The sequence below is a fragment of the Herbaspirillum sp. C7C8 genome, assembly GCF_022627875.1.
Lineage (GTDB): Bacteria > Pseudomonadota > Gammaproteobacteria > Burkholderiales > Burkholderiaceae_D > Herbaspirillum.
In genome coordinates this window covers 1-56,665 of sequence record NZ_JABXGG010000009.1, presented here as the reverse complement: position 1 = coordinate 56,665, position 56,665 = coordinate 1, and the positions used below count along the sequence as shown (strand labels likewise).

The 56,665-nt window shown below is 63.4% G+C and carries 50 protein-coding genes (1 of these 50 cut by a window edge); 18 read left to right on the top strand and 32 right to left on the bottom strand.

Translation table 11 applies throughout. The annotated features are described in order from the left end of the window. The 3 genes from phaR to phaC form a co-directional block, all read right to left on the bottom strand. Positions 1 to 560: the 5' portion of a polyhydroxyalkanoate synthesis repressor PhaR gene (gene phaR, locus HWE01_RS12380; RefSeq protein WP_008329998.1), read on the bottom strand. It extends 7 nt beyond the left edge of the window; the window shows 560 of its 567 coding nt (coding positions 1–560); its start codon is at positions 558 to 560; its stop codon lies beyond the left edge, outside the window. 303 nt (positions 561 to 863) lie between these two features. Continuing rightward, positions 864 to 1,604: a 3-ketoacyl-ACP reductase gene (locus HWE01_RS12375; RefSeq protein ID WP_008330001.1), complete on the bottom strand. Its 741-nt coding sequence runs from the start codon at positions 1,602 to 1,604 to the stop codon at positions 864 to 866. Between the two features lie 249 nt (positions 1,605 to 1,853). After that, positions 1,854 to 3,713 carry a class I poly(R)-hydroxyalkanoic acid synthase gene (gene phaC / locus HWE01_RS12370; RefSeq protein ID WP_241821964.1) on the bottom strand — a complete coding sequence of 620 codons (1,860 nt, stop codon included), beginning with the start codon at positions 3,711 to 3,713 and terminating at the stop codon, positions 1,854 to 1,856. Between the two features lie 57 nt (positions 3,714 to 3,770). On the opposite strand from phaC, the gene HWE01_RS12365 reads away from it, so the two are divergent. After that, positions 3,771 to 4,040, top strand: a complete 270-nt coding sequence (locus HWE01_RS12365; protein WP_008330004.1) for a hypothetical protein — start codon at positions 3,771 to 3,773, stop codon at positions 4,038 to 4,040. A 155-nt stretch (positions 4,041 to 4,195) separates the two neighbouring features. Here HWE01_RS12365 and HWE01_RS12360 read toward each other — a convergent pair whose 3' ends face one another. Further along, the gene (locus HWE01_RS12360) at positions 4,196 to 4,459 is read right to left on the bottom strand and encodes a hypothetical protein (RefSeq protein ID WP_008330006.1); all 264 of its coding nucleotides are present in this window, start codon (positions 4,457 to 4,459) and stop codon (positions 4,196 to 4,198) included. Next, positions 4,456 to 5,241, bottom strand: coding sequence for a sulfite exporter TauE/SafE family protein (locus HWE01_RS12355; protein ID WP_241821963.1), 786 nt, complete (start codon positions 5,239 to 5,241; stop codon positions 4,456 to 4,458). The genes HWE01_RS12360 and HWE01_RS12355 overlap by 4 nt, the downstream gene beginning before the upstream one ends. Positions 5,242 to 5,392: 151 nt before the next feature. On the opposite strand from HWE01_RS12355, the gene HWE01_RS12350 reads away from it, so the two are divergent. Further along, a complete protein-coding gene (locus HWE01_RS12350; RefSeq protein WP_008330010.1) occupies positions 5,393 to 6,286 on the top strand; it encodes a LysR substrate-binding domain-containing protein in 894 nt (297 codons plus the stop codon). A 78-nt stretch (positions 6,287 to 6,364) separates the two neighbouring features. Here HWE01_RS12350 and pgeF read toward each other — a convergent pair whose 3' ends face one another. Both pgeF and HWE01_RS12340 read right to left on the bottom strand, forming a co-directional pair. Then, positions 6,365 to 7,111 carry a peptidoglycan editing factor PgeF gene (pgeF, locus tag HWE01_RS12345; protein ID WP_241821962.1) on the bottom strand — a complete coding sequence of 249 codons (747 nt, stop codon included), beginning with the start codon at positions 7,109 to 7,111 and terminating at the stop codon, positions 6,365 to 6,367. A gap of 12 nt (positions 7,112 to 7,123) precedes the next feature. Next, entirely contained in the window at positions 7,124 to 8,242 is a 1,119-nt protein-coding gene (locus tag HWE01_RS12340; protein WP_008330014.1) for an RluA family pseudouridine synthase, read from the bottom strand. 112 nt (positions 8,243 to 8,354) lie between these two features. Between HWE01_RS12340 and HWE01_RS12335 the strand changes: the two genes are divergently transcribed. Continuing rightward, on the top strand, positions 8,355 to 9,155 hold the full coding sequence (locus HWE01_RS12335; RefSeq protein WP_175344340.1) for an outer membrane protein assembly factor BamD: 801 nt from the start codon (positions 8,355 to 8,357) through the stop codon (positions 9,153 to 9,155). A gap of 90 nt (positions 9,156 to 9,245) precedes the next feature. Here HWE01_RS12335 and yaaA read toward each other — a convergent pair whose 3' ends face one another. Beyond that, on the bottom strand, positions 9,246 to 10,022 hold the full coding sequence (gene yaaA, locus HWE01_RS12330; protein ID WP_008330043.1) for a peroxide stress protein YaaA: 777 nt from the start codon (positions 10,020 to 10,022) through the stop codon (positions 9,246 to 9,248). Positions 10,023 to 10,501: 479 nt separating this feature from the next. Between yaaA and HWE01_RS12325 the strand changes: the two genes are divergently transcribed. From HWE01_RS12325 to HWE01_RS12310, 4 genes are all read left to right on the top strand, one after another. Next, entirely contained in the window at positions 10,502 to 10,786 is a 285-nt protein-coding gene (locus HWE01_RS12325) for a hypothetical protein (protein WP_034350685.1), read from the top strand. A 10-nt stretch (positions 10,787 to 10,796) separates the two neighbouring features. Beyond that, complete coding sequence (locus HWE01_RS12320; RefSeq protein ID WP_034350462.1) at positions 10,797 to 11,318, top strand: PIN domain-containing protein; 522 nt, start codon at positions 10,797 to 10,799, stop codon at positions 11,316 to 11,318. A gap of 63 nt (positions 11,319 to 11,381) precedes the next feature. Beyond that, positions 11,382 to 12,539, top strand: a complete 1,158-nt coding sequence (locus HWE01_RS12315; protein WP_241821961.1) for a pyridoxal phosphate-dependent aminotransferase — start codon at positions 11,382 to 11,384, stop codon at positions 12,537 to 12,539. 79 nt (positions 12,540 to 12,618) lie between these two features. Further along, positions 12,619 to 13,311: a glutathione binding-like protein gene (locus tag HWE01_RS12310; RefSeq protein ID WP_008330052.1), complete on the top strand. Its 693-nt coding sequence runs from the start codon at positions 12,619 to 12,621 to the stop codon at positions 13,309 to 13,311. Positions 13,312 to 13,368: 57 nt separating this feature from the next. Here HWE01_RS12310 and HWE01_RS12305 read toward each other — a convergent pair whose 3' ends face one another. The 12 genes from HWE01_RS12305 to mfd all read right to left on the bottom strand — a co-directional run bounded on the left by HWE01_RS12305 (position 13,369) and on the right by mfd (position 29,386). Next, on the bottom strand, positions 13,369 to 15,207 hold the full coding sequence (locus HWE01_RS12305) for a sensor domain-containing diguanylate cyclase (protein ID WP_241821960.1): 1,839 nt from the start codon (positions 15,205 to 15,207) through the stop codon (positions 13,369 to 13,371). 181 nt (positions 15,208 to 15,388) lie between these two features. After that, complete coding sequence (locus HWE01_RS12300) at positions 15,389 to 15,844, bottom strand: MaoC family dehydratase (protein ID WP_008330062.1); 456 nt, start codon at positions 15,842 to 15,844, stop codon at positions 15,389 to 15,391. A gap of 79 nt (positions 15,845 to 15,923) precedes the next feature. Next, positions 15,924 to 16,952, bottom strand: a complete 1,029-nt coding sequence (locus HWE01_RS12295; RefSeq protein ID WP_034350687.1) for a GGDEF domain-containing response regulator — start codon at positions 16,950 to 16,952, stop codon at positions 15,924 to 15,926. Between the two features lie 30 nt (positions 16,953 to 16,982). Continuing rightward, on the bottom strand, positions 16,983 to 18,005 hold the full coding sequence (locus HWE01_RS12290; RefSeq protein ID WP_008330066.1) for a chemotaxis response regulator protein-glutamate methylesterase: 1,023 nt from the start codon (positions 18,003 to 18,005) through the stop codon (positions 16,983 to 16,985). Then, a complete protein-coding gene (locus HWE01_RS12285) occupies positions 18,002 to 20,314 on the bottom strand; it encodes a hybrid sensor histidine kinase/response regulator (RefSeq protein WP_241821959.1) in 2,313 nt (770 codons plus the stop codon). Before HWE01_RS12285 ends, HWE01_RS12290 begins: the two co-directional genes overlap by 4 nt. Next, positions 20,311 to 20,988: a chemotaxis protein CheW gene (locus HWE01_RS12280; protein ID WP_241821958.1), complete on the bottom strand. Its 678-nt coding sequence runs from the start codon at positions 20,986 to 20,988 to the stop codon at positions 20,311 to 20,313. The genes HWE01_RS12285 and HWE01_RS12280 overlap by 4 nt, the downstream gene beginning before the upstream one ends. Continuing rightward, positions 20,981 to 22,261, bottom strand: coding sequence for a CheR family methyltransferase (locus HWE01_RS12275; protein WP_008330073.1), 1,281 nt, complete (start codon positions 22,259 to 22,261; stop codon positions 20,981 to 20,983). Before HWE01_RS12275 ends, HWE01_RS12280 begins: the two co-directional genes overlap by 8 nt. Further along, positions 22,258 to 22,725 (bottom strand): chemotaxis protein CheW, encoded by a 468-nt coding sequence (locus HWE01_RS12270; RefSeq protein WP_008330075.1) that lies wholly within the window; start codon positions 22,723 to 22,725, stop codon positions 22,258 to 22,260. The genes HWE01_RS12275 and HWE01_RS12270 overlap by 4 nt, the downstream gene beginning before the upstream one ends. Positions 22,726 to 22,754: 29 nt before the next feature. Then, the gene (locus tag HWE01_RS12265) at positions 22,755 to 24,380 is read right to left on the bottom strand and encodes a methyl-accepting chemotaxis protein (protein ID WP_008330077.1); all 1,626 of its coding nucleotides are present in this window, start codon (positions 24,378 to 24,380) and stop codon (positions 22,755 to 22,757) included. Between the two features lie 244 nt (positions 24,381 to 24,624). After that, on the bottom strand, positions 24,625 to 24,987 hold the full coding sequence (locus HWE01_RS12260) for a DUF4870 family protein (RefSeq protein ID WP_008330079.1): 363 nt from the start codon (positions 24,985 to 24,987) through the stop codon (positions 24,625 to 24,627). Positions 24,988 to 25,023: 36 nt separating this feature from the next. Continuing rightward, positions 25,024 to 25,890 (bottom strand): phosphoserine phosphatase SerB, encoded by an 867-nt coding sequence (gene serB, locus HWE01_RS12255; protein ID WP_241821957.1) that lies wholly within the window; start codon positions 25,888 to 25,890, stop codon positions 25,024 to 25,026. Between the two features lie 58 nt (positions 25,891 to 25,948). After that, positions 25,949 to 29,386, bottom strand: a complete 3,438-nt coding sequence (gene mfd, locus HWE01_RS12250; RefSeq protein ID WP_241821956.1) for a transcription-repair coupling factor — start codon at positions 29,384 to 29,386, stop codon at positions 25,949 to 25,951. A 198-nt stretch (positions 29,387 to 29,584) separates the two neighbouring features. Between mfd and ispD the strand changes: the two genes are divergently transcribed. The 3 genes from ispD (at position 29,585) to HWE01_RS12235 (ending at position 31,348) form a co-directional block, all read left to right on the top strand. Next, a complete protein-coding gene (gene ispD / locus HWE01_RS12245; protein WP_241821955.1) occupies positions 29,585 to 30,325 on the top strand; it encodes a 2-C-methyl-D-erythritol 4-phosphate cytidylyltransferase in 741 nt (246 codons plus the stop codon). Continuing rightward, on the top strand, positions 30,322 to 30,825 hold the full coding sequence (gene ispF, locus HWE01_RS12240) for a 2-C-methyl-D-erythritol 2,4-cyclodiphosphate synthase (protein ID WP_241821954.1): 504 nt from the start codon (positions 30,322 to 30,324) through the stop codon (positions 30,823 to 30,825). Before ispD ends, ispF begins: the two co-directional genes overlap by 4 nt. Before the next feature lie 316 nt (positions 30,826 to 31,141). Then, the gene (locus HWE01_RS12235; protein ID WP_006464465.1) at positions 31,142 to 31,348 is read left to right on the top strand and encodes a cold-shock protein; all 207 of its coding nucleotides are present in this window, start codon (positions 31,142 to 31,144) and stop codon (positions 31,346 to 31,348) included. Between the two features lie 155 nt (positions 31,349 to 31,503). On the opposite strand, the gene aceB is transcribed toward HWE01_RS12235, so the two are convergent. Continuing rightward, on the bottom strand, positions 31,504 to 33,090 hold the full coding sequence (gene aceB, locus HWE01_RS12230) for a malate synthase A (protein WP_241821953.1): 1,587 nt from the start codon (positions 33,088 to 33,090) through the stop codon (positions 31,504 to 31,506). A 252-nt stretch (positions 33,091 to 33,342) separates the two neighbouring features. Here aceB and HWE01_RS12225 point away from each other — a divergent pair, with 252 nt between their 5' ends. Further along, a complete protein-coding gene (locus tag HWE01_RS12225) occupies positions 33,343 to 34,251 on the top strand; it encodes a LysR family transcriptional regulator (RefSeq protein ID WP_175344356.1) in 909 nt (302 codons plus the stop codon). Between the two features lie 75 nt (positions 34,252 to 34,326). On the opposite strand, the gene HWE01_RS12220 is transcribed toward HWE01_RS12225, so the two are convergent. Together HWE01_RS12220 and HWE01_RS12215 are read right to left on the bottom strand one after the other, a co-directional pair. Further along, on the bottom strand, positions 34,327 to 35,937 hold the full coding sequence (locus tag HWE01_RS12220; protein WP_008330097.1) for a methyl-accepting chemotaxis protein: 1,611 nt from the start codon (positions 35,935 to 35,937) through the stop codon (positions 34,327 to 34,329). A gap of 214 nt (positions 35,938 to 36,151) precedes the next feature. After that, entirely contained in the window at positions 36,152 to 37,549 is a 1,398-nt protein-coding gene (locus HWE01_RS12215; protein ID WP_241821952.1) for an aminotransferase-like domain-containing protein, read from the bottom strand. A 181-nt stretch (positions 37,550 to 37,730) separates the two neighbouring features. Here HWE01_RS12215 and HWE01_RS12210 point away from each other — a divergent pair, with 181 nt between their 5' ends. Next, a complete protein-coding gene (locus HWE01_RS12210) occupies positions 37,731 to 39,032 on the top strand; it encodes a hydroxymethylglutaryl-CoA reductase, degradative (protein ID WP_008330101.1) in 1,302 nt (433 codons plus the stop codon). A gap of 124 nt (positions 39,033 to 39,156) precedes the next feature. Continuing rightward, complete coding sequence (locus HWE01_RS12205; protein ID WP_241821951.1) at positions 39,157 to 40,371, top strand: ABC transporter substrate-binding protein; 1,215 nt, start codon at positions 39,157 to 39,159, stop codon at positions 40,369 to 40,371. Positions 40,372 to 40,558: 187 nt separating this feature from the next. Here the strand turns inward: HWE01_RS12205 and HWE01_RS12200 are convergent, their stop codons facing one another. The 8 genes from HWE01_RS12200 to msrP all read right to left on the bottom strand — a co-directional run bounded on the left by HWE01_RS12200 (position 40,559) and on the right by msrP (position 51,024). After that, entirely contained in the window at positions 40,559 to 41,260 is a 702-nt protein-coding gene (locus tag HWE01_RS12200; RefSeq protein WP_241821950.1) for a biotin/lipoyl-containing protein, read from the bottom strand. 26 nt (positions 41,261 to 41,286) lie between these two features. Then, complete coding sequence (locus HWE01_RS12195) at positions 41,287 to 43,386, bottom strand: ATP-binding cassette domain-containing protein (RefSeq protein WP_241821949.1); 2,100 nt, start codon at positions 43,384 to 43,386, stop codon at positions 41,287 to 41,289. Positions 43,387 to 44,307: 921 nt separating this feature from the next. Beyond that, positions 44,308 to 45,183: an EAL domain-containing protein gene (locus tag HWE01_RS12190; protein ID WP_241821948.1), complete on the bottom strand. Its 876-nt coding sequence runs from the start codon at positions 45,181 to 45,183 to the stop codon at positions 44,308 to 44,310. 65 nt (positions 45,184 to 45,248) lie between these two features. Then, positions 45,249 to 46,574 (bottom strand): TolC family protein, encoded by a 1,326-nt coding sequence (locus tag HWE01_RS12185; RefSeq protein WP_241821947.1) that lies wholly within the window; start codon positions 46,572 to 46,574, stop codon positions 45,249 to 45,251. Positions 46,575 to 46,845: 271 nt separating this feature from the next. Beyond that, positions 46,846 to 48,558: a tetratricopeptide repeat protein gene (locus tag HWE01_RS12180; protein ID WP_241821946.1), complete on the bottom strand. Its 1,713-nt coding sequence runs from the start codon at positions 48,556 to 48,558 to the stop codon at positions 46,846 to 46,848. A 55-nt stretch (positions 48,559 to 48,613) separates the two neighbouring features. Beyond that, positions 48,614 to 49,312 carry a peptide-methionine (S)-S-oxide reductase MsrA gene (gene msrA, locus HWE01_RS12175; protein ID WP_241821945.1) on the bottom strand — a complete coding sequence of 233 codons (699 nt, stop codon included), beginning with the start codon at positions 49,310 to 49,312 and terminating at the stop codon, positions 48,614 to 48,616. A 72-nt stretch (positions 49,313 to 49,384) separates the two neighbouring features. Then, on the bottom strand, positions 49,385 to 50,041 hold the full coding sequence (msrQ, locus tag HWE01_RS12170) for a protein-methionine-sulfoxide reductase heme-binding subunit MsrQ (RefSeq protein ID WP_241821944.1): 657 nt from the start codon (positions 50,039 to 50,041) through the stop codon (positions 49,385 to 49,387). A gap of 14 nt (positions 50,042 to 50,055) precedes the next feature. Then, on the bottom strand, positions 50,056 to 51,024 hold the full coding sequence (gene msrP, locus HWE01_RS12165) for a protein-methionine-sulfoxide reductase catalytic subunit MsrP (protein ID WP_008330155.1): 969 nt from the start codon (positions 51,022 to 51,024) through the stop codon (positions 50,056 to 50,058). A gap of 233 nt (positions 51,025 to 51,257) precedes the next feature. On the opposite strand from msrP, the gene HWE01_RS12160 reads away from it, so the two are divergent. After that, a complete protein-coding gene (locus tag HWE01_RS12160) occupies positions 51,258 to 51,929 on the top strand; it encodes a heavy metal response regulator transcription factor (RefSeq protein ID WP_008330156.1) in 672 nt (223 codons plus the stop codon). Then, complete coding sequence (locus tag HWE01_RS12155; protein WP_502798437.1) at positions 51,926 to 53,380, top strand: heavy metal sensor histidine kinase; 1,455 nt, start codon at positions 51,926 to 51,928, stop codon at positions 53,378 to 53,380. Before HWE01_RS12160 ends, HWE01_RS12155 begins: the two co-directional genes overlap by 4 nt. On the opposite strand, the gene HWE01_RS12150 is transcribed toward HWE01_RS12155, so the two are convergent. Then, positions 53,322 to 54,473, bottom strand: a complete 1,152-nt coding sequence (locus tag HWE01_RS12150; protein ID WP_034350467.1) for an AI-2E family transporter — start codon at positions 54,471 to 54,473, stop codon at positions 53,322 to 53,324. The genes HWE01_RS12155 and HWE01_RS12150 overlap by 59 nt on opposite strands. A 433-nt stretch (positions 54,474 to 54,906) precedes the next feature. Between HWE01_RS12150 and HWE01_RS12145 the strand changes: the two genes are divergently transcribed. The 3 genes from HWE01_RS12145 to HWE01_RS12135 all read left to right on the top strand — a co-directional run. Next, a complete protein-coding gene (locus HWE01_RS12145; RefSeq protein WP_034350469.1) occupies positions 54,907 to 55,476 on the top strand; it encodes a GbsR/MarR family transcriptional regulator in 570 nt (189 codons plus the stop codon). A gap of 5 nt (positions 55,477 to 55,481) precedes the next feature. After that, positions 55,482 to 55,742, top strand: coding sequence for a cytochrome oxidase putative small subunit CydP (gene cydP / locus HWE01_RS12140; protein ID WP_008330171.1), 261 nt, complete (start codon positions 55,482 to 55,484; stop codon positions 55,740 to 55,742). A 6-nt stretch (positions 55,743 to 55,748) separates the two neighbouring features. Further along, the coding region (locus HWE01_RS12135; protein ID WP_241821943.1) for a cytochrome ubiquinol oxidase subunit I at positions 55,749 to 56,665 on the top strand (917 nt) is incomplete at its 3' end.

Below are 56,665 nucleotides of genomic sequence, written 5' to 3'. Positions count from 1 at the left end.
TTCTGATCCGGCGGCGTACCCGGCGCACCAAAGGGGAAGGTACCAAACATGTTCTTGGTCTGACTCTGCATCTGCTCCTGCATCTGGATGAACAGGTTCTTGCTCTGTTCGATGTAGTTGCTCATCATGCCCTGCATCATCGGACCTTGTACGTTCATGAACTGCGTCCACATCTCGGGGCTGAAGGGCTTGCCTTCGTAGAAGCCCTTGGAGTTCTCGGCCAGCTTGTTCTGGATGTCGATGAAGGTCTGGATGTTCTTTTCCAGGTAGTTGCCCATCATGCCCTGCATGGCATGGCCGTAATAACGGATGATCTGCGACAGCGCGCCGCTGGAGAACATCGGCACGCCATGCGACTCTTCTTCCAGGATGATCTGCAACAGAATGCTGCGGGTCAGGTCGTCGCCGCTCTTGGCGTCGACCACGGTGAATTCTTCATTGTCCAGCACCAGTTGCTTGACGTCGGTCAGCGTGATGTAGGAACTGGTCTGGGTATCGTACAGACGGCGGTTGGGATATTTCTTGATCAAGCGATCTGCCGAATTTTTTGCAGTAGTCATCTGAAGTCCAGTCTCTCTCTCATTGCAGCCGTCTTGCCGGCCTTGGTTTGCAGCGGTGCGGGTGGCTTCGATGCGGTCCTCACCCGCGGGCGTCCGGGACATTGTGCTGTCCTCTCCTTGCTTCTTCTCTCTTCTACTGTGTGCCACCTGCTTTTTGCAGGGCAGCAACGCAATCCATTATAGGGGCGAAGAGCGGCAAAAGGGGAGCCCTGACGTGCCAGACTGACAAAATCCCAGCCCGTGACACACGTAAAAACGGCCACGCATGCGGCACTGCCGCGCACGTGGCCGTCGAAGACGGCATCAGCCCATGTACAGGCCGCCGTTGAGCGAGAAGTCCGAACCGGTGGCGTACCCGCCCTCAGACGAGGCGATCCAGGCGACGATGGAGGCGATTTCCTCCGGCTCACCCAGGCGCTTGACGGGAATGCCGGAGACGATCTTCTCCAGCACTTCCGGACGGATGGCGCGCACCATGTCGGTCCCGATATAGCCCGGCGAGACGGTGTTGACCGTCACGCCCTTGGTCGCCACTTCCTGCGCCAGCGCCATGGTGAAGCCGTGGATGCCGGCCTTGGCGGTGGAGTAGTTGGTCTGGCCGAACTGGCCCTTCTGGCCATTGACCGAGGAGATATTGATGATGCGACCAAAACCGCGCTCGCACATGCCCTCGATGACCTGCTTGGTAACGTTGAAGAGCGAATTCAGGTTGGTGTCGATGACCGCATCCCAGTCGCCCTTGCTCATCTTGCGGAACTGGCCGTCGCGGGTGATGCCGGCGTTGTTGACCAGCACGTCCACTTCGCCGATCTCGGCGCGCACCTTCTCGAAGGCGGCCTTGGTCGATTCCCAGTCCGAGACGTTGCCTTCGGATGCGTGGATGTCATAGCCCTGGCCGCGCATGGTCGCCAGCCAGGAATCCTTGCGGGTGGAATTGGGACCGCAGCCGGCCACCACGGTGTAGCCGTCCTTGCACAGACGGGTGCAGATGGCGGTTCCGATGCCGCCCATGCCGCCGGTCACATATGCGATACGCTTGCTCATTATGCTGCCTCCTATAGGGATGGTGATTTATTGGGGTAAGCCCTGCTCCCCTCTTTCGCGTCTGCTTTGCGCCGCATTGGTGGAGGCCCTTCGCGCGAAGGGCGCTCCTTTGTCTTGTCAGGCCGGGCTGCGCCGCGGATGCGCTGTCGGCCGTCTCTCTCTGTCGGCGGGCCGGTACCGGTCACCGCCCTCTTCTTTATCCATGCCGCCGGCTTCTGTGGCCCTTCCTGGCCGGCTGGCAGATTCGCATCAACCAGCCGCCTGGTCGGCCTTGACCTTGACGTAGCGTCCCGGTGCCGGTTCGATGGGCTTGTAGCGCGTCGAACCCGCAGCCTTGGGGGCAGCCACCTTGCGCCCGCCATGCTTGGCCAGGAAGGCGGCCCACTCGCCCCACCAGCTGCCCGGATGCTCGGTCGCACCCGCCATCCAGGTATCAGCATCGCTGCCGGCACGGGCCTTGTCGTTGATCCAGTAGTTGCGCTTGTTCCTGGAGGCCGGATTGATCACTCCCGCAATGTGACCCGAGGCGCCCAGCACGAAGCGGTTGTTGCTGCGCTTGCCGGTATTGATCAGCTCCAGCGAGGCATAGGCCGATTTCCACGGCACGATGTGGTCATCGCGCGAGGCATAGATGAAGGCCGGCGCGCTGATCTTGCGCAGGTCGATCTTCTCGCCGCCCACGGTGAGGCGCCCGGGTTCCTTGAGCGCATTCTCCAGATACATGTGCCGCAGGTAGTAGCAGAACATCGGCCCGGGCAGGTTGGTGCTGTCGGCATTCCAGTACAGCAGGTCGAAGGCGCTGGGCTTCTCGCCCTTCAGGTAATTCGATTCGACGTAGTTCCACAGCAGGTCGTTGGGACGCAGGCTGGAGAAGGCACTGGCAAAGTCGCGTCCGGCCATCAGGCCGCGCTGGCCGATCATCTGCTCGCGCAGGGCCAGCTGCATTTCGTCGATGTAGACATCGATGGCGCCAGTGTCGGAGAAATCGAGGAAGGTCGTCAGGAGTGTCAGGCTGGACACCGGATCTTCGCCGCGCGCGGCCAGCAGCGCCAGCGCACAGGACAGGATGGTGCCCCCCACGCAGAAACCGAGCGCATTGATCTGCGGCTGCTTGCTGATTTCCTGGACCAGATGGATGGAGCGCACCACGGCGTCATCCACGTAGTTTTCCCAGGTGGCGGTCTCGACCGTGGCATCAGCATTGCGCCAGGAAATCAGGAACACGGTATGCCCCTGCTCCACCGCATAACGCACGAGCGAATTCTGCGGTTGCAGGTCGAGAATGTAGAACTTGTTGATGCAGGGCGGCACGATCAACAACGGCACCGCATGCACGGTCTTGGTCAGCGGTGCGTACTGGATGAGCTGGAACAGTGCGTTCTCGAAGATCACCGAACCGGCACTGGCGCCCACGTCGCGACCCACTTCGAAAGCGGTCTCGTCCGTCTGGGAGATGTGGCCCTTCTGCAGGTCGGCCAGCAATTGCGCGATGCCTTGCGTGAGACTCTCGCCGCGCGTCTCCAGGATCTTCTGCTGTGCCACCGGATTGGTGGCCAGGAAGTTTGCCGGTGACATCGCATCAATCATCTGCTGCACCGCAAAACGCAGTTTGTGGCGCACCTTCTCGGTGCCCTTGACCGCATCGGCCAGGGCCAGCAGGAAGCGGGAATTCAACTGGTAGGCGGCCGCCTGGAACGCGAAGTAAGGATGTTCCTGCCAGGCCGGCGCCGACAGGCGGCGGTCGGTGATGGCCGGCGTCTTGGCCGCCAGCATCGACTGCCACAGCTCGCCGAATTCGCGGGTGTAGTCCTGCTGCAGGCGGACCAGATCGGCGGGATCGAGGGTGGCACCCAGGTCGCCGAGTTGCTTGAGCAGGACCGCGGGATCGATCTGCCCGGCACCGGGCGGCATCGCACCACCGGGGAAGCCCTGAAAGCCCGGCATCTGCGGCATGCCCGGCATCGCGGGCACGGGCGGCAAATGCGACTTGAACTGCTCGAACTGGGATTGGAATTGGGACTGCAACGAGGTCCAGAACTTCGGATCGGACATCTGTGCCAGCCACGCGGATACATCGGGAGAGGGTTGCTGCGGATTCTGCTTGTTCATGCTCGGATCTGCAATTTTCGCGTATCGTTACGGTTTGTCTCGAAGCGTCACTTCACCATGGTCATCGTCGCTATCGCATGGCTCTACGTCGTCTTCATGATGTCGATCACCGAACAGTCGGCGATTGCTGGCGTCGCCACTTTCCTGCTGTACGGGATAATTCCCCTGACCATCGTTTTATACCTGATGGGTACGCCGCAACGCAAGCGGAATCGTCAAAAGATGAAGAAATTGACAGCTGAGCGCAAGGAAGAAATCAGCGATGAGCCGCCCGACAAACGCGAGTCCGTCAACCCGGATGGGACACCGCGCGATCCCGCTGGGTGAGTCCTCACCCTTCCGATGCTCTTGCGGAAAACTTAGAAAACGACATCAACCGCCAAGCTGTGCGCGCGTCCGCAACGCCCGCAGCATGCCGGTTTGCGCACTGCATCATGCAGTGATGCCGGGCGGCAAAACTCAGCAAAACGACCAAGATCACGTCAGCCTCGCGCCACCCGTCGCAAGGTGATCCGGCGATAGCAGGGTTTCAGTACGGCAAGCATGTCGCGCAGCACCGCCGATCCACGCCAGGGTGGCGAAACATAGGCCATCCGTAACTTCAGGCCATCGCGGTCACGTAACTCACAATCAAGCATGGCGATCATGCTGCCATCGAGCCAGGCATAGACATGCACTTCATTGGCCTGGCGCTGCCGGGGGCCTTCGATCTGCCAGCCGCGGGACTGCTGGATGGCGTGACTCATCGTGTCGCCTCCAGCAGATCGAGCAGGTGCCAGGCCAGATGCAGACCCAGCAGCAGCAAACCGATGAAGAAGCAGCGACGGAAGGTGGCGGCGCGCACCCGCGCCCGCACCCGGCTGCCGATGGCCATACCCAGCAAGGCGGGCAACAGCACCATCAACGACGCCCAGCCTACGCCTGCGCTGAAGGCTCCCGCTTGCCCCAGGTTGACGGCCAGGGCCAGCGTGGAGACGGTAAAGGACAAACCCAACGCCTGGATCAGCTGGTCGCGCGGCAAGCCCAGCGCTTGCAGATACGGCACCACCGGAATCACGAATACGCCGGTGGCCGCCGTCACCAGCCCTGTCAGCAAACCGATGAGCGGCGACCACCAGCGCTCATGACGGGACGGCACCGTCGGTGTCCAGGCTGCCAGTCCGGCCAGCGCATACAGCATCAGCGCCACACCCAACACCACGATGGCATGACGGCCACCATCGGCGCGCATGAATCCGGCACCGGCCAGCGTGCCGATGACCACGCCAGCGAGCAGCGCCCACAGGCGTTTTGCCAGCATCAGCAAGGCGCCGCCCGTGGCCAGCTGCCAGCCATTGGTGACCATCGAGGGCAGGATCAGCAAAGCCGCTGCCTGCACCGGCGACATCACCAGACTGAGCAATCCGATGGCCACCGTCGGCAGACCCAGGCCGATCACGCCCTTGACGAAGCCGGCCAGCAGGAACACGGCCAGGCTCACGGCCAGCGTCGCGGCGTTCATCTCGACAAGGGAAAGCAGGCTGGGCATGGCGGGAAAAGGAGCGTGAAGAGAAGATGGCGAAGAATCGATGCTTGCCAGTCTGCCAGTCCTCGCCCACTCTGAAAATGTGGAATACACTTAGCCAGCCTTCGGCCTGGCCGAAGGCTCAACGCGACTCCCCCACCTTCCAGGCACACCGATGAGCCATCGTTTCGAACTGTCCGACCTGCGTCTTTTCCTGCACATCGTGGAAAGCGGCAGCATCACGGCCGGCGCCGAACGCGCCCACATGGCGCTGGCCTCGGCCAGTGCACGCATTCGCAACATGGAGGATGCACTGGGCACCGCCCTGCTGGAACGCGGCCGGCGCGGTGTGCAGACCACCGATGCAGGGCGCGCCCTGGCCCATCACGCACGCATGATGGCGCAACAGATGCAGCAGCTGCGCGATGAACTGGGCCAGTATGCGCAGGGCCTGAAGGGCCATATCCGGCTGCTGTGCAATACCTCGGCCATGACCGAATTCCTGCCGGAAGTGCTGGCCCGGTTCCTGGCCCGGCATCCGCACACCGATATCGAACTGGAAGAGAAACTGAGCTATGAAGTGGTGCAGGCCGTAGTCGATGGCGTGGCCGATGTCGGCATCATCGCCGACTCCGCCGACAGCGGCCCGCTGCAGACCTTTCCGTTCCGCCAGGATCATCTGGTGGCGGTGCTGGCCAGGAAACATCCGCTGGCGCGCCGCAAGTCATTGGCCTTCAGTGAATTGCTGGGCGAGGATTTCATCGGACTGTCCGGCGACAGCGCCCTGCAACAGCACCTCTCCAGCCATGCCGCCCGTGCCGGACGGCGTCTGCAATACCGGGTGCGGCTGCGCAGCTTCGACGGCATCTGCCGCATGGTGGAGCATCAGGTGGGCGTGGCGGTGATTCCGGCCACGGCAGCCCAGGACTGCGCGGCGCACAGGGATATTCGCACCATCCCGCTCACCGATGGCTGGAGCCGGCGCCAGCTGCTCATCTGCGTGCGCGGGCTGGAAGGCTTGCCCGGCCCTACGCGCGAACTGATCCTGGCCCTGCAAGGCCACGCGTGAGGCAGCAGGAAAAATGGCGGCGCCGCAGAGCCGCCATCGATCAGGCAAAGAAGGATTCGCCCCCGCTCGCAGTCTTGCTCACTTGAGCCAGATCAGCGAGCCCATGCGTCCGGTGGTCTTGTCGCGCCGGTAGGAATAGAAACGGGAATCGGCCACGGTACACAGGCCGCCTCCGCTGACTTCCTGCACATCCACGCGGGCCAGGCGCTGGCGGGCCAGTTGGTAGATGTCAGCCAGGTATTTTCCGGGGCGTCCCGGATACTCACGGAAGGCCATGTGCGCCTCGGGCAGTTCCGCCATGAAAGCCTCGCGCACCTCGGCGCCGACCTCGAAATGCTCCGGCCCGATGGCCGGCCCCAGCCAGGCCAGGATGTCCTGCGCGCCACGTGTGCGCATGGCCGCCACGGTCTGTTCCAGCACGCCGGCAGCCAGCCCGCGCCAGCCGGCGTGGGCGGCACCGACGACGCTGCCGGCGCGGTCACAGAACAGCACCGGCAGGCAGTCGGCCGTCATCATCACGCACACCGCGCCGGGCGTACTGCTGATGCAGGCGTCAGCCGTGGGCTGGTCAGGCAGCGCGGCGGCATCGAGCACCGTCACGCCATGCACCTGCGTCAGCCAGGCCGGTTCGGCGGGCAGCAGGCGGCGCAGCAACGCGCGGTTGCGTGCCACCCGCTGTGCATCGTCCTCGACGTGGGTGCCCAGATTCAGGCCGTAGCCGCCCTGCCCGTCCCCGTAGGGCGCCGGGCTGAAGCCGCCGGCGCGCAGGGTGGTCAGGGCACCGATGTTATCGGGTGCGGCCCAGTCGGGGATCAGCAGTTCCATGGGCGGGCTCGCTCAATAGTCGTCATCGTCTTCGTCATAGTCGCCCAGGACCGGATCGGCCTCCTCGCTCATCTCGGGGATGACCGCCAGGGCCGGGTCGATGTGGGCGCGCCGGAGCAAGTCGACGATGTCTTGCGGCAAGGGGGCCGCCCACTGGCGGAACTTTCCCGAAGTCGGATGCACCAGGCCCAGGCGCCCGGCCAGCAGTGCCTGACGCGGGAAGATGGGCGCCAGATGCTGCTTGCCATAGAGCGTATCGCCCACCAGCGCAAAGCCCAGCGATTGCAGGTGTACGCGGATCTGATGGGTACGACCGGTTTCCAGGCGGCAATGCACCAGACTGACCGGCTTGCGGTCGATCTCGCCGGTGGCCAGGCGACGGTAATGGGTCACCGCCGGCTTGGCGCGCATGCTCTGCGACACGGCCATCTTGATGCGGTCGCGCGGATGGCGCGCCATCGGTGCATTGATGGTGCCGGAGAGCTGCGGCAGGCCCCACACCAGCGCCAGGTACTGACGCTTCATGCTGCGTGCCTGCAACTGACGCACCAGGTCGGTCTGGGCGGCCAGGGTCTTGGCCACCACCATCAGGCCGCTGGTTTCCTTGTCCAGACGGTGCACGATGCCGGCGCGCGGCACGTTGGCCAGGGCCGGGCAATGATGCAGCAGGCCGTTCAACAGCGTGCCGCTCCAGTTGCCGGCGGCCGGATGTACCACCAGGCCGGCCGGCTTGTTCAAGATGATGATGGACTTGTCCTCATGCAGGATGTCCAGATCCATGGCTTCGGGGGCATAAGGCTGGTCGGCCGGCACCGATTGCGGCGCCACCTCCACCAGCTCGTCGCCCAGCATGGTCATCTTGCCCTTGGCGGGCGCGCCGTCAACGGTCACGTGGCCGTCTTCGATCCACTGCTGGATGCGGCTGCGTGAGAATTCGGGCATCAGGCCGGACAGGACCTTGTCCAGCCGCTGGCCGATGACCTCGTCATCCAGGCGAAAACTCAGGGGCTCCAGGCTGGAGACGCTTTCCTCACCGGCTTGCTCGCCGTCATCGAAATCGTCCTCCAGCGGGAGGTCGGTCTTTACAGGCTCATCGCCATTTGTAATCGGAAGGGGTTTCTTACGTGACATCAGCTATAATCGCCGGATCGGGTTGATTGTATTTCGGGTATCGATGCAGCCGGCTCGGGTAGGCGCACAGCGCCATGCACAACTGATAGTCCCAGACAAGCACACAAGAGTCATGCACAAAATCTTATTGAAGTTTTTCATCATCGGTTTTGCCCTCTCGCTCACCGCCTGCGGCCTCTTGCCGGAACAAAAGGACGAGACGGTCGGCTGGTCTGCCCCGAAATTATACTCGGAAGCCAAGGATGAACTGAATGCCGGCGGCTACGACAAGGCGATCAAGTATTTCGAGAAGCTGGAATCGCGCTACCCCTTCGGTACCTACGCCCAGCAGGCACAGATGGACATCGCCTACGCCTACTATCGCCAGAACGAGCAGGCGCAGGGTCTGGCCGCGGTGGACCGCTTCATCAAGCTGCACCCGAACCACCCCAATGTGGACTACATGTACTACCTGCGTGGCCTGATCAACTTCAATGATCGCACCAGCATCTTCGACACCTTCACCGATCAGGACAACACCGAGCGCGATCCCAAGGCCATGCGTGACGCCTTCGACTCGTTCAAGCTGCTGGCCGAACGTTTCCCCGACAGCAAGTACACCCCGGACGCCATTGCCCGCATGAAATACCTGGTCAATGCCATGTCGCAATACGACGTCCACGTGGCCAACTACTACTTCCGCCGTGGCGCCTACGTGTCGGCCGCCAACCGCGCCCAGGCTGCCATCAAGCAGTATCCGGATTCCCCGGCCAACGAAGAGGCGCTGTTCATCCTGATGCGCTCCTATGAGGCTCTGGGCCAGACCAAGCTGAAGGAAGATACCGAACGCATCATCCAGGCCACCTATCCCAACAGCCCCTGGTACCACGGCGGCCCCAAGCCCAAGTCCAAGCCCTGGTGGAAGGTCTGGTAAGCCCGACCCGGCAACGACAAGCAAAAAAAACCTCGCCATGCGCATGGCGAGGTTTTTTTTCGCGCTGCCGGTGGGCCTGTCGGCCCCGGCTCAGCCCTCCAGCTTGCGGCGGAACACCCAGCTGCTCTCGGTCGAGACTTCGGGTGCAAAGGCATAGCCCTCGACATCGAAGCCCTTGAGCTTTTCCGGCTGGCTGATGTTCTTCTGGGCCGCATAGCGCGCCATCAGGCCGCGCGCCCGCTTGGCATAGAAGGAAATGATCTTGTACTTGCCGCCCTTCCAGTCCTCGAACACCGGGCAGACCACCTGCGCCTTGAGCAGCTTGGGCTTGACCACCTTGAAGTATTCCTCCGAAGCCAGGTTCACCAGCACCGGCGTCTTCTGCGCCGCCAGTTCGCCATTGAGCGCCTCGGTGATCTCGCTGCCCCAGAAGGCATAGAGATCCTTGCCGCCCGGATTGGCCAGCTTGGTGCCCATCTCCAGGCGGTACGGCTGCATCAGGTCCAGCGGGCGCAGCATGCCATACAGGCCCGAGAGGATGCGCACGTGCTGCTGCAGGTAATCCAGCTGCCTGGCATTGAGCGAGCCGGCATCCAGCCCTTCGTAGACGTCGCCGTTGAAAGCCAGCACGGCCTGCTTGGCATTGCTGGTGGTGAACTTGCGCGACCAGCTGGCATAGCGGTTCACGTTCAGCACCGACAACTGGTCGGAAATGCCCATGAGACTGCCGATCTCGGCCGGCGACTTGGTCTTGAGGACCTCGATGAGTTCGGCCGAACGCGACACGAAGGCGGGCGTGGTGTGGAGCTCGGTGTTGGCAGGCGTGTCATAGTCCAGCGACTTGGCGGGAGACAAAACAATCAGCATGAGGCGTTCATCCAATGATCAGGTTGGGACAGAGTGGCCGTCATGATACCCAAAGCGCGGCGCTTGCGTGCGGAGGGGGCGGCTGGAAGCCGATATGAAAGTCTGGACAACAAAATGCCGGTTGTTGCGCCTTTGAAGCGTGCACCGCGGCTCCTACACTGAAGCAGTGGACATGATGGCGAACCCTGGCGCCAGGACGCTCAAGCGCCCGTCCGTCGACGACGGCACGGGGGAGCAGCGTGGCCGCACGGAGAGCGGGATCGGTTCCGATTCAAGTTCGGCAGCAGACTTGCCGTTAATCAACAAGGCAGCAAGCAGGTGATTTGGCAAGGAAGCAAGGAAGCAAGGAAGCAAGGCAGCAGCAGCTAAGTCTTCCAGGGCCGACATCGTCTCGGCACTTTGCCGGCATTTTGCTGTCCATGAGAGACAAGGGCAGCCCTGCCCGCCTGACCCCGCCGGCCACCGGCAAGGAGGACATCATGAAACGAGACAAAGCCCTCATGGGCGAAATCCTGAAACAGCTGGCAGCCTTCGGCACTCTCTACGGCGACGTCGAGAAGATCCAGAGCACCCTGCCCGGACAGGTGGCGCCGGAGGTGATCCTGCATCATCTGCGCCTGCTCTATGACCGGGGACTGGTGGCGGTGGACATGCACAATTTCTGGCGCGTCACCGATCAGGGGTATGATGCGCTCGAAGCCGGCGGCGATCTCTTTGCCAAGCAGGAAGCGCCGCCTCCCGGCCATCGCGGCATCGACAACTAGTTTTCACTCAATGAGCATCCAGGCAACACCTTCCCTCAGCGCTGTGCTTCCCCAGTCTTCCGGCCCCGCTGCTGACGCCCCCGCCGGGCGCCAGCGCGTGGTGCTGGACACCAACGTTTGTCTGGACCTGTTCGTCTTCCGCGACCCGCGCTGGGCCGCCTTGCAGGCAGCTCTGGAGCAAGCAACGGTAGAGGCCTACACCCGCGAGGATTGCCGCAACGAGTGGCTGGCCGTGCTGGACTATCCGCATCTGCCGGTCACGCCCGAGACCAAGCCGGCCATCTGCGCCGAATTCGACCGCCTGCTGCGCTGCCTGCCGCTGGCGCAGGTCAATACCTTCGGCCTGCCCCTTTGCACCGATGGCGATGACCAGAAATTCCTGGAACTGGCCCTGCAATGCCAGGCCCACGTGCTGGTCAGCAAGGACAAGGCCGTTCTCAAACTCGGCAAGCGCACCCTCAAGCGCGGCCTCTTTGCCATCGTGCCGCCCCAGCTCTGGCGGGCCGATGCCTTCCTCGATCCGGCGACCTGAAGCGCCGCGAGAATCCGGCTAGAATAGCGGGCTTGCGATCATCACAAGAACGAGCCCGCTGCAATGAGCACCCCCAACATCGTCACCAAGCTGCCCAAGGTCGGCACCACCATCTTCACCGTCATGTCTGCCCTGGCCAGCGAAAAAGGCGCGGTCAACCTGGGGCAAGGCTTCCCTGATTTCCATTGCGATCCGGCGCTGGTCGATGCCGTCACCCGCGCCATGCAGGAGGGCCTGAACCAGTACCCGCCCATGGCCGGTGTGCTGCCGCTGCGCGAAGCCATCGCCGACAAGGTCGAGCGCCTCTACGGCCATCGCTATGACCCGGTCTCCGAGATCACCGTCACCGCCGGTGCCACCCAGGGCATCCTGACCTCGGTGCTGTGCGCCGTGCATCCGGGCGATGAAGTCATCGTGATCGAACCGGTTTATGACTGCTACGTCCCCGCCATCGAGCTGGCCGGTGGCATACCGGTGTTCGTGCAGATGGAAGTGGGCGCCGCGGGTTACAGCATCCCCTGGGACAAGGTCAAGGCAGCCGTCACGCCCAAGACCCGCATGATCATGGTCAACACCCCGCACAACCCGACCGGCAGCGTCATGCGCGCCGCCGACGTGGCCGCGCTGGCCGACATCGTACGCGGCACCGATATCCTGATCCTCTCCGACGAGGTCTACGAGCACATGGTCTTCGATGGCCAGCCGCATGAATCGCTGGCACGCCATCCGGATCTGGCCGGGCGCAGCTTCATCAATTCCAGCTTCGGCAAGACCTATCACGTCACCGGCTGGAAAATTGGCTATGTGGCGGCACCGGCTGCGCTCACCGCAGAATTCCGCAAGGTCCACCAGTTCAACGTCTTTACCGTCAACACCCCGGTGCAGTATGGTCTGGCCGAGTATATGAAGAACCCGGCACCGTACCTGGACTTGCCGGCGTTTTACCAGAACAAGCGTGATCTTTTCCGCGCAGGACTGGCCAACACCCGTTTCGAGCTGCTGCCCTCGCAGGGCACCTATTTCCAGTGCGTGAAGTACGACGCCATCTCGGACCAGTCCGAAGCCGACTTCTGCAAATGGCTCACCAGCGAAATCGGCGTGGCCGCCATCCCGGTCTCGGCCTTCTACAACACGCCCAAGGAATCGGGCATCGTGCGCTTCTGCTTCGCCAAGAAGGATGAAACGCTGCAACTGGCGCTGGACCGGCTGGCGAAGCTGTAAGACGGTCGGTGCGCAAATCGTTTAGATGTTTTCGGTAACGTGACTTCCCCCTCAACACGACACGCAGAAAAGGAACGCCATGATTGACGTCTACAGCTGGGCTACCCCCAATGGCCACAAGGTCCACATCATGCTGGAAGAATGCGGCCTGCCCTACACCGCACATGCCATCGATATCGGTGCCGGTGACCAGTTCACGCCCGAATTCCTGAAGATCTCGCCCAACAACAAGATTCCCGCCATCGTCGACCCCGATGGTCCGGACGGCGCGCCGATCTCGCTGTTCGAATCCGGCGCCATTCTGATCTACCTGGCCGGCAAGACGGGGCGCTTCCTGGGCGAGACCGTGCGCGAGAAGTATGAAGTGCTGCAATGGGTGATGTTCCAGATGGGCGGCCTGGGGCCGATGCTGGGCCAGGCGCATCACTTCCGCCTGTATGCGCCGGAGCAGATCGAATACGCCGTCAACCGCTACAGCAACGAAGCGCGCCGCCTGTATCAGGTCATGGACAAGCAACTGGGCCAGCATGCTTACCTGGCCGGAGACAACTACACCATCGCCGACATCGCCTGCTTCCCCTGGACCCGTTCGCACAAGAACCAGGGTATCGATCTGGCGGATTTCCCCAACGTCAAGCGCTGGTTCGATGCCATCAACGCGCGTGCCGCCGTACAGCGTGGCGTGACCGTGCTGGCCGACCAGCGCAAGCCGCTGCAGGATGACAAGGCCCGCGAACTGCTGTTCGGCAAGAGTCAGTACCAGAAACGCTGATCAGCACGAGGGACCGGAACTGGCGGGGAGCACGGCTGCACGCCAGCCGCAGCCATCTCAGGGACAGGCAAAGGGCGCAAACTCGAAACGGTTGCGCCCTTTTTCCTTGGCGCGATAGAGGGCATCGTCGCTGGCGCGCAGGACCTGCTCCTGACCGATGCAGTCGCTCTGCATCAGGGCGATGCCGATCGACAACGTCACCTCCACCTCCTTGCCCTCGTGCAGCATGGGATGACTGGCAAAGCTGGCCTGCAGCCGCATGGCGAACTCGGCGGCGGCCTGCAGATTGGCGCCGGTCAGGATCACCGCGAATTCCTCGCCGCCCAGTCGGCCCGCGGTATCGGTCCTGCGCAACTGGCTCTTGAGCACTTGCGCAAAATGCGTGAGGACCTGGTCGCCCACGGCGTGACCGAGGCTGTCGTTGATGCGCTTGAAATGATCGAGGTCGCACATCAGCACCGCCGCCGTATCGAGCATGCCGCGCTGGATGCGGTTGTACTCTTCCTGCAGGCGCTGCATGAAGAAACGACGGTTGGGCAGCTGGGTGAGGAAATCGGTGAGCGCGAATTCCTGCAGCTCCAGTTCGAAGGTCTTGCTCTGGCTGATGTCACTGATGAAGCCATGCCACAGCGTGGTGCCGTCTTCCAGGCGGCGCGGACGCGCCTGGCCGCGCAGCCAGCGCACGCCATGGTCGGCCGTGATGACGCGGAACTCCAGCATCCAGTGCGCAGCGCCGGCCAGAACCGCCTGGCGCGCCGCCTCGTATAGGGGCAGGTCTTCGGGATGGATGACGGTATCGATGATGGCGGGTGTCTCCAGCAACTGCTGAGGCGTCAGGCCATAGGTCTCGCGCGCCCCTTCACTGACGTAGGTGAAGTAACCGCGCTCGCCGGGCGGAACGCGAAACTGAAACACCATGCCAGGAATCTCGCTGGTCAGGTAATCGAGCATGCGGCTGCTCTTGGCCAGTTTTTGCGTAAGCCGCTTGATCTCGGTGATGTCGGTGGTGGTACCGATCATGCGCAGCGCATTGCCCTGGGCATCGCGCGCCACCACCTTGCCACGGCTGCTGATCCACTTGTAGCTGCCGTCGCGGCAGCGGATGCGGTGCTCCACCTGGTAAGTGTCCGAGCGCGAAGCAAAATGCTGGCGGATGCTCTCCTGCACCTCGGGCAGGTCGTCCGGATGGATGCGCTGGTAGGCATCTTCCAGATGGCTGGACAGCTCCCAGTCCTCGTAACCGAGGATGGCCTTCCAGCCGCGCGAATAATACATCTCGCCGGTCACGGCATTGCGGTCCCAGATGCCGGTGCCACTGCCCTCGATGGCCAGCGCCATGCGCTCGTCGGCTTCGCCCGGCGGCTCGCTCTTGACGCGCGCATGGACCGGTACCAGCGCCCGCTCGATGGCCAGCATGGCCATCGATACCGCTGCGCCGACGGTATCGCGATAGGCCTGATCAGAGTGAGAGGCGTCGCCAAGTGCCTCGGTGGCGGCGCAAATGGTCAGGATGCCCGCGACTTCACCTGCGAAGGAGCGCAGCGGCAGCATTTCCAGCAGGCTGCGTTCATGGCGCGCCGCCAGTGCGGTCAGGCCATGCCAGAACTGCGGCGTATCGGGATCGTCCACCTCCAGCGCGGTCAGCTCGGCCAGGAAGGCCGGCGCCACGCGCGGGGCCGCGCCCACGCGCATGCGGCGAACCTGCGGATCGAACAGGAAGATGGCCAGGGCACGTTGCGGATAGCTGCCCGAGAAACCGCTGGCGATCCGGTCCAGCAATTGCTCCAGCGGCGCACCGCGCGCAATGTAGGACAGCGTCACATTGTTGAAGGCGAGCGCCTTCCGGTAGAACTCGGGATCGGCGTCGATCTGGCAGGGCGGGCGTTCTGGCATCATGAGCAACAGGATCGGCAAGGACGCGGCGGTGGCAGGCACGCCACCGTACGTAAAGACATTAGCACCTTATGACAACTTTTGTCAGCTTCGCACCCTGGCCCGCATGAAAAACCATGCCGATCGGCAAGGACGATGCCATCAGGCCACACAATGTATGAGCTTCTGCGAGGAAGCGTGCAGGCTAGTACCGGCGTACGAGGAATTCGGCCACGCATACCGGCTTGTCCGAACCTTCACATTCCACGGTAATGAGCCAGGCCAGTTGCACGCCCCCGGGGATGTCCTCGGTGGACTCCAGCCGGATGATGCCGCGCACTTTCCGCCCCACCGGCAGGGGCGCCGGGAAGCGTACGCGATTCAAGCCATAGTTGAGCAGCATGCGCACATCCGGCCCCAGGCTGATGGACTCCGAGAGCAGTCGCGGCAACAGCGCCAGCGTCAGGAAACCATGGGCCACGGTGCCGCCGTAGGGCAGCTCGCGGGCGGCGCGTTCGGGGTCGACGTGAATCCACTGGTGGTCGCCGGTGGCGTCGGCGAAACGGTCCACCTGCTCTTGCGACACGCTGATCCAGTCACTGCTGGCCACTTCCTGGCCCGCCAGCGATTTCAGTTCTTCCAGGCTGGCGATGGTACGCATGCTGGCTTCCTTCCCTTGTCGTTATCGTATGGGCCACGGGCGCACGGTGCGCGGCGCGGCCTTCCTTGTCGTCCTGTGTTCAGCCGTCCTGCCAGACCACCCGGTTGCGGCCCTGCTGCTTGGCCAGGTAGAGACGACGGTCAGCCATCTCGATCAGTTCGCGGATGTCCTGCTCGGGGCTCGGTACCATGGTGGCAGCACCAATGCTCACGGTGAGCCAGGCACCGACCTTGGAGCGCTCATGCGGGACTTGGTTCGCCTCGATCAGCTGGCACAGCTTCTGGCCCAATGCCTGCGCCCCCTCCAGCGGGGTGCGCGGCAGGATCATGGCAAATTCCTCGCCGCCGAAGCGCGCCGACAGGTCGGCCGGGCGCTGGATGCTCTCGTCCAGCGTCTGCGCCACCTGGCGCAGCACCGCATCGCCTGCGACGTGACCATAGTTGTCGTTGTAGAGCTTGAAGAAATCCACATCGATGAGCAACAGCGACAGGTGCAGCCCGTCCCGCCGTGCGCGGCGCCATTCGGCGCCCAGGTAGTCATCGAAATATCGACGGTTGGCGATGCCGGTCAGGCCATCGGTATTGGTCAGGCGCTGCAGCTCGAAATTGGTCTTCTGCAGCTGTTGCTGGCTCTCGCGCAGGGCACGGTACGCCGCGTCCCGCTGCAACAGGTTGATGTAGGAGCGCGAGTGATAACGCAGCCGCGCCACCAGTTCGATCACATCCGGCAATTTGACCATGTAATCGTTGGCCCCGCCGCCAAAGGCGTCGCGCTTGATCACGGCATCATCCCGCGAAGACAGCACGATGATGGGCACATTGGCCAGCACCGGGCTGGCGCGGTACTGTCGCACCAAAGTCATGCCATCTACGCCCGGCATCACCAGGTCCTGCAGGATGACCGTGGGTCGCGTCTTTTCGGCCACGGCCAGCGCCTCATCGGCACGGGTGCAGAAGTGGAAGTCGATGTTCTCTTCGCTGGCCAGGGCGCGACGGATGGCCTCCCCGACCATGGCCTGGTCATCCACCAGCAAGACCATGATCCTGTACTCCTCGGCGGGCAAGGCGGGGCCGCCGCCCGGGGTGTCGGTTGCTTGCACCGAGCTCATCATGCTTTCCTTCATTTCAATTCAATGGCCTCACGCCGCGGCCAGCAGTGTCTGCAGTCGCGCCGCCATGGCACTGACCGGCAAGACATCGACGGCGGCGTTGAGCGCTACGGCAGCCTTGGGCATGCCGTAGACGGCGCAGCTTTTCTGGTCCTGCGCCAGGGTGTGGCAGCCATTGTCGCGCAGGGCCTTGAGGCCGGCAGCGCCATCACGGCCCATGCCGGTCAGCAGTACGCCGGTGGCCCGGCCTTCCCAGTGGCGCAGGATACTATGGAAGAAGGCATCCACCGAGGGTCGGTAGACATCGCCTGGCGCGCCGTCGATGTAGCCGAGACGGTTGCCTTCCTTGAAGACGAGATGGTGGTTGCTCCCTGCCAGCAGGACCTCGCCCCGGCGTGGCAGGTCGCCTTCGACGGCCAGGCGCACGCGCAGCACCGACTGCTGCTGCAGCCATTGCGCCATGCCGGGGGCGAAGGCGGCATCGATATGCTGCACGATCACGATACTGCCGGGAAACTCGCGCGGTACCAGCTTGAGCAGGGTCGACAGCGCCGCCGGTCCGCCGGCAGAGGCGCCGATGGCCACCAGCGGCGCCAGGTCCCCGTGGGCGGCCGGCAGTGGCAGGCGCACCGGTCGTCGCACGGGTGCGGCCATATCGTCCGGGCTCAGGCGTCCGAGATTGTCGATCTTCTCGATCAGGGCCGCCGCATCGCGCTTGCCGGCCGCACCGATGAGCGCCGGCGTCTGGGTGGCGTCGAGTGCGCCATATCCCATGGCTTCGTAGATCTTGGCCGCGCTGGTATCCATGTCGGAGGTCACCACCAGGATCGGGCACGGGGTATCCTGCATGATGCGGCGGGTGGCTTCCACACCATCCATCTTGGGCATGAGCAGGTCCATCAGCACCACATCGGGCAACTGCCAGGCACACATCTGCACGGCCTGTTCGCCATCGCGGGCGATCCAGATCAATTCGTGGCGGCCACTCTCGGCAATCACCCGGCGCAGCACTTCCACCATCATGGGGGTGTCGTTGACGATGCCGATCTTCACGTTGTCGCCTCTCCAATCAAGTCTACGACGGCCTGCAACAGGCTTTCATCGTGGAAACTGCTCTTGGTGAAGTAATGATCGGCACCTGCGGCCAGGCCACGCTGCCGATCTTCTTCACGATCCTTGTAGGACACGATCATCACCGGCAGCGCCTGCAATTGCGGCGCACCGCGGATCAGTCCGACCAGCTCGATGCCATCCATGCGCGGCATGTCGATGTCGGTGATGACCAGGTCGAAGGGCTCGGCACGCACGGCGTTCCAGCCATCCATGCCATCCACGGCCACCGTGACCTGATACCCCCGGTTGCTCAGCAACTTGCGTTCCAGCTCACGCACGGTGAGCGAGTCATCCACCACCAGCACTTTCTTGCGCACGACCACGGCGGCCTCGCCGGCACCATCCTGGTCGACCGTCTGCAGGCGTCCGGAAGCGGTCAGCTTTTGCACCGTGCGCAGCAGGTCGGCCACGTCCAGGATCAGCAAGGGTGCGCCATCTTCCATCAGGGCACCGGCCAGGATGTCGGCAATCTTGCCCAGGCGTGCATCCAGCGGTTGCACCACCAGCATGCGCTCGCCCAGGAAAGCATCGACCGCCACCCCGTAGCTGTGCTCTCCCTCGCCGATGACCACGACGCACACGCTGCCATCACGGGCGCGCCACTGGCCGCGCTGCAGCACCTGGTGCGCACTGACCAGGCCGACCTGGCGGCCCTCATGGCTGAAGTGCTGGTAGCCTTCCAGGGTCTGCAGGGCCTCGGCCGGCAAACGCAAGGTTCGATTGACGTAGGCCAGCGGAAACGCATAAGGTTCACCGGCAATGTCCACCAGCAGGCTGCGGATCACCGACAGCGTCAGCGGCAGCTGCAACAGGAAGCGGCTGCCCTGCCCGCTGCGCGTGGTGATACGGATCGTGCCGCGCACCTGCTTGAGCATGTCGGCCACCACGTCCAGACCGACGCCGCGACCGGAAATCTCGGTGACCGTCTCGCGCAGGCTGAAGCTGGGCAACAGCAGGAAATCCAGCAATTCCGCCTCGGACAGGCGCGCGGCAATCTCCGGGGTCGACAGTCCTCGTGCTACCACGGTGCGGCGCAATTCCTCCAGGTCGATGCCGGCACCATCATCGGCCACCTCGATCAACAGCATGCCGGCACTGTGACGTGCCTCCAGCCGCACCACCCCCTGTTCCGGTTTGCCGGCCGCACCGCGCGTGAGGGGATCCTCGATGCCATGGTCGACCGCGTTACGCAGCAGGTGCCCCAGGGGCGCCTCCAGTTTTTCGAGGATGTCGCGGTCGATCTGGGTGGCATTGCCGTGGATGTCCAGTCGCACCGACTTGCCCAGTGCATGACCGACATCGCGCACCATGCGCGCAAAGCCGGCGGTCCCGTCCGCAAAGGGCCGCATGCGGCAGGCCAGCGCCTCATCATAGAGCTGTTGCGAGAGATTGACCGAGCGCCGGTCAAAGGCATCCAGCGCAATCAATTGTTCCCCCAGCAGTTGCTGGTTGGTCTGCATCAACGCACGCAATTCGCTCAGGGTGGCCTGGGCGAATTCGTCGAGCTGGCTGGTCGACAGTTTCTGTTGCAACAGGTCCAGCGCCTGCACGGCTTCACGCTGTACGCGCTTCATGCGCAGCATGCTGGCCGAAAACGGCTTGAGGCGACGCGACTCCACCAGCGATTCGCCGGTCAGGCTCAACAGCCGGTCCAAGCTGTCCGCACTGACCCGCACGGCACGCGCAGCCGGTAGCGACGAGGCAGTCTGCGCGAGCGGGGAAACGGCAGCGGCTTGCGCCGTCGGCAGCGAGGAGGGAGAGCCAGCTGGCTGCGTGGCCGCCTCGGCAGCCTGGGCCTCCTGCATCGCCGCCGAAGGCACCGGCCAGGGATCGGCCTGGCCGCCACTCATCACGGCCGGCAAGGCCTGCAGGAAAGCCTGTACTTCAGCGTGGCCGGCAGAATCGGCCCAGGACTCGTCGCCGTCAGGCGGCGAGGCGATACGCCCCAGCAGATCGGCGCCGCGCAGCAGGACGTCGATGTGCTTCTTCTCCAGCAGCAGCTTGCCCTGCTGCGCCAGCACGAAACAGTCCTCCAGCACATGGGCCACCTTGACTGCCGTTTCCAGTCCGACGATGCGGGCTGCGCCCTTGAGCGAATGGCCGGCACGCATGCAGGCCTCCAGGTGTTCGGCGGCCGTCGGTTGCTGCTCCAGCGCCAGCAGGCTGGTGTTGAGCTGGGCGATCTGGCTCTCCGCCTCGAAGCGGAACAGGTCCAGCATGGACATCTGGCTGAGATCGGGCGTACTCATGTCATGCTCCGGTTGAGTACGTAGAACAGCAATTCGTGGTCCAGCAGGCCGATGGGACGACCGCGCCATTCCAGCATGCCACGTGTGTACTGGATCGCCGCCTGGGCCAGCGTGGTAGGCACCGGTGCCAGGCTCTGCGGGGCGTAGCGATGGACGCCGGCCACCTCCTCCACCGGAAACACCAGCACCTGCCCTTCATGGGCGGCCACCAGCAGATGCGGCGCCGGGGTCTGGTCCGGCAGCTGGAACAGCCGGGCGAGCCAGACGCAGATGCGCAGGCTGCCGCGAATGTTGAGTACTCCGGCAATGGCGGCATTGCGCTGATGCGGCAGGCTGTGCAGCGGGCGCGTCGCGGTCACTTCCTGGACCACGGAGGTGGCGATGGCCAGCCACTCGCCGGCCACGCGTACCACCAGGGCCGAGGCCATTGCGCCGCGCTCCTGTCCGCTCTCCGCCTGCGCCTGGGTTTCGCCCGCGTGCAGCCATTGCTGTGCCACCTCGGCCGAGGCCTCGACGCGATCGAGCTGCTGCAGGGCAGCGCGGGCAAAGGTCGGACAGTTCAGGCAGCGGATGTGCTGCGCCAGTTCGGCACAACTGCCGTCGCCCTTGGTACCGATGCGGTTCCAGCAGCCATCCAGCGTCGTGGGCGCGGGGGGCATCGTCGGCTCAGCCATGATGCGGCTCCTCGCTCGCCGTCACGCGATCGGCGCGCTGCCGCAGACGTTCTGCCCCGGCCGGATCGCCCTGGGCCTGCAACAAGGCCGCCAGCTGCAGCAAGGCGGCCTGGTGCCGGGGCGCCAGATAGAGCACCTTGCGATAGCAGTGCCGGGCCTGCTCGGTCTGACCGCCAGCATCGTGGATCAGGCCCAGCAGGTAGAAGGCGTCGGCACTGGGCCCCTGCTCGCCGATGGCCTGCTCGCACAATGCGGCGGCCTGGGCCAGTTGCCCCTGATCGGCCAGAGAGCGGGCACGCTGCAGCACCGTGCGGGCAGGGTTCGACGAGGCGGGCTCAGCGGGGAGCGCAGGCGCGGCGGCACCAACCGCCCTTGAAGTCGGGGGCACGACCGGCCGCCGTCGACCACCGAGGTCGGAGGGTGCCAAGAGCGGCAGCGGCATGACCAGCGGCGCTTCGCGCGTGGCCGAGCGCGGCACCGCCACGCGCTTGCGAAAACCAAAGGCCAGTGCAATGCCGGCCGACTCCAGGCGCGGACTGAGCAGGATGCCGCCTTCGGCGGGACCGACGAAGATCAGTCCATCGGGTTTCATGAGACTTTCCAGCAATGTCACGACCTGGCGCTGCACCTCGCGCTCGAAGTAGATCAGCACATTGCGACAGAAGATGACATCGTAAGGAGCGGCCTGGCGCAGAAAGTCCGGTGCCAGCAGATTGCCGGGCGCAAAGCGGACCAGCTGGCGTATCGCTTCATGCAGTTGCCAGCCCTGCTCCGCAGCCGTGAAATGGCGGTCCCGGAAACCCAGTTCCTGGCCCCGGAAGGAATTGCGGCCATAAAGACCGGCGGCAGCAATTTCCAGCGAGCGTGTCCGGATATCGTAGGCGTCGATGACGAACTGCGATGGCATCACCCCCGCCTCCAGCAACGCCATGGCCAGCGAATACGGCTCTTCGCCAGTGGAACAAGGCAGGCTGAGAATGCGCACCGGTACGGTCGGCTGTGCCGCCAGACGTTCGCGCGCCAGGCGCGCCACGGCCAGGATGGCTTCACGATCGCGGAAGAACCAGGTCTCCGGCACCACGGCCAGTTCGATCAGTGCCTGCAACTCGACCGCCGAACTTTGCAGCCGCGCCAGATAGCGGCCATCGTCATCGATTTCCAGCGCCGCCATGCGTTCGCGCACCACGCGCTCGATGAGGCTGCTGCCCACGGTGGCCATGTCCAGCCCCATGGCGGATTTGAGCCTGTCGGCGATGAGCGGCAGACTCTTCATGCCGGCACCTCGGGATAGAGCAAGGCGCGCGTGGCCGGATCGAGCAGGTCGCCCACCTCCACCCGTTGCAGCAATCCGCCCTGATGGGGCATGACCGGCCCCAGATAGGGCGCGCCCTCATTGCGCACGGCAGCGGGCACGAAATCATCAGGATCGATGCGCAAGGTCTGCGTGGCCTGTTCCAGGATCAGCCCGAGCAACACCGCCACCGCCTGGCTGTGGTGGTAGTGCACCAGCACCAGGCGCGTGCTCACGCGGGCCGGGGCGGGCCGCCCCAGCACCAGCATGGACAGGTCGATCACCGGCACATGGCCGAGGCCATGCGGCAGCAGTCCGGCCACCCAGGCCGGCGCGCCGGGCAAGGACTTGCAGGGCGACAGCGGCAGCACCATCGCCACCTCGGCAGTGGGCAAGGCGTAGCGCTCTTGTCCAAGGGAAAACAACAAGTGCAGGCACTGGCTCATGGGGACGCTGGGGCAGAGCGACGCGGCGCTCAGTCCGTTACCTTGAAGCGCGAGACGCCATTGCGCAGTTCATTGGAGACCACGTTCAACTCGTCGATGGCCTGACTCGATTGTTGCAGCGATTCCACGGTCTGCTGGGCCGCTTCGGAGAGCTGCACCAGAGCCTGGTTGATCTGCTCGGCGCTGCTGGCCTGGGCCTGCATGCCTTCGTTGACGATCTGGAAGCGCGGCGACAGCGCCTGCACCTGGGCGATGATCTGCGAGAGCTGACTACCGGCGGTCTGCACGTCCTGCATGCCGCGTCGTACCTGGTCGGAGAACTTGTCCATGCCCATCACACCGGCGGCCACGGCCGACTGGATTTCCTTGACCATCACCTCGATGTCATAGGTCGCCACCGCAGTCTGGTCAGCCAGACGACGGATTTCCGTGGCCACCACCGAGAAGCCGCGACCATGTTCGCCGGCCTTCTCGGCCTCGATGGCGGCATTGAGCGAGAGCAGATTGGTCTGGTCGGCCACCTTGGTGATGGTAGTGACGACCTGGTTGATGTTGCCCGCCTTCTCGTTGAGGATGGCCAGCTTGGCGCTGACCGAACCGGCGGCGTCCATGACGTTCTGCATGGTGTCGCCCATGCGGGTAAGACCCGCCTGCCCGCTGCCGGCCAGGGCAGACGTCTGTTCGGAAACGACCGAGACTTCATTCATGGTGCGCACCAGGTCACGCGAGGTGGCATGAATCTCGCGCGAGGTGGCGCCGATCTCGGTGGTGGTGGCGGCGGTTTCGGCGGCGGTGGCCTGCTGCTGGCGGGCCGTAGCAGCGATCTCGGTCACCGAGGTGGCCACCCGTGCAGAGGACTTCTGCGCCTGCGACACCAGCGCGGTCAACTCATCGGTCATGCGGTCGAAGCCAGTGCCGAGCACGCCGAACTCATCATTGCGCTGCAGCGACACGCGACGCGAAAAATCGCCCGAGCGCATGATATCGAGCAAACCCATGAGCCTCTGCAACGGCTCGTTGATCGCCCGCATCAGGAAGAAACCGCACACCAGCGCCACCAGCAAGGCGGCCATGAGCGAGGTCATCATCGCGAACTGGGCGGCGTTGACCGCGTCGGTGATGCGGCTGGCAGCAAGGTCGGCAATGCCCTTGTTGGTATCGACCATGCGCTGCGTCAACTGGTAACCGGCGCGCCATTGCGGACGGAGTTGCTCGTTGACGATCTTGTCGATGGGCGCGCGCTGGCCGAAGTCCATCTTCAGCAACTCGCCCACGATGGCACGGTACTTCTGGCGCGTCTCCTTGAATTGCTCGAAGAGCTTGCGGTCGTTATCGCTGAAGACGGTCTTGTCGTAGTCTTCCTGCAGCCGGTCCAGGCGTTCACCGTTGCGACGCAGCAGGGCCAGGTCGGCCTGGCGCTCCGCGTCACTGTTGTCGACCTGAATGATCTGCTGGGTCATGAGCAGGTTTTCATACCAGGCGGCATTGATCTGACTGCTGTAGTAAAGGCCGGGCGTGGAATCCTCGCGCAGCGCCGTGGCGCTTTTCTCGATACGACCGAGATTGACCGCCGAGATGCCCGCCATGAGCGCCATGAGCAGCAGGATGAGCGCGAAGCTCCCGAGGATGCGTTGCTTGATCGTCCAGTTCTTCATGCGCAGTGTTCCCCCTTGGAGTGAGCGGCCCCGCCCTGGCACCCCGAGCGGGAGGCGCATGAACGAAAGTTCGCCTGATGCTAGCCTGATGCACTCTGGTGCATAGTGCAATTTAGTAATAATTGGAGATTATCATTGAAATCTTTCAATATCACCATTATCCCTTGTGCAAAGCTTCTTTGCTTTCCAGCAATGCGAAACGGCACCTTGAGGTGCCGTTTCGGTCGTACAGCCAGCGCTGGGGTCACACCGGCATGGGCTTGTTGTCCTGCAGGTCGAGGAAGCCCTTGATGAGGCGGTAGGCTTTCCAGATCCAGGCCAGCGAGAACACCAGGATGGCCAGCGGAATGCCGATCACGGTGGCCCACAGGACACCGCCGGCGAACAGCCAGAACAGGTACCACCAGAAGGACCGGATCTGCCAGCGATGGTGGGTGTAGAGGAAGGTATCGCGCACCTCGCCGCGCTTGAGATAGTTGACGATCAGCGGCAGCCACGACAGCATGCCCAGGGAAAACACCAGGCAGGCGGCATGCGCCAGATAGAGCCACCAGACCAGGTCACGGCCGGTCTGGGTCTGCGGGTCCAATACCAGTTCCTGGTTCATCGCATCTCCTGAAGTGAGGGGAAACCGGCCCCGGAATCAGGCCAGCAGATTCAAGATGCCGTCCAGCCCCACGAAATTCAAGCCCACGTTGGCCTGGGCGCGCACCACCGGCTTGGCACGGAAGGCCACCGACAGGCCCGAGATGCCCATCATGCGCAAGTCGTTGGCACCATCACCCATGACGATGGCCTGGGATGGCTCGGCGCCGATTTCGCGGCAGACACGCTCCACCGTCGCACGCTTCTCGTCGGCATTGACGATGCCGCCCACCACCTTGCCGGTGAGCTTGCCATCGACCACTTCCAGGGTATTGGCGTGGGTGTAGTCCAGCGTCAGACGCGCCTTCATGCGGTCGGTGAAGAAGGTGAAACCGCCCGAGACCAGCAGCGTCTTCAGGCCCGCAGCCCGCACGGCCTTGAGCATGTTCTCTGCGCCCGGGGACAATTGCAGGCGCTCATCGTAGACACGCTGCAAGGCGCCCGCATCGAGCCCCTTGAGCAAGGCCACCCGGCGCGTCAGGCTTTCGTTGAACTCGATCTCGCCGCGCATGGCTGCCTCGGTAATCTCGGCCACCTGCGGCTTCAAGCCCTGCATGTCGGCGATCTCGTCAATGCACTCGATGGTGATGAGCGTCGAATCCATGTCCATGGCCACCAGGCGAAAATCAGTCAGCTTGCGGCCTTCCTCGATGAAGGCATAGTCCAGCCGTGCCTGCAGGCAGGCAGCGTCGATGCTGGCCTTGAGCGCATCGCTCGGGCTCACCCCGGCTACGCGCCAGGCATCGGCGTCCGGCACGCGGCTATCACCGAGGCGTTCGGCGCGGCCACCGGCCAACTGCGCAATGGTCTCGATGGCCGAAGAAGAAACAGCGTGGTGCTTGGGGGCTTGCAGGATCAGGTTCATGTTGTTCTGTTGATTCGTTGATGCGGTTGGAGTCGGTAATACGCGGCCGGGAAGCGGTTCAGCCGGTGAGTGCCTTCATGGTCGCCTTGACCTGCTGCACACGGGCATTGAGGTCCGGCATGCTGGCCGTGATGCGCAGCTTGTCCGGACCATTGAGCTTGACCTGGCGGTTCTTCTGCACCAGCTCGATGATGCGCATGGCATCGATCGGCGGATTGGGAACGAACTGCAGCAGCGCCGCCTCCGAATGCGCATCGATCTTGATGATGCCCAGCGGCTTGGCGGCAATGCGCAGGCGGTGCGTTTCGATGAGCGCCTTGGCGGCATCCGGCAGCTTGCCGAAGCGGTCGATCAGTTCTTCCTGCAAGGCGTCGATGGCGTCGGCTTTCTCGCAGTTGGCCAGGCGCTTGTAGAGCGACAAGCGCTCATGCACGTCGCCGCAGAAGTCATTGGGCAGCAGTGCAGGCGCATGCAGGTTGATTTCGGTAGTGGTCGACAAGGGCGCGGCGAGATCCGGTTCGCGGCCGTCCTTCAAGGCGCGCACGGCTTCGTTCAACATGTCCGAATACATCTGGAAACCGATCTCGTGGATCTCGCCCGACTGATGATCGCCCAGCACTTCGCCGGCGCCACGGATTTCCAGGTCGTGCATGGCGAGATAGAAACCGCTGCCCAGTTCCTCCATCTGCTGGATCGCCTCCAGCCGGCGCTGGGCCTGCTTGGACAGGCCCTGCACATCCTGCACCAGCAGATAGGCATAGGCCTGGTGATGCGAACGACCGACCCGGCCACGCAACTGGTGCAGCTGGGCCAGGCCGAACTTGTCGGCACGGTGCATGATGATGGTGTTGGCGGTGGGCACGTCGATGCCGGTCTCGATGATGGTGGTGCATAGCAGGATGTTGAAGCGCTGCGCCACGAAGTCGCGCATCACCTTTTCCAGGTCGCGCTCGTGCATCTGGCCGTGGGCCACGCCGATGCGCGCTTCAGGTAGCAGCTGTTCGAGCGCGGCCTTGCGGTTGGCGATGGTTTCCACTTCATTGTGCAGGAAGTAAACCTGGCCGCCACGCTTCAACTCGCGCAGGCAGGCTTCGCGAATGGTCGATTCCTGCTCGGCGCGCACGAAGGTCTTGATGGCCAGACGCTTTTGCGGGGCGGTGGCGATCACCGAGAAATCGCGCAATCCTTCCAGCGCCATGCCCAGCGTGCGCGGAATCGGGGTGGCCGTCAGCGTCAAGACATCGACCTCGGCGCGCAAGGACTTCAGGGCTTCCTTCTGGCGCACGCCGAAACGGTGTTCCTCGTCGATGATGACCAGGCCCAGGCGCGAGAACTTCACTTCGTCCGACAGCAGCTTGTGCGTGCCGATGACGATATCGATGGTGCCATCAGCCAGGCCCTTGATGGCTTGCGTGACTTCCTTGCCGGTACGGAAGCGCGAGAGCTCGGCGATCTTGACCGGCCAGTTGGCGAAACGATCGGCGAAGGTGGCGGCGTGCTGTTCGGCCAAGAGCGTGGTCGGGGCCAGAATGGCGACCTGCTTGCCGCCCATCACGGCCACGAAGGCGGCACGCAAGGCGACCTCGGTCTTGCCGAAGCCGACGTCTCCGCAGATGAGGCGGTCCATGGGCTTGCCGCCGGTCATGTCCTTGATGACGGCCTGGATGGCGGCGGCCTGGTCGGCAGTCTCTTCAAAACCGAAGCTGTCGGCGAAGGCTTCATAGTCATGCGCCGAATACTGGAAGGCATGGCCCTGCCTCAATGCGCGGCGGGCGTACAGATTCAACAGTTCGGCGGCGGTATCGCGCACCTGCTGGGCCGCCTTGCGCTTGGCCTTTTCCCACTGGCCCGAACCCAGCGCATGCAGCGGTGCATCTTCGGGCGAGGCGCCCGAGTAACGTGAAATCACGTGCAGTTGCGAGACCGGGACATAGAGCTTGGTTTCCTTGGCATATTCCAGATGGAGGAATTCGGTCTCGCCCTCCCCCAGGTCCATGCTGACCAGGCCCATGTAGCGACCGATACCGTGGCTGCTGTGCACCACCGGGTCGCCGATCTTCAGTTCCGACAGATCGCGCACCATGTATTCCACATCGGTGGCGGCCTGCTGCTTGCGGCTGCCGACGCGGCGGCCACTGCCGGCGTACAGCTCGGTCTCGGTGACCAGCGCCAGGCCGCCCGCAGTGACGAAGCCCGTGTGCAAGGGGGCCACGCCCAGCATCAGCGGTTCATCACTGGAGAGGAAGCTGTTCCAGTCCTCGCACAGGACCGGATGCACATGGTATTCGGCGAAGTACTGCTGCAGGGTCTCGCGCCGGCCATTGCTTTCGGCACAGATCAGCACCCGCTCGGCCCCCTTCAGGAGGAAGCTGCGCAGGTTGACCAGCGGATCATCCGCACGGCGGTTCACGGCGATATTGGGCAAGGGCGAGGAGATGGCCGAGGGCGCATCATCGCTCTTGAGCACCCAGCGGGCGTGGGGTTTCAGCAGGGTGAAGAAATCTTCATCGTCCAGGTAGATGGCGCGCGGCTCCAGCACCGGACGCTCGCGGTCGGCGTGAAGAAAATTCCAACGCGAGCGGGTATCGCTCCAGAAGCGCTTGATGGCCTGCTCGATGTCACCCACGGTGGCGAACATGGCATTGGCCGGCAGGTACTGGAACAGCGTGGCCGTCTCTTCGAAGAACAGCGGCAGGTAGTATTCGATACCTGCTGCGGCGATGCCGTTGCCGATGTCCTTGTAGATGGCCGAGCGTGATGGATCACCCTCGAACACTTCGCGCCAACGGTTGCGGAAGGCCAGGCGCGAGGCTTCATCCATCGGGAATTCACGGCCCGGCAGCAGCCGCACTTCCGGCACCGGATAGAGCGAGCGCTGGGTATCGGCGTCGAAGGTGCGGATGGTCTCGATGGTGTCGCCGAACAGGTCCAGGCGGTACGGCAGCACCGAACCCATGGGGAAGATGTCGATCAGGCCGCCGCGCACCGAATATTCACCCGGCGACATCACCTGGCCCACATGGGTGTAGCCGGCCAGGGTGAGCTGGGACTTGAGCTTGCCTTCGTCGAGCTTTTCGCCCTGCTTGAAGAAGAAGGTATAGGCCGCCAGGAACTGCGGCGGGGCCATGCGCAGCAAGGCGGTGGTAGCCGGTACGATCAGCAGGTCGCACTGGCCGGACTGCACTTCATAGAGCGTGGCCAGGCGTTCGGAGACCAGGTCCTGGTGCGGCGAGAAGGCGTCATAAGGCAGTGTTTCCCAGTCCGGCAGCAGGTGGCAACGCAGGCGCTCGCCATCCTTGGGCTGGAACCAGGGGATTTCAGCCAGCAGGCGCTGGGCATCGGTGGCCCCGGCCACCACCACGGCCAGCATGCGGCCTTCGGCCTTCAGGGCCAGCGCGGCCTGGGCCAGCAGATACGCATCGGCGGAACCGTGCACGGCGGGAGGCTGGAAACGCACACCTGCCTTGGGCAGGCTTTTTTTCGGATCAAAAGACATCGGGATCGGGAGGATCGGCTTGGTTTGGACTTGTTTCGCGTACGGCAACTGACGAGGCCCGGCGGCGGCGACCAGGCTGGCAGCGCCGCAAAATGCCGGTCGCTTGCAAGGGATTGGCATTAGAATTCAGCCTCTCATTATAAACGAAGGCCCCATCGCAGGCCGCCGCCAGGCGGGTGCCGGGGCCAGGTGCATGGCATGAACCCTTCGCAGTCCGCTTCTTCCCCGCCCCGCCACTTTGCGCTCATCCCCGCCGCAGGCGTGGGCGCGCGCATGGGCGGCCAGATTCCCAAGCAATACCTGCCGCTGGCAGGCCTCCCCATGCTGCTGCATGCGCTGCAAACCTTCGCGGCGCATGCCCGCATCACCCACACCTTCGTCGTGGTCAGCGCCGAGGATGGCTGGATCGACTCCCTCATGACGCCCGCCCTGCTGCAACGCGCAAGCGTCCTGCGGGTGGGCGGACCGACGCGGCAGGACAGCGTCTTCAACGGGCTCAACGCCATCCGTGATCAGGTGGCCGATACCGACCGCGTGCTGGTGCACGACGCCGCCCGCCCCGGCCTGGATGTGCCGCTGCTGGACCGTCTGCTCGATGCCCTGGCCGACGATGAAGTCGGTGGCCTGCTGGCCCTGCCAGTGGTCGATACCCTCAAGCGCAGCGATGGCGCCGGATCGCCCCGCTCGCAGGAGACCGTGCCGCGTGCCGGGCTGTGGGCGGCGCAGACACCGCAGATGTTTCCCTATACCCTGCTGCGGCGCGCCTTGCAGCAGGCGCAAGCGCAAGGCCGCCTGGGCGAGATCACCGACGACGCCAGCGCCATCGAAATGCTGGGCTTGCGTCCGCGCCTGGTCGAGGGCAGCCCCCGCAATCTCAAGGTCACACTGGCGCAGGACGCCGCCCTGGCTGAATTCTTCCTGAAAGGTCCGCACGCATGAACGCTTCTTCCCCCTTCCCTTTCCGTATAGGCCAGGGCTATGACTGCCACGCCCTGGTGGAAGGCCGCCCGCTGATCCTGGGTGGTGTCACCATCCCGCACAAGAAGGGCCTGCTCGGCCACTCGGACGCCGATGCCCTGCTGCATGCCATCACCGATGCGCTCTTCGGCGCCGCCGCGCTGGGCGACATCGGCCGCCACTTCCCCGATACCGATGCGCAGTTCAAGGGCGCCGACTCGCGCGTGCTGCTGCGCGAGGCGGCCAAGCGCCTGGCTGCTGCCGGCTATGCCGTGGGCAACGTGGATGCCACCATCATCGCCCAGGCGCCCAAGATGGCCCCGCATATTCCCGTCATGGTGGCCAACGTGGCGGCGGACCTGGGGATTTCTGAAGGGCAAGTCAATATCAAGGCAAAAACCAATGAAAAAATGGGTTTTTTGGGACGTGAAGAAGGGATTGCCACCGAAGCGGTTGTGCTGGTCCACCGTCAAAACGGTTGAAAAACGCTGTCAGAAAGTTCCCGACACGCCGGCGTAGGACATCCACCGACACGCCAAAAGCCGCACCAGACAAGGGATTGAAGCCGGTTTGGCGCACCATTTCCCGGCATGGAAAGAAATCTAAGGCACCAGAATCAGCCATTAAAACTTTTAATGGAAGATTCGTACCGAAAATGGCTTGCATTCTCGATTTAATGAGTATAATCGTCGCGTCGTTAGGATTCGAGCTGGTAGTGCGGTTCTTCGCTGTCATTCCTCCCGAGTAACGATAAAGAGCCGGGCGCAAGCCCCAATCAATTAAATTTAGGAGTCCGTAATGGCAACTGGTACCGTCAAGTGGTTCAACGATGCAAAGGGTTTTGGTTTCATCACCCCCGATGAAGGCGGCGAAGATCTGTTCGCTCACTTCTCGGCTATTCAATCGAATGGTTTCAAGTCCCTGAAGGAAAACCAACGCGTTTCCTTCGAAGTGACCACCGGCCCGAAGGGCAAGCAAGCTTCGAACATCGTTCCGGCTGCTTAAGCTTTTCAAGCTGATAAAAAATCCCCGACACGTCGGGGATTTTTTTCGTCTGCAGCTTTCACAGTGTGAAGAAACAGACCTGAAAGAGACCTCAAAAAAATCCCCGCCCTCTTGCGAGAGGCGGGGATTTTCATTTCTGCTCAAGCAGAGCTGAATCAGATTTCTTCGTACAGCGGCAGCGTCAGGAACTCGGCGAAGGTCTCGGAGGTGGACATTTCTTCAAAGATCTTGGCCGCGCGGTCATAGGTCGGGCCATCACCTGCCACTTGCTTCACCTTGGCCAGCTCTTCCGGAATCATGGCGCGTACCATGTCGGCAGTGACCTTGCGACCGTCTTCCAGATTGCCCTTGGCACTGCGGATCCACTGCCACACCTGGGCACGGCTGATCTCGGCGGTAGCCGCATCTTCCATCAGGTTGTGGATGGGCACGCAGCCATTGCCGGCCAGCCAGGCGCCCAGGTAATGGATGCCGACGTTGATGTTGTAGCGCAGGCCGGCCTCGGTGATCGGAGTTTCCGGCTGGAAGTTGAGCAGGTCAGCGGCTTTCACTTCCACGTCCGGACGCTGCTTTTCGAACTGGTTGGGCTTGTCGCCCAGCACGGCCACGAATTCCTTCATGGAGGCTTCGACCAGGCCCGGGTGAGCCACCCAGCCGCCGTCGTAACCGTCGGTCGCATCGCGGCGCTTGTCGTTGATGATGCCCTGCATGGCGATGGCGTTCTTTTCCGGATCGTTCTTGATCGGGATCAGCGCGCTCATGCCGCCGATGGCCGGCGCGCCGCGCTTGTGGCAGGTCTTCAGCAGCAGCAGTGCGTAGGCGCGCATGAAGGGCGAGGTCATGGTGACCTTGGCGCGATCGGCCAGGCAGAAGTCCTTGTCGTTCTTGAACTTCTTGATGCAGGAGAAGATGTAGTCCCAACGACCGGCGTTCAGACCGGCGCTGTGCTCACGCAGTTCGTACAGGATTTCTTCCATCTCGAAGGCGGCGGTGATGGTTTCGATCAGCACGGTGGCCTTGATGGTGCCTTGCGGCAGGCCGATCTCGTTCTGCGCCATCACGAAGATGTCGTTCCACAGACGCGCTTCCAGATGCGATTCCATCTTGGGCAGATAGAAGTACGGACCGGCGCCGCGCGCCAGCTGTTCCTTGGCGTTGTGGAACAGGAACAGAGCGAAGTCGAAGATGCCGCCGGAGATGCGCTTGCCATCGATGGTGACGTGCTTCTCGTCCAGGTGCCAGCCACGCGGACGCACCACCAGGGTGGCGATCTTGTCGTTGAGCTTGTAGCTCTTGCCGTTCGATTCCAGCGAGATGGTGCGGCGGATGGCGTCATACAGGTTGATCTGGCCGCTGATCTGGTTGTCCCACACCGGGGAGTTGGAATCCTCGAAGTCGGTCATGTAGCTGTCGGCGCCCGAGTTGAAGGCGTTGATGACCATCTTGCGCTCGACCGGACCGGTGATTTCCACCCGGCGGCACTTCAGGGCTTCGGGGATGGGAGCAATCTTCCAGTCGCCGGTGCGGATGGCTTCGGTTTCCTTCAGGAAGTCGGGGCGTTCGCCGGCATCCAGCCGCTTGACGCGCTCGGCACGGGCGGCCAGCAGTTCCTGGCGGCGGCTTTCGAAGGCGCGCGAGAGCTTGGCGACCAGTGACAGGGCGTCAAAGGTCAGGACGTTCTCGTAACCCGGCTTGATCTCGCCGGAGATTTCCATGCCGGTGGGCAGCTTCAGTTGCGTCATGCTGGACTCCTCAAAAAGAAAAATGGACTGGTGAATCTTGTTTTCATGATTGTGCCTGAGACTATGCAGCTTTTTGCATCGCATCAGACACTTTATGTACGCAGTATATTTAAACCAAATCGATAGTAGTGAAAGCTTTTATCAATTTATCTTTGCGTTTTAGTCATAAGTGAGCAGATAATCGCCGCAGCACGTCGGCGCAGGGCCGGCGCGGCTTTGCCGCCCGTTTCCGGGTCTTTTGAAGAGGACAGCATGGACCAGTTCAAGCAGATTTCGACCTTTGCCGAGGTCGCCGCCCGTGGCAGCCTGTCGGCGGCGGCCCGTGCCGAGGGCATCGCCCCGGCCATGATAGGGCGGCGGCTGGATGCGCTGGAGGAGCGCCTGGGCGTGAAGCTGTTGCAGCGAACCACGCGCAAGATCGTGCTCACCAACGAAGGCGCAGCCTTTCTGGAAGACTGCCAGCGCATCCTGGCTGACCTGGAAGATGCCGAATCGGCGGTGTCCGAACGCAGCGCGCGTGCCAGTGGCCAGTTGCTGATTTCGGCCCCGGCCGGGTTCGGTCGCCAGCACGTGGCCCCCCTGGTGCCCTCCTTTCTGGCAGAGCACCGCGATGTCACCCTCACGCTGAACCTCAATGACCGCATTGCCGACGTCATCGGGGAAGGCATCGACGTCGCCATCCGCATTGCCACCCTGACCGACTCCAACCTGGTGAGCGTGAAGCTGGCCGAGAATCATCGGGTCATCGTCGCCGCTCCCTCCTACCTGCGCCGCCACGGCACCCCGCAGACCCCGGACGAACTGGTACGCCACAATTGCCTGGCCATGAGCAGCGAAGGCAGCCAGCGTGGCTGGACACTCAAGCAGTCCGGCAAGGTGAGCGTCTACAAGGTCGGCGGCAACATGGTCTGCAATGACGGTGAAGTGCTGCACAACTGGGCGCTGGCCGGACGCGGCCTGGCCTGGCGGTCGATGTGGGAAGTGGGCGCAGCCATCGAAGCTGGCGAGCTGGTGACGGTGCTGGACAAGTTTGCCGCTCCGGCACCATCGATCTACGCAGTGTTTGCGCAGCGACGCCACCTGCCCTTGCGCATCCGCACCTTCGTGGATTTTCTGCGTCATGCCTATGCGCAGCCGGATTACTGGAAGCAGCGTCGCTGAGGCTGCCGCAGACGCAGCCGCAGAAAAGACAAAACGGCCCCCGCGGGGCCGTCCTGGCAAGTACAGTCAGTGAGCTCAGTGCGGCAGCGTCGGGCCGGCCGGGGTCACGTCGATCTCCCGCCTGACCGGCGCCTCGCCTTCATTGACCCGGAACACGCTGACCATCTGCGCCAGCCGTCCCGCCTGGTTCTGCATCGAGGCAGCAGCAGCTGCCGCCTGCTCGACCAGGGCCGCATTCTGCTGGGTCACCTGATCCATCTGCGTAATGGCCAGGTTGATCTGCTCGATGCCGCTGGTCTGCTCGGCACTGGCTGCACTGATCTCGGCCACGATATCGGTAACGTGGCGCACGCTGCTGACCACTTCCTGCATGGTGGCACCGGCCTGCTCGACCAGGCGACTGCCGTCGCCGACCTTCGCGACCGAATCATTGATCAGCTCCTTGATCTCCTTGGCCGCCGAGGCCGAACGCTGGGCCAGCGAACGCACTTCCGAGGCCACCACGGCAAACCCGCGTCCCTGCTCACCAGCGCGCGCTGCCTCCACGGCGGCATTGAGCGCAAGGATATTGGTCTGGAAGGCAATCCCGTCGATCACGCTGATGATGTCCACGATCTTGCGCGAAGAAGCATTGATGGCGCCCATGGTATCGACTACCTGACTGACCACGCCGCCACCCTGCTCGGCCACGCTGGAGGCTGATTGCGCCAGCTGGCTGGCCTGGCGCGCGTTGTCGGCGTTCTGGCGCACGGTGGAAATCAGCTCTTCCATGGCCGAGGCGGTTTCTTCCAGTGAACTGGCCTGCTGCTCGGTACGACTGGAGAGATCCAGATTGCCGGCGGCGATCTCGGCCGAGGCCGTGCTGATGGTATCGGTGCCGTTACGGACATTGGAGACGATGCTGCGCAGGCTGTCATTCATCTCCTTGAGCGATTGCAGCAGTTGGCCGGTCTCGTCGCGCGAATTGACCTGTACCTGGGTGGCCAGGTCGCCCTCGGCCACCTTGCGCGAGACCACCACCGCCGTCTGCAGCGGCCGGGTGATGCCCAGCGTGAGCAGACGCGCCAGCACGATGCCCAGGAGCAGGATCAGCCCCTCCAGCACCAGGATCAGGATGCGGCTCTGGACGGCGATGTGATCGATTTCCTTGGCGGTCTCATCGATATCCTGGCGCTGGATGTCCACCATGTCGCGCATCAGTTTCTGATAGGTCGCGGCCGCCGGGACGAAGACCTTGTCGAGCAGGCGCATGGCCTCCTCCACGTTGCCCGCGGCCTTGAGCTTGACGATCTCGTCGCGCGAAGACAGGTAGACCTTGCGCTGCTCCCCGATTTTCTGGAACAGAGCCTTTTCCTCCGGGGTGACCAGCAAGGGTTCGACCTGTTTCTGGTACTCGGTGGAACTCTTGGTGGAGGCAGCAGCTTCCTCCGCGAAGTAGGTCGCCAGCGACGGGTCGCTGCTCTTGGCGATGGCCAGCGTGCGGCGGATACCCGCCGTCAGATTGGTATACCAGTCGCCCATGAGGCGCTCGGTCTTGATGGGGTCGCTCATCATCTCGCGCGTGGCGGACGCGACCTGCTCCAGTCGCCACAGGCTGATGCCCGCCACGATCGCGGAAAACGCCAGTATCACGGCAAAGCCCAGCGTGAGGCGTTTGCCAATGTTCATATTGCCAAGGATATTCATCTCTGCTCCATCCCCAGCGGAGCGTCCGGGCGGAGGCTCCGCAGTGTCATCTTGATTATTGTTGTCACCCCGGCAGTCCCCGACTGCCGTCCCTCAGCACTATGGCATGCGAGCGCAGGCAGGACAAGAAAGCTAAGCCTCGAACAGACGGGCAATGGCGGCTCTCTTCCTGCCTGAACGGAAAACCCGATAGTGCCCCCCAGCAGACGGGAATTCAGCTTGCCTGCTCCAGCAAGCTGGCCATGGCGGCGGTAAATCGCGGGTCCGACAGCAGGCCGACATTGAAGCGCGACCACGGGACGCTGTGCTCGGGATCAACGTGGAAGATGCTGCCCGGCGCCAGCACCACATGATGCGCCATGAGGCTCCGGGCCAGTTGCCTGGCATCGGCAAAGCCGGGAAATCTCGCCCACAGGTACATGGATTGCTGGGGCGCACAGAACAGTTGCGCCCCAAGCTGCTGCAACTGATGGCCGGCCGCTTCGGTGGCCTGCGCCAGACGGTCGCGCAGGCGCGCGGTGTGGCGGCTGAAGTGGCCATCGGACAGGATCACGTCCAGCGTGCGCTCGCAGTATTCGGAACTGCTCATGTGCACCAGCATCTTGATATCGGCCAGGTCGCTGGCCAGATCCCGATGGCAGGCAATGAAGCCCACCCGCAGCGCCGCCGAGACCGACTTGGAAAAGCTGCCGATATAGAGCGTTCGGCGCAACTGGTCCAGCGTGGCCACGCGCGGTGCGGTGGCCGGCTTGAAGTCCGCGAAGGCATCGTTCTCCACGATCAGGGCATCGTAGCGGTCGGCCAGTTGCAGGATCTTGTGGGCCTTGTGGGGGGAGGTGTCCGAGGCCGTGGGATTGTGCCCCAGCGACTGGGTGAAGAACAGCAAGGGCTTGCCCGCCACCTGCAGTTCACGCTCCAGGGCCTCAATGTCCGGCCCGTCCGGGTGGCGCGGGATGCCGATGATGCGGGCGCCGGAAAGCTTGAGCTTGCCGTACAACATGTAGTAGCCCGGTTCATCGACCAGCACCCGGTCCCCCGGGCCAATGAAGTTGCGGATCACGATGTCGAGTGCCTGGTTGGCACCGTGGGTCAGCACGATCTGGCTGGTCGCGGCCTCGATCCCATGCTGCGCGAGCTTGTGCACCAGGTGCTGGCGCAGCGGCAGGTAGCCGAAGCGGCTGCCGTAGCCGAACAGCGCGCCCATGCCGGTGCGCACTACCTTCTGATGGAACTTGTCCAGCCGCACGTCATGCAGCCATTCCACCGGCGGAAAGCCATCGCCCAGGCGCAGATGACCGGGGTCGTGCTTCAACTGCTCACGCATGAGCCAGACCACGTCCATGGCACGGCTGAGACTGCCCTCCTCCTCTTCCTTGGGACGCGGCGGCGTGGCGCACACGAAGAAGCCCGAGCCGCGCCGGGGCTCGACCACGCCCTGCGCCGTCAACTCCTCGAAGACATTGACGATGGTGTTCTTGGCGCAGTCATGCTGCGCCGACAGCGCGCGGATCGACGGCAGACGGCTGCCGGGCGCATAGGCGCCCTCGGCGATCTGGCGGCGGATCAGTTCCACCAGTGTCCGGGTCAGGGTGAGGGTCTGGGCTGGGGCCATGGGTGATCGAATCTTGCTGCAATGCAAAGGGATTGTCCTGGGTACAGTTGCATCACTGTTGGCGCCAACTGTACCCATGCGCAATGGTACACCCTTGTTATTCTGCCAGCGCTGGAGAGGGCCGCTGCAAGCGCTGCCCTTTCACAAGCCTTCATATCACGACCAAAAGAGAGACAAGCGCATGCACAGTGACACCCACTCCGCCAGCGATTCGCGACTGCCCGGATTCCGCACCCTGACCCCGCCCCAACGCCTGGCCGAAATCGCCCGACTGGCCGGACTGGGAGAAGGCGAGCAAGCCTTGCTGGGCCAACCTGGCGGCCTGCCGCTGGGCACGGCCGATGGCATGATCGAGAACGTGGTCGGCACCTTCCAGCTGCCGCTGGGCGTGGCGGGCTACTTCCAGCTCAACGGCCGCGACGTGCTGGTGCCGATGGCCGTTGAGGAACCCTCGGTGGTGGCCGCTGCCTCCTTCATGGCCAAGCTGGTGCGCGCCTGCGGCGGCTTCCAGACCTCCAGCAGTACACCCCTCATGCGCGCCCAGATCCAGCTGCTCGGCGTGACCGATCCGCATGGAGCGCGGCTGGCCATCCTCAAGGACCGCCAGGCCATCATCGACATCGCCAACAGCCGTGACAAGGTGCTCAACGACCTCGGCGGCGGGTGCCGGGACATTGAAGTCCACGTCTTCCCGGACACCCGGCGTGGCGCCATGGTGGTGACCCACCTGATCGTGGACGTGCGCGACGCCATGGGCGCCAATACCGTCAACACCATGGCCGAGGCGGTGGCCGGGCATATCGAGGAGATCACCGGCGGCAAGGTGCGGCTGCGCATCCTCTCCAACCTGGCCGACCTGCGCCTGGCGCGAGCCAGGGTGAAGGTTTCTGCAGAGGTCCTCGCCACCAGCGCTTACAGCGGCGAGGAAGTCATCGATGGCATCGTCGATGCGTATGAATTTGCTGCCGTCGACCCCTACCGCGCGGCCACCCACAACAAGGGCATCATGAACGGCATCGATCCGGTCATCGTCGCCACCGGCAATGACTGGCGCGCGGTGGAAGCCGGCGCCCACGCCTACGCCTGCCGTCATGGCCGCTACACTTCGCTGACGCACTGGGAAATTGCTGCCGATGGCGACCTGGTCGGCACCCTGGAGATTCCCATGCCGGTCGGTTTGGTAGGGGGCGCCACCAAGACCCATCCGGCGGCGCGCGCCGCGCTCAAGATCCTGGGCGTGCAATCCGCACAGGAACTGGCCGAGGTCGCGGTGGCCGTGGGCCTGGCGCAGAACATGGCGGCCCTGCGCGCACTGGCGACCGAAGGTATCCAGCGCGGCCACATGGCGCTGCATGCGCGCAACATCGCGCTGGCCGCCGGCGCCGAAGCGCACGAGATGGACTGGCTGGTCCAGCAAATGGTGGCGCGCCACGATGTGCGCGTGGATTACGCCAAATCGCTGCTGGCCGAGCGCCGCGGCTGAAGCGATGACGCACCTCAACCAACTCAAGCAACTCAAGCAACTCAAGCAACTCAAGCAACTCAAGCAGCGACAAGCGCATGACCCCGAGCCGCCCAGCGGCCAATCAAGACGAGGAGACAAACGCATGATCCCATCGAGCAAGCTGCGCAAGCTGGCAGCCGCCTGTGCCATCGCAGGCATGTTTTCGGGCCCGGCCTGGGCCCAGGTATCCGATGACGTGGTACGCATCGGTTTCATCACCGACATGTCCGGCCCCTATGCCGACACCGACGGCCTGGGTGGACTGGAAGCGATCCGCATGGCGGTGGCCGACCATGGTGGCAAGGTGCTGGGCAAGCCCATCGAGATCCTCTCGGCGGACCACCAGAACAAGGCCGACATCGCCGCCACCCGCGCCCGCGAATGGGCCGACGAACGCGGCCTGGACATGCTCATCGGCGGCGTCAATTCGGCCACGGCCTTGTCGATGAACAAGGTGATGGCCGAGAAGAAGCGCGTCTACATCAACATCGGAGCCGGCACCGCGCGCCTGACCAACGAGGAATGCACCCCCTACACCGTGCACTACGAATATGACACCGTGGCCCTGGCCAAGGGCACGGCCAGCGCGGTGATCAAGCAGGGCGGGAAGTCCTGGTTCTTCCTGGTGGCGGACTATGCCTTCGGCCATTCGCTGGCCAATGACACCAGCGCGGTGGTCAAGGCCAGCGGCGGGACGGTGGTCGGTTCGATCAAGCATCCGCCGCAGTCCTCGGACCTGTCGTCCTTCCTGCTGCAGGCGCAGGCCTCCAAGGCACAGATTCTGGGTCTGGCCAATGCGGGCGAGGACACCGTCAATTCGATCAAGGCCGCCAAGGAATTCGGCGTGACCAAGACCATGAAGCTGGTGGGTCTGCTCATGGTCATCAACGACATCCACGCCCTGGGACTGGCCAATGCCGAGGGTCTGATGATGACCGACAGCTGGTACTGGGACAAGGACGAACCTTCGCGCAAGTTTGCCGAGCGTTTCTTCCAGAAGATGAAGAAAATGCCCAGTACCCACCAGGCGGCGGCCTATTCGGCCACCATGACCTATCTGAAGGCGGTGGAGGCGGTCGGCACCGATGATTCCACCAAGGTGATGGCGCAATTGAAGAAGACCCGCATCGATGATTTCTACAACAAGGGCTACATCCGCGCCGATGGACGCAACATCCACGACATGTACCTGTACCAGGTGAAGTCACCGGCCGAGTCCAAGAAGCCCTGGGATTACCTGAAATTGCTGGAAACCATCCCAGGTGAACAAGCCTTCACCAGCGTGGCGGATTCCAAGTGCAGTCTGCTCAAGCAATGATGGCAAGGTGAAGTTTCAGAGCAAAACCTGCGGGCCCTGGCCGGCCGGCAGGTTCAGCAGTTGGAGGGCGGGACCTGCGGGGCGGGTCTCGCCCTTCATGCTTGATCTGCCGGGTGGACGACCTGGCGCTTCCTTGACGATCCGTGCGCTCTTTACATCAACGACTTGCCTTGACCGGGTCTTGCACCTACTCTTGCACCTGGGTGCGGTCTTCCAGCTGTTCGCGCTGGGTGTTGAGGTCTTCCTGGACCTTGGTCATGTCCACCAGCGCTTCCTGGAAATACTTGTTGCGCTTGTTGTTGATCTGCGCCCGGATGTCGGCCACATTGCGCTGTAGCCGCAGCACGTCGGCGCGGCCGACGTCGCCGGTCTTCTCCAGGTTGCGGTTCATCTCCAGTTCCTGCGAGGCCAGGCCGAGCATGTCATTCAAGGCTTGCAGATCCTGGTCGATCAGGGTCTTGCGCTTGATGTACAGATCCTTCTGGTTGGCGATGTATTCCTTGTAGTCCAGCAGGTCGGGATCAAACACCAGGGGCTGGCCGTACACTTCGGCCCGCAGGCGCGCCAGGCTGATCCGCAGCGCGGCCACCTTGGCGCGGCTGTCGTTGAGGGAAGTCTGGATGCGGTCCTGTTCCAGCACCATCAGCAGTTGGCCCTGCTTGACGGATTCGCCCTCCTTGACCAGGATCTGCTTGACCGGCCCGCCATCGGGTGCCTGTACCGACTGGGTACGGGAAACGGCGATCACCTGCCCCTGCGCGCGAGTCACTTGATCGATGGGGCTCAATGCAGCCCAGACCAGCAGCAGCACGACACTGAACATGGACAGGCGCAGCATCCAGCGCGCCGATACCAACGGGTTGTGGTTGTGGGATTTGATTGGATTCATCTTTGATGTCATGGTCATGGCGGGCCTCAGGCAACGGTGACGGCGTTGGTGCCAGGCGTTTCGCCACGCAGGCGGGCGAGGACGGCATCACGCGGACCGTCGAGCACGACGCGGTTGCCGACCACCACGATGACGCGGTCCACCATGGGCAGGAAGGCTGGCTTGTGGGTCACCACCACGAGGGTGCGACCGCCGCTGATTTCTTCATTGAGCACGCTCAGGCAGTGACGCTCCAGGTCTTCATCCATGGACGCGGTCGGCTCGTCGAGCAGGAAGATGTCGGGCCGACACAGCAGCAGCCGGGTAAAGGCCACCAGTTGGCGCTGCCCGCCGGAGAGGCCGCGTCCGCCCTCCTGGATTGGCAGATCCAGTCCCTTGGGATGGGCGGAGACCAGACGCAGCAGGCCGGTACGCTCCATGACCTGCCGCAGCGCTTCGTCGCCGGGATCGGGCAGACCGATGAGCAGGTTCTCGCGCAGGGTGCCGACGAACAGACGGTGATCCTGCTGGAGGTAGCCGATATGCTGGTTCAGTGTCAGGCGATTGATGTTGGCCATGTCCAGGCCATCGATGAGGATGCGCCCCTGCTGCGGCCGGTACAGGCCCGACAGCAGTCGCAGGATGGTGGACTTGCCGGCACCGATCGGGCCCAGGATGGCAACGCGCTCGCCGGCCTTGATGCTGAGCTGGTCGATGCTCATGGCATTGAGCATGCTGCCGGCATAGGTGAATTTGACTTCTTCCACGCGGAACTCGCCGCGCAGGCTGTCAGGCGTGAGCTGGCGCTCACCGCCCTGGTCGGTTTGCAGCGCATAGATCTTTTCCAGGCCGGCCAGGGTGGCCTTGGTGTGGGCGCGCTGCACCATCAGCCCGGGGATCATCGCCACCGGCGCCAGGATGCGGCCGCCCAGGATGGAACAGGCAATGAGCGCACCCATGGTGATCTGGCCGTTGATGACCAGGAAGGAACCGACGATGACGGTGGTGGAATAACTCAGTTGCTGCAGCATGGCGGCGATGTAACCGGCATGGTCGCCAATGGCGCGCATGGCCATGTCGCTGCGGATGGATTCGGCGCTCACATCGATCCAGCGCGAGAGGAACTTCCAGCCCCCGGAACCGGACTTGATGGTTTCCACCCCTTCCACCGTCTCCACCAGCAGGCCGGTCTTGAGGTTGGAGGCGGCGGCGCTCTTGTCGGCCAGGCGCACCACCTTGCGGTTGGAGAGGTAGCCGATGCCGATGGCAGTCAGCCCGAACAGGGTCGGCACCAGCGCCATCCACGGACTGGCGATGAAGGCGATCACCAGGACGAACAGCAATCCCAGCGGCAGGTCCACCAGCGTAAAGAGCGTCTGCGAGGTGTAGAAGGAACGGATCTGCTCATAGCCGCGCAACTGACCGGCCAGGCTGCCCACCGAGCCGGGCAGCTGGTCCACCCGCACTGACAGCAGGCGTTCGAAGAGGGCCTGCGAGAGCTTGGCATCGAGGCCGGACACGACGTTGTCCATGATGTGCGAGCGCGCGAACTTCATGCCCAGCTCGAAGAGGATGGCCAGCGAAACGCCGATGGCCAGCACGATCAGCGTGGCCACGCCGTGGGTGGGAATGACGCGGTCGTAGACCTGCATGGAGAAGATCGACGCCCCCAGGGCGATGATGCTCATGACCACCGAGGCGATGACCACTTCGAGGATGACGGGACGGAACTCGGCCAGCGCCTCCTTGAAGACACGCTCGAAACCGTGCTGTTCTTCCTTGCTGCTCAGGGCGGCAAAATCGAACTTGTAGGCGCCCTCTTCCAGATCACTGTCGCTGATGAGGGCATGCCCTTCTTCACTGATGAAGATCCAGCGACCGTCGGGACGCTGGTCGACGATGACGCCCCAGCCACGCTCACCGACCACGCCCAGCATGGGCAGCTGGGCACGCTCGGGCTTGTCCAGATGCTGTGCCTTGGGCAGACTCAGGGCGCCACACAGCGCATTGATATCCATATCGGCCGCAGCATTTTTTCCCATCGCGCTGGCAATGGCTGCATTGAGTCGCACGCTGTCGATGACCACACCGTGACGCCGCGCGGCGGTCGTCACGGCCCATGCAAGGGAAGATGCCAGCTCGCTCATGGGGAGACCCCCGGCAGAGCGGCAATGCAGCCAGCTTGCGACTGGGCGTGAGCGTTGCCCGTTGCGGCGCAGGCTGGATGCGGCAATCTGGGACAGGAATGGATGTGCTTTCTCATGGCGATTCGTTTGGTTTGGTATCAGCGGCGACGATCGGCCTTCCTTCACGGGAAGGACTGTCGAAGACGCCTCGTTTCAGGACGGACTCGGCTTGATCGACAGTGAGAGCGAAAAGCAGGAGGAAACCCCTCAGACGATGCGTCGCGTAATGCCAGAAAAAACCCGGATGACGTCATCGATGGTGTTTCGCCACGCTAGCGGAAGGGGGCGAAACCGAGGGAGATCACGTCCGGAATCAGGCGCTGCGGCAGATCGTCAATGAGGCTAATGATCTTTGAAAATATAGAAATTTTTAATTGTCCTTTAGTTCATCGTGGACATATTTTCCATTCTCAAAAAACTAAGTAAATGACGAATATTGTCTAATCGACTTGATGTCTCTCTATGAGAGATGTGGAGAGAAGAAAGTGTGCAAGTGAAGAGAAAGCCTGCCTGCTCTGTCGCGACAATCAAAGCAATACGCTATGTCGCCTGAAAGCCTCTTCATAAGCGGCCTACAACAAAAGAACTCCCCTCGAATCATCTGCAACCCGAGGGGAGCTTGTTGCCATTCGCCACCGAATAATCCGACAAAAGTCAGCGTTGGTGACAGCGTCTCCGCTAGACCATGAACAGCGACGCGTAGGTGACTTTATCTAACATTTTCTTCCAGAATAATTGTCCTATGGTGCTGGCGATATGAAGTTTTAAAAAGGAAAGGAAAACTTCGGCGATTGGGGCAGCACATATCTGAAAAAAACGTCGCAGAAGAGCGTAAAAAAGCCAGTGCGGAGTCAGCCAAAGCAGCGCCTGCGAAGACCGCCCTCAGGTCAGGGGGATCAAGGATGACGCCATCCCTGCTGCCGTTTCCACGCGAACCTCATCGACGGCGGGAGCACACTGCGAGGTGGAGGCAGGCTGGGCGGGCAACAACGCCAATGCACTCTGCGACATGCTGCAATAGCGGGAAAATTCACCGGCCAGCATGGGTCGCGCGTAATACCAGCCCTGCGCATAGTGGACCCCGGCCTGATCCAGAAAGCTCGCCTGTGCCGCCGTTTCCACGCCCTCGGCCACGATGGCCAGCCGGAGCTTGTGGGCCAGGTCGATGATGCAGCCCAGTACCGGATGCGGCGGGGTATCGCTGCCGATACCGGTGACGAAGCTGCGATCCAGCTTGAGGACATCACAGGGCAGTTCGTGCAGATAGCGCAGGCAGGAATAACCGGTGCCGAAATCGTCCAGCGCGATGACATGCCCCCTGCAACGCGCCTCGGACAAGGTCATGCGGCTGGCCCGGGTTTCCATGCTGCTGCCCTCGGTAATCTCCAGCCAGAGCTGGGCGGGCGCCACGCCGGTGGCGGCCAGAGCAGCATCGAGCGCCTTCAGTATCCTGCCGCTGTTGACGTCCTGGGCCGGGATGTTGATGGCCAGATGCAGCTGCGGATGGGCGCGCAGCGTCGGGGCCATGTCGTTGAGGGACTGTGCCAGCACCAGATCGGTGATGGCATCGAGGTAACCGTGCCGTTGCGCCGCCGGCAGGAAGTGATCGGGAGCGAGCAGCGCGCCATTCTCGCGCTGCCAGCGCACCAGGACTTCGGCGCCGGCGCAGCGACCGTCGGCCAGCACCACGATGGGCTGATAGACGACGATGAATTCCTCGCGCTGGATGGCGCGCCTGAACTGCGCTTTGGTGATCATGATCCTCCCGGCTGCAGACGCGCTGCGGTATCTCTTCAGGTCACCGCCGGCGCGCAGGATGATGTTCAGCGCACCTGGTCCAGTCCATACGCCCACAATTGCAGCTTGCGGCCGTTGGCAATGATCATGGCCGTGACGTCGGCCTTTTGCAGGTCGGTTTGTACCACCTCACGCGCGGCATTCATCACGTCCAGCCAGGAGCGTCGGCCGGAGAGATACTGGCGAGTGTAGGAGGCCAGCACCTCCTCGGACGACAACGCCACGTCCTCCAGGTTGCGCGAGCGCGCCTCGGCCTGCTGATATTCGGTATAGGTGGCGGCGATCTGCGAAATCAGTTCCAGCCGGGCGGCATCCACCGCCAGCACGGCCGACTCGTAGCGTCCCTGTGCAGCCGCCACTTCGGAGCCCAGCGACAGGCCGGCGCCCAGCTGCATCTGCATGCCGATGAAGGCGCGGTTGGCATCGGGGGTGTGGGCGACGCTGAAGTTGCCGCGCTGGTGTTCCAGGCGGGCGTAGACTTCAGGCCAGTAGGAAGCGCTACGGATCCGGATGGCCGATTCCTGCACCTTGGCATCGGCACGCAGCCGCTTGAGCAGCGGACTGCTCTGGAGCATGCTCTCGGTGAGCACAGGCAGCTCCTCGCTGATGGACAGCTTCACCACATCGGCGCGCAGTTCCTCGTCGCGCAAGGGCAGGCCGACCAGTTGCTCCAGTTGCAGCCGGGCCGACTGGCGGCTGGCCTTGGCGCCCAGCAGGTCGGTCAGCGCCTGGTCTCGGCGCCCCCGCACCAGGGTCACGTCCACGCGCGCGGCAGCGCCTTCCTTCTCGCGGCGCTGGCTTTGTGCGAGGAAGTCCTCCAGCGCCTTCAGGTTCTTCTGGTTGGCCTCGGCCGCCAGGTCCGAGCGCACCCACAGGCTGTATTGCGAAATGACCTGCTCAGCCAGGCGGAAGCGCTGCTCACGCAGGGCTTCCTCGGCCGAGGTGCGGTTGTGACCGGCCTGCTCCAGCTGTGCCGTCAGGCGGCCACCGGACCACAGCGTCTGTTGCAGGCGCAGGATGACGACGGTGTCGTCGCCACCGTAGGACACGTCCCGCTTGCTGGTCGCGCCAGCGCGTTCGACCGACATCGAGGGCGTGGGGAAGAATTGCCATCTGGCCGAGGAGATGCTCTCGCCGGCGGCGTCGACGGCGCGCTGGCGGGCCACGGCAGCGGGATTGTTGAAGGCGGCCTGCTGCACCAGCTCACCCAGGGTGACGGCCCCGGCAGGCAGGCTCAGCACCGCCAGCGAGGCCGCCAGTACGGCCGTGAAGCGGCGGGTGCCGCGCTGCATGACCGAGGTCCGGAAAGACTGCGGGCCGCGCGCGCGGCCAGGGGAAAGAGTGTCGTTCATCTGCGCTCATGTTGGGTTGCTCTCGTCCGCTGCGGACCCTCGCGGAAATCCGACCGACACGGCAGCCGCACTGGCGGGAAACGAGAATAGGCTTTGGATGATCGCGGAAACGACAGGAGCGACTAATTGTCCCTTGGTGCAGAAAGCTTCATATCGCCTCGAAAAACTTCGAGGAATGGAATGAGGATCAAGATGCGCGCCGCACGGACGCGGCCCGGCGCGATTGCCAGGTCCGGTGCAGCGGCGTGATGCCGCTGTCTTTCGGGCGGATTCAGGAGGAGAACGAGGCGACTGCCAGGGCTGCGCGCAGCAGGGTCATCACTTCGTCCCAATCTCCTGCACGCTGCTGGCGGAACAGCCGGGCGGTGGGATACCAGGGCGAGTCATGGCGTTGCAGGAACCAGCGCCAGTCCGCGGCATACGGCAGCGCGATCCAGACCGGCAAGCCCAGTGCACCGGCCAGGTGGGCGGCGGCCGTATCGACGCTGATGACCAGATCCATGCAGGAGAGTGCCGCCGCCGTATCGGCGAAGTCACGGATGCCCTCCCCTACGGCATGCCATTGCGGCCCGGCCTGCTGCAGCCACTGCGCATCCTCGGGGCGCAGGTCGGGCTGGATCACGAACAAGGACACCCCCTCGCGCGCCTTCTCCAGCGCGGCAAAGCGGGCCAGCGCGATGGACCGGCGGGCATCATTGAGGTTGCCCGGATTGCCCGAGCAGACGATGCCCACGCGCACCTGTCCCGGCACACGCGGGGCCAGGCCGTCCAGATGCCGTTCCCACTGCGCTTTCAGGGCGATATGAACATTCAGGTAGGGTACCGGTGCCGGGATATTGTCCATCGTCGTATTGCACACCAGCGGCAGGCTCATCAGCGGCAGCTGGTAGTCCACCGGGGGCAGGGCGCTGCCGGAGGCGACCAGTTCAATGCGCGCGGCCAGGGGCAGCTGCTGCATCAGGGTGAACAAACTTTCCGGAATCTCCAACACCACCTCGGCCCCGGCCTCGACCATCTGCTGCACATAGCGGCTGAACTGGATGGTATCGCCCTGCCCCTGCTCGGCCCACAGCAGGATGCGCTTGCCGGCCAGCGAACTGCCGCCGTTCCAGGGCGGGATGGCGGCGTGGCGGTAAGGATCGGCGCCGCGCCCTTCCCAGCGCCATTCGTAGAGCGGCCAGGCTTCTTGCAGCCGACCCAGCACCAGCAGCGACAGCGCCAGGTTGACGTGGGCATCGGCGTCGGCGGCGTTCATGCGCAGGGCGCGACAAAAGCTGTCGATGGCTTCCTCGTGCTCGCGCAGGCGCGCCAGCGTGGTGCCACGGCTGACGTGGGCATCCACCAGATCGGGGTCGAGGATCAGGGCCTGGTCGTAGTAACGCAGGGCTTCCTGGTACTCCCCCGAGGCATGTTCGATCAACCCCGCATCCAGCCAGTATTGCGCCCGCTGATCGAAGCGCAGCAGTACCTGGCGCAGACATTGGCGGGCGGCTTCCCACTGGCGCAAGCGCTCGTGCAGGCGGGCCTTGCGGTGCCAGGTATCGGGCACATCGGGATTGCGCTGCAGCGCCTCTTCCAGCAAGGCCAGGGCCTGGAGATCGTTCTTGCCGGAGGGCGACATGCCCAGCAAGGCGGCGGAAGCGGCAACGAAGAACTCGGGGCGTTCATGCCCGGCTTCGATCAGGTCGCGATAGAGCAGGAAGGCATCTTCATGACGTCCCTGCTCGTAGAAGGCACGGCCCAGGCGATAGCGCAGGGCAAGGGCCTGCTCGCTGTCGGGGTCCACCAGCGGCAGGGCCTGCTGCCAGGCCAGGGCGGCTTCCTCGAAGCGCCCCTGGGCGGCCACGACACTGCCCAGCAGTTGCAGCGCATCGGCGTGCCGGGGATGGCTCTCCAGCAGGGAGAACAGCAGGCGCTCGGCAGCGGGATAGTCGTCCTGGTGGAAATGGTCGAGGGCGAGGCGCAGGGTATCGGTGGTGTTCATGGCGGGCGGGATGAGACAGAGCCGCGTATTGTCTCATCCCTGCCCGGCCACCGGGTCAGTGCTTGAACACCAGCACCGGATCGGCGCGATAGAGGGCCGGATACATCTTCTGCAGATTGTTGATCTTGGGCAGATCGTTGTAGGCGATGTAGGGCTGGTCGGGATACAGGGTGGCGTAGTCCTGGTGGTAATCCTCGGCGCGATAGAAGCCTTGCAGCGGTGCCACCTGGGTCACGATGGGGGCGCTGAAGACCTTGGCGGCGTTGATCTGGGCAATGTAGGCCTGGGTTGCCTGGGCCTGATCGTTGCTGGAGGTGAAAATGGCCGAGCGGTATTGCGTACCATGATCCGGTCCCTGGCGATTGAGCTGGGTCGGGTCATGCGCCACGGAAAAATAGATCTGCAGGATCTGGCCGTAGGAAATCTTGCGCGGATCATAGGTCACCTGTACCGCTTCGGCATGACCGGTGGCCCCCGAACTGACCATGGGATAGGTGGCCGAATCCGCCTTGCCACCGGCATAGCCGGAGACCGCCTGCAATACTCCCCGGGTATGCTGGAACACCCCCTGCACACCCCAGAAACAGCCACCGGCCAGCACCACGGTGGCGCTGCTGGCGGTGGACGGCAGCACGGCCTTGCCGCTGGGTGCGGGAACGGCCACGGCCGCTTCGGCGGCCAAGGTGGAAGCACAGGCCAGCGCCAGGCAAAGGCTGGCAGCTGAGGCCAGGACGGCAGGTTTGAACAGAGACATGGCAGGACTCCCAGAAGACAATCCGGAAAATCGGATCAAACGATCAGTTCAGAGAAGGGAAACAGGAAGATTTCAGCGTCGCACGGGTTGTCCCGGCGCGCTCGACACCCGGTTCAGCCGCCACAGCAGGCGCAGTGCGAGCATCACCCCGACCAGCACCGCAAACAACAGCGGCTGGGCGATCAGGTTCTTGCCGGCCTTGTCCCACCAGTAATGCAGCACGCCCAGCGGCACGATCAGGTAGATCAGACGATGCAGGACCTGCCAGCGTTTGCCGCCCAGGCGCCGCACCATGCCGTTGGTACTGGTGATGGCCAGCGGGATGGACAGCAGCAGTGCCAGTACACCGACGGTGATGAAGGGGCGCTTGACGATGTCCTTCCAGATCTCGCCCAGGTCGAAGAAGTGATCGAACCAGACGAAGGTCGTGAAGTGCAGGCACAGATACAGAAACGCCATCAGCCCCAGCATGCGCCGCATGCGCACCAGCCAGTTCAAGCCGGTGATCTTGCGCAGGGGCGTGACGGCCAGGGTGATGCAGAACAGGTACAGGGTCCAGTCCCCGGTGCTGTGAGTGATGAATTCCAGCGGGTTGGCACCCAGCCCGCCGCTCAAGCCCAGCGCGACCAGCCGCCCCAGCGGGACGAAGGCCAGTGCCAGGAACAGCCACCACAGTAGCGTGACGGTGCGGGGCTTCAAGGTGCGCAAGGCGGCGGGGGCAAGCTGCATGGGCGGTCCCGGCTTCAGAAGAACTTGCGCAGGTCCATGCCGGTGTACAGGCTGGCTACGTCGTTGTATCCGTTGAACATCAGCGTCTTGCGCTTGGGTGCGAAGAAGCCGTCCTCACCGATGCGCCGCTCGGTGGCCTGCGACCAGCGCGGGTGGTCGACGTTGGGGTTGACGTTGGAATAGAAACCGTATTCCTGCGGTGCGTAGAGGTTCCAGGCGGTCTTGGGCTCGTCCTTGACGAAACGGATCTTGACGATGGACTTGGCCGACTTGAAACCGTATTTCCAGGGCACGATGATGCGCACCGGTGCCCCGTTCTGATTGGGCAGCACTTCGCCGTACATGCCCAGGGTCAGCAGGGTCAACGGGTGATTGGCCTCGTCCATGCGCAAACCTTCACGATACGGCCAGTTCAGGATGGGCGTGGACAGGCCGGGCATCTGCTTCTTGTCGGCCAGGGTGACGAATTCGACGTACTTGGCATTGCCGGTCGGCTCGGCCTTCTTGATCAGGGCCGAGAGCGAATAGCCGATCCAGGGAATCACCATCGACCAGCCTTCCACGCAACGCATGCGATAGATGCGCTCTTCCAGCGGCGCCAGCTTGGTGAGGGCGTCCAGATCCAGCGTCATGGGCTTCTTGACCTCGCCTTCGATGTCGACGGTCCAGGGGCTGGTCTTGAGGGTGCCGGCATTCTTGGCCGGATCGGCCTTGTCGGTGCCGAATTCGTAGTAATTGTTGTAGCTGGTGGCGTCCTTGTAGGCGGTCTGCTTGTCCATGACCGCATAGGCGTTGTTGAGATGGGCCGGCAGTTTCCGGCCCTGCTGCGCGAACGCCTGCGGCAGCGCGCCCATGCCGCCGGCCAGTGCGGCACCGGCCGCCGCGCGCGCCATGAAGCTGCGGCGCGACAGGTAGAGATCACGCGGGGTGATCTCGGAGGCGGTCGGGATGTCAATCTGGTCGGGACGGATCTTGATCAGCATGGTGCACTCCGAAAAAAAGAGATGAATGCAAAGCGGCGACAAGGTCTGGACCTTGACGGAGGAAAGTCATGGTAAAACCCCTGCGGTGACGCGCGGGTGTCGATTTGATGACAATTTTGTCATGAAGAAAAATCCCTCCATTGCTAGAATCGAGTGCATTTTCCAGCCATTCTCCCCGATCCCGGCCGCCTTTGCAGCGGCCTTTCCCCTGACTTTCACGGTTTCCCCACAGCATGGCCATCCTGGTAATCGAAGACGACCCCAAGACCGGTGACTATCTGCGCAAAGGCTTGCGCGAATCCGGCTATGCCGTCGACCTGGCCCGCACCGGCAGCGACGGCCTGCACATGGCGCTGGAGCAGGACTACGACCTGGTGGTGCTGGACGTGATGCTGCCGGGCCTGGATGGCTGGCAGGTCATGAGCGCGCTGCGCAGCAAGCGCGATCTGCCGGTGCTGTTCCTGACGGCCAAGGACCAGGTGGAAGACCGTATCCGCGGTCTGCAACTGGGCGCCGACGACTATCTGGTCAAGCCCTTTTCCTTCACCGAGCTGGTCCTGCGCATCCGCACCCTGCTGCGCCGCGGCGTCACGCGTGAAGCCGAGGTCTACGAGATCGCCGACCTGCAACTGGACCACGTGCGCCACAAGGTCACGCGCCAGGGTGTCAACATCGCGCTGACCAACAAGGAATTCATGCTGCTGCACCTGCTCATCAAGCGCCAGGGTGAAGCCCTGTCCCGCACCGTGATCGCCTCGCAGATCTGGGATATGAACTTTGACAGCGACACCAACGTGGTCGATGTCGCCATCAAGCGCCTGCGCGCCAAGATCGATGCCCCCTTCGAGAAGAAACTGATCCACACCGTGCGCAGCGTCGGCTACATGTTCTCGGAAACGCCGTGAGCGCCGCGCTTCCCCCCGTGCGCGGCTGGACCCTGACCGCCCGGGTCACTGCCCTGTTCGCCCTGATGACCGCGCTGGTGGTGACCGGCCTGGGCGTCTACCTGGACCGCGCCGCCGGCGAGGCGCTCTCGCAGCGTGCCGACCAGGCGCTGATCGGGCGGGTGGAGCACTTCCGCAACCTGATGCACGATCTGTACAACGTCGAGCAGATGGAGCAGCGCCCCGCCCTTTTCGAAAGCATGATGGGCAACGAGCAGGATGTGCGCATCTTCCGTCGCCAGGGAGGCGCGCCCTTCATCCAGAGCAATCCCGACCATCTGGTGCCGCCACCGATGACGCCGCTGCCGGTGGGCAGCCCGGTCAGCTCGGCCAGCCTGCAGACCAGCTATCGGACCGATGGCGTGCGGGTGCGCTGGGTATCGGCCCTGGCCGATGTCGGCCAGGGTGGCCAGGGCGGCAACCGCGTGGAGATCGTCGCGGCCTACGTCATGGTGCAGGAAAGCCGCATGATGCACAGCTACCGCTGGCGTATCGCCGGGGCCGCCGGGGCGGCGATCCTGCTGACCTCGCTGTTGGGATTCGTGCTGTTGCGGCGCGGACTGCAACCGCTGGAGGCCATGAGCCAGCGCGCCGCCCAGATCACGCCGGACCATCTGTCGACCCGCCTGGAGCAGCACGGCATGCCGGCCGAACTGCGGCGCGTGGCGCTGTCCTTCAATGCCATGCTGGATCGACTGGAGGCCGGCTATGACCACCTGGCACAGTTCTCCGGCGACCTGGCCCACGAGATCCGCACCCCCATCAACGTGCTGATGGGCCAGAGCCAGGTGGCGCTGGGTCAGCGCCGCAGCCTGGACGAATATGAACAGTTGCTCGAATCGAATGTGGAAGAATTGCAGCGGCTCGCGCGCATCGTCGAGAACATCCTGTTCCTGGCCCAGGCCGACCATGCCACGCTGGCAGTGGAGTGCAGCGCGCTGGACCTGCATGAAGAACTGGGCAAGGTGACCGATTACTTCGAGGGCATCGCCGACGAACGCGGCCTGCGTTTCGAACTGCAGGCGCAAGGCATCTGCCATGCCAATCGCGACATGTGGCGCCGTGCGGTCAACAACCTGGTCATCAACGCGGTGCGCTACGGCCAGGCCGACAGCGTCATCCGCATCCAGGCCGCAGCGGACGCCAGCGGCAGCCGCATCCTGGTGGACAACCGCTGCGAGGGGGTCACGCCCCAGGCGATGGCACGCATGTTCGACCGTTTCTATCGCGGCGACCGCTCGCGCAGCGCCTTCACCGAATCCAATGGCCTGGGACTGGCCATCGTCAAGGCTATCCTGGCCCTGCATCGTGGCGCGGCGGCGGTGGAGTGTCCGCAGCCGGGCTGGATACGCTTCAGCCTGTTCTTCCCTGCGGCGGCAGCGCAGTCGGGGCCGCTTCCGGCGCCGCACTGACGGTCTTCTGCGCGGCCTGGGCCGCCAGTTCGGCCTCGCGGGCTTCGGCAGCACGGCGCGCCTTCTGCGCCGCCGACGCGCGGGTGAAGATGATCTTCAGGGCGGCCATCACCGGCACCGAGAGGAAGATGCCGGCCACTCCGCCCAGCTGGTCTCCGGCCAAGAGGCCCAGAATCACCATCAGCGGGCTGACCTCCACGCCTTCGCTCATCAGATAGGGATTGAGCACGTAATCCTGAAACACCCGATAGGCGACGATGAAGCCGACCAGCCACAGCAGGTGGTCATAGCCACTGAAACCGGCCACCACCAGCGCCGCCGCACTGGCCGCCAGCGGGCCGGCAAAGGGAATGAACTCCAGCACCGCCGCCAGCCCCGCCAGCAGCATGGCGTAGGGGACGCCCATGAGGGAGAAGGCGATACTGTAGGCCACGAAGGTGGCAATGGCCAGCAAGAGCAGCGCCCGTACGTAGCGCGAGAGCAGCACGTCCAGATCCTTGATGATGCCATCCCACAGCTTGCGGTTGGAACGATTCATCCAGGACAGAATTTCATCACGCATGGCCGGTGCCTCCTTGATCAGCAGGAAGCTGATGACCGGCACCAGCACCAGGTAGATCAGGTTGCTGGCCGCGTGCATCACGCCCACGCCGAACTGCTTGGCCAAGGGCATGGCCTGGTCGGTACCATTGGCGAGCTGGTCGCGAACGAAACCGAGGATGCGCGCGCGCAGCGGTTCGGCAAATCCCGGCAGCGGGATGTGCGAGACGGCATCGCTGGAGCGCAGCAGCGCCGGCAGCTGTTCGGACAGCCGCAAGGCCTCTTCCTGGATACGCACCCCGAAAATGCTCACGACCGCTGCCACCATACCGATGGCCAGCACGAACACCACTGCGATGGAAACCGCACGCGGCACCCGGGCCGGGCGTACCCGCTCGATCTGCTCCACCAGCGGATAGACCAGATAACTGAAGAAGACGGCAAACACCAGCACCAGCACGGTGGCCGAAATGGTATAGGTGACGTAGAGCAACAAGGCCACCAGGAAGACGGTCCAGACGATCCTGGCGACGCGAAAATCGAAACCCAGCATAAACATTCATCCTTGGAAAATCAGACGCGCCTCACCTGCGTCACGGAGCACCCCGCCCCCGCTACGGCTGAGCTGCGATTGCACCTTATTTGATCCGCATCATGTTTCCTATCAGTCAAATCCTTCAGGCTGTGTAGGAAAGCGTGAAAATACCTTCATGCAGCGCGACAAGATGCTGAACTCAGGGCTGCGTCCTTGCGGAACCGGGAAGTCCGCAAGACGCGATGTCGTCACGAAGAGACATTCATACGTCTCCTCCGCCCTGTCAGCCGCCTGAGCCTGCCGCCGACCTGCGCCCGCGAATGCACACGGGGCGCGTGTCATTCTCATCAGTGATATCTGTTATCAGAAAATACACGAGAACATGACATTGCGACGGGTCAGGCAATTGCTTTAAATTTCAGTAATTACTGAAATTTCGAAAGTTTTTAACATGGAAAAACAGGTACTCAGTCCTCTCATGCAGCGCTTCATCAGCCACTTCGGCGAGATGGGCAGCCGCTGGGGCATCAATCGTACGGTGGGCCAGATCTATGCCCTGCTGTATATCTGCGGCTGCCCGCTCAATGCCGACGAGATTGCCGAATACCTCAGTTTTTCGCGCTCCAACGTGAGCATGGGCCTGAAGGAACTGCAGTCCTGGCGGCTGGTGAAATTGCTGCACAAGCCGAATGATCGTCGTGAATATTTCGAACCGCCCGGCGACATCTGGGAAATCTTCAAGGTCCTGCTGGAGGAACGTCGCCGCCGCGAGATCGAACCGACCCTCTCGATGCTGCGCGATGCCCTGCTGGAAGCGCCCGGCAGCAAGGATGACAAGGAAGTGCAAAAGCGCATGCGCCAGATGTATGAACTGATCGAGCTCTCCAGTTCCTGGTTCGACGATGTGCAGCGCCTCTCGCCGGAGACCCTGGTGTCATTGATGAAGATGGGTTCCAAGGTCAAGAAACTGCTGGACGTGCGCGACAAGTTCCGCCTCGGCAGCAGCAACGACAAGGAGTAATTCAGATGCAGCTCACGCAATCCCGCAAACGACCGTGGCGCTGGCCACGCCTGACCCAGCTGCCGCTGGGGGTGGAGATCACCCTGCTGCTGGTAGTCAAGATCGCCCTCATCACGGTGCTGGCCAGGACCTTCTTCGCCCATCCCGAGGCCAAGCACATGCAGATGCCGGTGCAGCGGGTGGAGCAGCGCATGCTGTCCTTCACCGCGCCGCCGGCAAGCACCGAACAAATTCAAGACCTGTCCGCCAAACAACAAACGGAGTAACACAACATGGTTCCCATCGATGAAGTCGTCTCGCTATCGCGGCTGCAGTTTGCCGTCACGGCGCTCTATCACTTCCTGTTCGTCCCCCTGACCCTGGGCCTGTCCTGGATCCTGGTCATCATGGAGTCGGTCTATGTCATGACCGGCAACCAGATCTACAAGGACATGACCCGCTTCTGGGGCAAGCTCTTCGGCATCAACTTCGCCATGGGCGTGGCCACCGGCATCACCCTGGAATTCCAGTTCGGCACCAACTGGTCCTACTATTCGCACTACGTGGGTGACATCTTCGGCACCCCGCTGGCCATCGAGGGCTTGATGGCCTTCTTCATGGAATCGACCTTCGTCGGCCTGTTCTTCTTCGGCTGGGACAAGCTCTCCCGCAAGCAGCATTTGATCGTCACCGTGCTGGTGGCGCTGGGCTCGAACCTGTCGGCGCTGTGGATCCTCATCGCCAACGGCTGGATGAACAATCCGGTGGGCGCCGAATTCAACTTCGAGACCATGCGCATGGAACTGGTCAGCATGACCGACGTGATCTTCAACCCGGTGGCCCAGGTCAAGTTCGTGCATACCGTGGCAGCGGGCTATGTCACGGCCTCCATGTTCGTGCTGGGGGTCTCCGCCTGGTATCTGCTCAAGGCGCGTGATACCGCCTTCGCGCTGCGTTCCTTCGCCGTGGCTGCCGGTTTCGGCCTGGCCGCCACGCTCTCGGTGATCGTCCTGGGGGATGAATCGGGCTATACCGCCGGTGAAGTCAACAAGGTCAAGCTGGCCGCCATCGAAGCCGAGTGGGACACCCACCCCGCCCCGGCCGGCCTGACCCTGTTCGGCCTGCCCAACGACAAGGAAGAGCGCACCGATTACGCCATCAAGATTCCCTACGTACTGGGCTTGATCGGGACACGCTCGGTCGATACCCA

Bases quoted from the DNA above. Each gene is read 5' to 3' on its own strand.
- ispD (WP_241821955.1), top strand. From the start codon at position 29,585: ATGAACCCTTCGCAGTCCGCTTCTTCCCCGCCCCGCCACTTTGCGCTC.
- HWE01_RS12260 (WP_008330079.1), bottom strand. From the start codon at position 24,987: ATGAACCAGGAACTGGTATTGGACCCGCAGACCCAGACCGGCCGTGAC.
- HWE01_RS12295 (WP_034350687.1), bottom strand. From the start codon at position 16,952: ATGAGCTCGGTGCAAGCAACCGACACCCCGGGCGGCGGCCCCGCCTTG.
- HWE01_RS12215 (WP_241821952.1), bottom strand. From the start codon at position 37,549: ATGGCCCCAGCCCAGACCCTCACCCTGACCCGGACACTGGTGGAACTG.
- phaC (WP_241821964.1), bottom strand. From the start codon at position 3,713: ATGAACAAGCAGAATCCGCAGCAACCCTCTCCCGATGTATCCGCGTGG.
- HWE01_RS12305 (WP_241821960.1), bottom strand. From the start codon at position 15,207: ATGATGCCAGAACGCCCGCCCTGCCAGATCGACGCCGATCCCGAGTTC.
- HWE01_RS12320 (WP_034350462.1), top strand. From the start codon at position 10,797: ATGAGCATCCAGGCAACACCTTCCCTCAGCGCTGTGCTTCCCCAGTCT.
- HWE01_RS12285 (WP_241821959.1), bottom strand. From the start codon at position 20,314: ATGAGTACGCCCGATCTCAGCCAGATGTCCATGCTGGACCTGTTCCGC.
- HWE01_RS12265 (WP_008330077.1), bottom strand. From the start codon at position 24,380: ATGAAGAACTGGACGATCAAGCAACGCATCCTCGGGAGCTTCGCGCTC.
- msrA (WP_241821945.1), bottom strand. From the start codon at position 49,312: ATGTCTCTGTTCAAACCTGCCGTCCTGGCCTCAGCTGCCAGCCTTTGC.
- HWE01_RS12355 (WP_241821963.1), bottom strand. From the start codon at position 5,241: ATGCCCAGCCTGCTTTCCCTTGTCGAGATGAACGCCGCGACGCTGGCC.
- pgeF (WP_241821962.1), bottom strand. From the start codon at position 7,111: ATGGAACTGCTGATCCCCGACTGGGCCGCACCCGATAACATCGGTGCC.
- HWE01_RS12335 (WP_175344340.1), top strand. From the start codon at position 8,355: ATGCACAAAATCTTATTGAAGTTTTTCATCATCGGTTTTGCCCTCTCG.
- HWE01_RS12340 (WP_008330014.1), bottom strand. From the start codon at position 8,242: ATGTCACGTAAGAAACCCCTTCCGATTACAAATGGCGATGAGCCTGTA.
- HWE01_RS12315 (WP_241821961.1), top strand. From the start codon at position 11,382: ATGAGCACCCCCAACATCGTCACCAAGCTGCCCAAGGTCGGCACCACC.
- aceB (WP_241821953.1), bottom strand. From the start codon at position 33,090: ATGACGCAACTGAAGCTGCCCACCGGCATGGAAATCTCCGGCGAGATC.
- msrP (WP_008330155.1), bottom strand. From the start codon at position 51,024: ATGCTGATCAAGATCCGTCCCGACCAGATTGACATCCCGACCGCCTCC.
- HWE01_RS12160 (WP_008330156.1), top strand. From the start codon at position 51,258: ATGGCCATCCTGGTAATCGAAGACGACCCCAAGACCGGTGACTATCTG.
- HWE01_RS12205 (WP_241821951.1), top strand. From the start codon at position 39,157: ATGATCCCATCGAGCAAGCTGCGCAAGCTGGCAGCCGCCTGTGCCATC.
- yaaA (WP_008330043.1), bottom strand. From the start codon at position 10,022: ATGCTGATTGTTTTGTCTCCCGCCAAGTCGCTGGACTATGACACGCCT.
- mfd (WP_241821956.1), bottom strand. From the start codon at position 29,386: ATGTCTTTTGATCCGAAAAAAAGCCTGCCCAAGGCAGGTGTGCGTTTC.
- HWE01_RS12185 (WP_241821947.1), bottom strand. From the start codon at position 46,574: ATGAACGACACTCTTTCCCCTGGCCGCGCGCGCGGCCCGCAGTCTTTC.
- serB (WP_241821957.1), bottom strand. From the start codon at position 25,890: ATGAACCTGATCCTGCAAGCCCCCAAGCACCACGCTGTTTCTTCTTCG.
- HWE01_RS12180 (WP_241821946.1), bottom strand. From the start codon at position 48,558: ATGAACACCACCGATACCCTGCGCCTCGCCCTCGACCATTTCCACCAG.
- HWE01_RS12275 (WP_008330073.1), bottom strand. From the start codon at position 22,261: ATGAAGAGTCTGCCGCTCATCGCCGACAGGCTCAAATCCGCCATGGGG.
- ispF (WP_241821954.1), top strand. From the start codon at position 30,322: ATGAACGCTTCTTCCCCCTTCCCTTTCCGTATAGGCCAGGGCTATGAC.
- HWE01_RS12280 (WP_241821958.1), bottom strand. From the start codon at position 20,988: ATGGCTGAGCCGACGATGCCCCCCGCGCCCACGACGCTGGATGGCTGC.
- HWE01_RS12300 (WP_008330062.1), bottom strand. From the start codon at position 15,844: ATGCGTACCATCGCCAGCCTGGAAGAACTGAAATCGCTGGCGGGCCAG.
- HWE01_RS12190 (WP_241821948.1), bottom strand. From the start codon at position 45,183: ATGATCACCAAAGCGCAGTTCAGGCGCGCCATCCAGCGCGAGGAATTC.
- HWE01_RS12145 (WP_034350469.1), top strand. From the start codon at position 54,907: ATGGAAAAACAGGTACTCAGTCCTCTCATGCAGCGCTTCATCAGCCAC.
- HWE01_RS12365 (WP_008330004.1), top strand. From the start codon at position 3,771: ATGGTCATCGTCGCTATCGCATGGCTCTACGTCGTCTTCATGATGTCG.
- HWE01_RS12200 (WP_241821950.1), bottom strand. From the start codon at position 41,260: ATGAATCCAATCAAATCCCACAACCACAACCCGTTGGTATCGGCGCGC.
- HWE01_RS12150 (WP_034350467.1), bottom strand. From the start codon at position 54,473: ATGCTGGGTTTCGATTTTCGCGTCGCCAGGATCGTCTGGACCGTCTTC.
- HWE01_RS12375 (WP_008330001.1), bottom strand. From the start codon at position 1,604: ATGAGCAAGCGTATCGCATATGTGACCGGCGGCATGGGCGGCATCGGA.
- HWE01_RS12360 (WP_008330006.1), bottom strand. From the start codon at position 4,459: ATGAGTCACGCCATCCAGCAGTCCCGCGGCTGGCAGATCGAAGGCCCC.
- HWE01_RS12195 (WP_241821949.1), bottom strand. From the start codon at position 43,386: ATGAGCGAGCTGGCATCTTCCCTTGCATGGGCCGTGACGACCGCCGCG.
- HWE01_RS12270 (WP_008330075.1), bottom strand. From the start codon at position 22,725: ATGAGCCAGTGCCTGCACTTGTTGTTTTCCCTTGGACAAGAGCGCTAC.
- HWE01_RS12325 (WP_034350685.1), top strand. From the start codon at position 10,502: ATGAAACGAGACAAAGCCCTCATGGGCGAAATCCTGAAACAGCTGGCA.
- HWE01_RS12310 (WP_008330052.1), top strand. From the start codon at position 12,619: ATGATTGACGTCTACAGCTGGGCTACCCCCAATGGCCACAAGGTCCAC.
- HWE01_RS12210 (WP_008330101.1), top strand. From the start codon at position 37,731: ATGCACAGTGACACCCACTCCGCCAGCGATTCGCGACTGCCCGGATTC.
- msrQ (WP_241821944.1), bottom strand. From the start codon at position 50,041: ATGCAGCTTGCCCCCGCCGCCTTGCGCACCTTGAAGCCCCGCACCGTC.
- HWE01_RS12350 (WP_008330010.1), top strand. From the start codon at position 5,393: ATGAGCCATCGTTTCGAACTGTCCGACCTGCGTCTTTTCCTGCACATC.
- HWE01_RS12220 (WP_008330097.1), bottom strand. From the start codon at position 35,937: ATGAATATCCTTGGCAATATGAACATTGGCAAACGCCTCACGCTGGGC.
- cydP (WP_008330171.1), top strand. From the start codon at position 55,482: ATGCAGCTCACGCAATCCCGCAAACGACCGTGGCGCTGGCCACGCCTG.
- HWE01_RS12235 (WP_006464465.1), top strand. From the start codon at position 31,142: ATGGCAACTGGTACCGTCAAGTGGTTCAACGATGCAAAGGGTTTTGGT.
- HWE01_RS12225 (WP_175344356.1), top strand. From the start codon at position 33,343: ATGGACCAGTTCAAGCAGATTTCGACCTTTGCCGAGGTCGCCGCCCGT.